Annotated in this window: 33 protein-coding genes (2 of these 33 running past the window's edge); 21 read left to right on the forward strand and 12 right to left on the reverse strand. The window is 69.8% G+C overall.

The window, feature by feature from the left end; genetic code table 11:
- The 5 genes from ACI8AC_RS06260 to ACI8AC_RS06280 all read left to right on the forward strand — a co-directional run.
- Positions 1 to 720, forward strand: the 3' portion of a protein-coding gene (locus ACI8AC_RS06260) for an ARPP-1 family domain-containing protein (RefSeq protein ID WP_456896251.1). It extends 138 nt beyond the left edge of the window; 720 of the gene's 858 nt are visible here — the last part of the coding sequence; its start codon lies beyond the left edge, outside the window; it ends in the stop codon at positions 718 to 720.
- Between the two features lies 1 nt (position 721).
- Positions 722 to 2,134 (forward strand): ADP-ribosylglycohydrolase family protein, encoded by a 1,413-nt coding sequence (locus tag ACI8AC_RS06265; protein ID WP_456896253.1) that lies wholly within the window; start codon positions 722 to 724, stop codon positions 2,132 to 2,134.
- An 8-nt stretch (positions 2,135 to 2,142) separates the two neighbouring features.
- Positions 2,143 to 2,604 (forward strand): hypothetical protein, encoded by a 462-nt coding sequence (locus ACI8AC_RS06270; protein ID WP_456896255.1) that lies wholly within the window; start codon positions 2,143 to 2,145, stop codon positions 2,602 to 2,604.
- Between the two features lie 248 nt (positions 2,605 to 2,852).
- Entirely contained in the window at positions 2,853 to 3,509 is a 657-nt protein-coding gene (locus ACI8AC_RS06275; RefSeq protein ID WP_456896257.1) for an HD domain-containing protein, read from the forward strand.
- Positions 3,510 to 3,917: 408 nt separating this feature from the next.
- Positions 3,918 to 4,397: a hypothetical protein gene (locus tag ACI8AC_RS06280; RefSeq protein ID WP_456896259.1), complete on the forward strand. Its 480-nt coding sequence runs from the start codon at positions 3,918 to 3,920 to the stop codon at positions 4,395 to 4,397.
- 19 nt (positions 4,398 to 4,416) lie between these two features.
- Here ACI8AC_RS06280 and ACI8AC_RS06285 read toward each other — a convergent pair whose 3' ends face one another.
- Positions 4,417 to 6,042: an SIR2 family NAD-dependent protein deacylase gene (locus ACI8AC_RS06285; protein WP_456896261.1), complete on the reverse strand. Its 1,626-nt coding sequence runs from the start codon at positions 6,040 to 6,042 to the stop codon at positions 4,417 to 4,419.
- A 279-nt stretch (positions 6,043 to 6,321) separates the two neighbouring features.
- Between ACI8AC_RS06285 and ACI8AC_RS06290 the strand changes: the two genes are divergently transcribed.
- The 4 genes from ACI8AC_RS06290 to ACI8AC_RS06305 all read left to right on the forward strand — a co-directional run bounded on the left by ACI8AC_RS06290 (position 6,322) and on the right by ACI8AC_RS06305 (position 16,490).
- Positions 6,322 to 8,550 carry a PGN_0703 family putative restriction endonuclease gene (locus tag ACI8AC_RS06290; protein ID WP_456896263.1) on the forward strand — a complete coding sequence of 743 codons (2,229 nt, stop codon included), beginning with the start codon at positions 6,322 to 6,324 and terminating at the stop codon, positions 8,548 to 8,550.
- 107 nt (positions 8,551 to 8,657) lie between these two features.
- Complete coding sequence (locus ACI8AC_RS06295) at positions 8,658 to 14,561, forward strand: DUF4011 domain-containing protein (protein WP_456896265.1); 5,904 nt, start codon at positions 8,658 to 8,660, stop codon at positions 14,559 to 14,561.
- Between the two features lie 487 nt (positions 14,562 to 15,048).
- Positions 15,049 to 15,951 (forward strand): HNH endonuclease, encoded by a 903-nt coding sequence (locus tag ACI8AC_RS06300; RefSeq protein WP_456896267.1) that lies wholly within the window; start codon positions 15,049 to 15,051, stop codon positions 15,949 to 15,951.
- A gap of 131 nt (positions 15,952 to 16,082) precedes the next feature.
- The gene (locus ACI8AC_RS06305; RefSeq protein WP_456896269.1) at positions 16,083 to 16,490 is read left to right on the forward strand and encodes a very short patch repair endonuclease; all 408 of its coding nucleotides are present in this window, start codon (positions 16,083 to 16,085) and stop codon (positions 16,488 to 16,490) included.
- Between the two features lie 101 nt (positions 16,491 to 16,591).
- On the opposite strand, the gene ACI8AC_RS06310 is transcribed toward ACI8AC_RS06305, so the two are convergent.
- Positions 16,592 to 16,963 carry a hypothetical protein gene (locus ACI8AC_RS06310; protein ID WP_456896272.1) on the reverse strand — a complete coding sequence of 124 codons (372 nt, stop codon included), beginning with the start codon at positions 16,961 to 16,963 and terminating at the stop codon, positions 16,592 to 16,594.
- Positions 16,964 to 17,549: 586 nt separating this feature from the next.
- On the opposite strand from ACI8AC_RS06310, the gene ACI8AC_RS06315 reads away from it, so the two are divergent.
- Positions 17,550 to 17,858: an MGMT family protein gene (locus tag ACI8AC_RS06315; protein WP_456896274.1), complete on the forward strand. Its 309-nt coding sequence runs from the start codon at positions 17,550 to 17,552 to the stop codon at positions 17,856 to 17,858.
- A gap of 62 nt (positions 17,859 to 17,920) precedes the next feature.
- Here the strand turns inward: ACI8AC_RS06315 and ACI8AC_RS06320 are convergent, their stop codons facing one another.
- Genes ACI8AC_RS06320 through ACI8AC_RS06335 form a run of 4 tightly spaced genes read right to left on the reverse strand, consistent with a single transcriptional unit; the run spans position 17,921 to position 25,815 of the window.
- A complete protein-coding gene (locus ACI8AC_RS06320) occupies positions 17,921 to 21,085 on the reverse strand; it encodes a helicase-related protein (protein WP_456896276.1) in 3,165 nt (1,054 codons plus the stop codon).
- Positions 21,082 to 22,845, reverse strand: a complete 1,764-nt coding sequence (locus tag ACI8AC_RS06325; protein WP_456896278.1) for a phospholipase D family protein — start codon at positions 22,843 to 22,845, stop codon at positions 21,082 to 21,084. The genes ACI8AC_RS06320 and ACI8AC_RS06325 overlap by 4 nt, the downstream gene beginning before the upstream one ends.
- Complete coding sequence (locus ACI8AC_RS06330) at positions 22,832 to 24,025, reverse strand: DUF6361 family protein (RefSeq protein WP_456896280.1); 1,194 nt, start codon at positions 24,023 to 24,025, stop codon at positions 22,832 to 22,834. The genes ACI8AC_RS06325 and ACI8AC_RS06330 overlap by 14 nt, the downstream gene beginning before the upstream one ends.
- Complete coding sequence (locus ACI8AC_RS06335) at positions 24,025 to 25,815, reverse strand: hypothetical protein (protein ID WP_456896282.1); 1,791 nt, start codon at positions 25,813 to 25,815, stop codon at positions 24,025 to 24,027. Before ACI8AC_RS06335 ends, ACI8AC_RS06330 begins: the two co-directional genes overlap by 1 nt.
- A 188-nt stretch (positions 25,816 to 26,003) precedes the next feature.
- On the opposite strand from ACI8AC_RS06335, the gene ACI8AC_RS06340 reads away from it, so the two are divergent.
- From ACI8AC_RS06340 to ACI8AC_RS06360, 5 genes are read left to right on the forward strand one after another with little or no spacing between them, the layout of a single operon-like run.
- Complete coding sequence (locus ACI8AC_RS06340) at positions 26,004 to 27,209, forward strand: hypothetical protein (protein ID WP_456896284.1); 1,206 nt, start codon at positions 26,004 to 26,006, stop codon at positions 27,207 to 27,209.
- Complete coding sequence (locus ACI8AC_RS06345; protein WP_456896439.1) at positions 27,182 to 29,077, forward strand: PD-(D/E)XK nuclease family protein; 1,896 nt, start codon at positions 27,182 to 27,184, stop codon at positions 29,075 to 29,077. Before ACI8AC_RS06340 ends, ACI8AC_RS06345 begins: the two co-directional genes overlap by 28 nt.
- Positions 29,074 to 32,310 carry a UvrD-helicase domain-containing protein gene (locus tag ACI8AC_RS06350; protein WP_456896286.1) on the forward strand — a complete coding sequence of 1,079 codons (3,237 nt, stop codon included), beginning with the start codon at positions 29,074 to 29,076 and terminating at the stop codon, positions 32,308 to 32,310. Before ACI8AC_RS06345 ends, ACI8AC_RS06350 begins: the two co-directional genes overlap by 4 nt.
- Before the next feature lie 16 nt (positions 32,311 to 32,326).
- Positions 32,327 to 33,022 (forward strand): DUF6308 family protein, encoded by a 696-nt coding sequence (locus ACI8AC_RS06355; RefSeq protein ID WP_456896288.1) that lies wholly within the window; start codon positions 32,327 to 32,329, stop codon positions 33,020 to 33,022.
- Between the two features lie 51 nt (positions 33,023 to 33,073).
- On the forward strand, positions 33,074 to 34,087 hold the full coding sequence (locus ACI8AC_RS06360) for an HNH endonuclease (protein WP_456896290.1): 1,014 nt from the start codon (positions 33,074 to 33,076) through the stop codon (positions 34,085 to 34,087).
- On the opposite strand, the gene ACI8AC_RS06365 is transcribed toward ACI8AC_RS06360, so the two are convergent.
- Positions 34,080 to 35,381, reverse strand: a complete 1,302-nt coding sequence (locus ACI8AC_RS06365) for a DNA cytosine methyltransferase (protein WP_456896292.1) — start codon at positions 35,379 to 35,381, stop codon at positions 34,080 to 34,082. The two genes, ACI8AC_RS06360 and ACI8AC_RS06365, sit on opposite strands and share 8 nt — an antisense overlap.
- A 71-nt stretch (positions 35,382 to 35,452) precedes the next feature.
- On the opposite strand from ACI8AC_RS06365, the gene ACI8AC_RS06370 reads away from it, so the two are divergent.
- The 6 genes from ACI8AC_RS06370 to ACI8AC_RS06395 all read left to right on the forward strand — a co-directional run bounded on the left by ACI8AC_RS06370 (position 35,453) and on the right by ACI8AC_RS06395 (position 45,899).
- A complete protein-coding gene (locus ACI8AC_RS06370; RefSeq protein ID WP_456896294.1) occupies positions 35,453 to 35,959 on the forward strand; it encodes a very short patch repair endonuclease in 507 nt (168 codons plus the stop codon).
- 145 nt (positions 35,960 to 36,104) lie between these two features.
- On the forward strand, positions 36,105 to 38,198 hold the full coding sequence (locus tag ACI8AC_RS06375) for a hypothetical protein (RefSeq protein WP_456896296.1): 2,094 nt from the start codon (positions 36,105 to 36,107) through the stop codon (positions 38,196 to 38,198).
- A gap of 130 nt (positions 38,199 to 38,328) precedes the next feature.
- The gene (locus ACI8AC_RS06380; protein WP_456896298.1) at positions 38,329 to 39,102 is read left to right on the forward strand and encodes a hypothetical protein; all 774 of its coding nucleotides are present in this window, start codon (positions 38,329 to 38,331) and stop codon (positions 39,100 to 39,102) included.
- Between the two features lie 8 nt (positions 39,103 to 39,110).
- Positions 39,111 to 44,612 (forward strand): DEAD/DEAH box helicase, encoded by a 5,502-nt coding sequence (locus ACI8AC_RS06385; protein WP_456896300.1) that lies wholly within the window; start codon positions 39,111 to 39,113, stop codon positions 44,610 to 44,612.
- Positions 44,602 to 45,612, forward strand: a complete 1,011-nt coding sequence (locus tag ACI8AC_RS06390; protein WP_456896301.1) for a PD-(D/E)XK nuclease family protein — start codon at positions 44,602 to 44,604, stop codon at positions 45,610 to 45,612. The genes ACI8AC_RS06385 and ACI8AC_RS06390 overlap by 11 nt, the downstream gene beginning before the upstream one ends.
- 56 nt (positions 45,613 to 45,668) lie before the next feature.
- Positions 45,669 to 45,899: a NaeI family type II restriction endonuclease gene (locus ACI8AC_RS06395; protein ID WP_456896440.1), complete on the forward strand. Its 231-nt coding sequence runs from the start codon at positions 45,669 to 45,671 to the stop codon at positions 45,897 to 45,899.
- A gap of 43 nt (positions 45,900 to 45,942) precedes the next feature.
- Here the strand turns inward: ACI8AC_RS06395 and ACI8AC_RS06400 are convergent, their stop codons facing one another.
- The 5 genes from ACI8AC_RS06400 to ACI8AC_RS06420 form a co-directional block, all read right to left on the reverse strand.
- Complete coding sequence (locus ACI8AC_RS06400; protein WP_456896303.1) at positions 45,943 to 46,536, reverse strand: hypothetical protein; 594 nt, start codon at positions 46,534 to 46,536, stop codon at positions 45,943 to 45,945.
- A gap of 16 nt (positions 46,537 to 46,552) precedes the next feature.
- The gene (locus tag ACI8AC_RS06405) at positions 46,553 to 48,289 is read right to left on the reverse strand and encodes a DEAD/DEAH box helicase family protein (protein ID WP_456896304.1); all 1,737 of its coding nucleotides are present in this window, start codon (positions 48,287 to 48,289) and stop codon (positions 46,553 to 46,555) included.
- The gene (locus tag ACI8AC_RS06410) at positions 48,286 to 50,811 is read right to left on the reverse strand and encodes an ATP-binding protein (protein WP_456896306.1); all 2,526 of its coding nucleotides are present in this window, start codon (positions 50,809 to 50,811) and stop codon (positions 48,286 to 48,288) included. Before ACI8AC_RS06410 ends, ACI8AC_RS06405 begins: the two co-directional genes overlap by 4 nt.
- Before the next feature lie 115 nt (positions 50,812 to 50,926).
- Entirely contained in the window at positions 50,927 to 53,173 is a 2,247-nt protein-coding gene (locus ACI8AC_RS06415) for a 3'-5' exonuclease (protein ID WP_456896308.1), read from the reverse strand.
- Positions 53,174 to 53,176: 3 nt separating this feature from the next.
- Positions 53,177 to 57,671, reverse strand: the 3' portion of a protein-coding gene (locus ACI8AC_RS06420; RefSeq protein ID WP_456896310.1) for a DEAD/DEAH box helicase. 1,895 nt of this gene lie beyond the right edge of the window; only the last 4,495 of its 6,390 coding nucleotides appear in the window; the start codon falls outside the window, past its right edge — the gene reads right to left on this strand; its stop codon occupies positions 53,177 to 53,179.

A 57,671-nucleotide genomic window follows, 5' to 3' on the forward strand; every position in this document is an offset into this window, starting at 1 on the left:
GAGCGGGCCGGCTCCCCGGCCGTCGACCAGCTGGTCGTCACCAACCGGGCGCACCGGCCGGTGCTGCTGCTGGCCGGCGAGCTGCTCGAGGGCGGCATGCAGCACCGCGCGTTGACGGCGACCACCCTGCTGCCTCCCGACCGGCCGACCGTGCTCCCCGTCGTCTGCGTCGAGCAGGGTCGCTGGCACGGCAGCACCGTGCACCGGCGGCAGGCGCGGCGCGTTCCCCTCGGCGTGCTTCCCCGGCTGCACTCGCAGGCCGAGGTCTGGCGGCGGGTGCACCGCTACGAGGCCGTCGCCGGCCCGTCGGCGACCGACTCGCTGGCCGAGCGCCTCGACCGGTCCGCCCTGCGCACTCAGGAACTGGTCGGCGGGCTCCGCCCGCTCGAGGGCCAGCGCGGCCTGCTGATCGGCGTCGCCGGGCGCCCCGCGTGGCTGGAGCTGTTCGACTCCGCGCGCACGCTGCGCGCGCACTGGTCCGGCCTCATGCAGGCCGCCGCCCTCGACGCGGTCGGCCGCCCGGAACTGCGCACGCCGGCCACCCTGGCCCGTGGTCTGGCCGAGCGCGTCGAGCGCACGCGGCTCGACCCCGACGGGCCGGCCGGGCTCGGCCGGCGGCTCTGCGGCGGGGGCCGCGTCCGGACGGACGCCGTCTCGTGGCGTGAACGCACCGTCCACCTCACCGCCGTCGACCTGACCCACCCCCTGCAGGAGGCCTGAGATGACCCTGTCCCGTTCCTCCCGCGTCGCCGGCGCGCTGGTCGGCTCGGCGGTCGGCGACGCCCTGGGCGCACCCTTCGAGTTCGGCGAGCCCGGGCGGTTCTCCGCCCGGTTCCCGGAGCCGGCCCGCGGCGCGAGCACCGAGATGTGCGGCGGCGGCTCGCTGGGCTGGGCGCCCGGCGAGTTCACCGACGACACGCAGATGGCGCTGCTCGTGGCGACCTCCCTGGTGGAGCGCGGCGATCTCGACGAGGCCGACCTGTTCGACCGGTTCCGGGCGTGGGCCACCGCGGGGCCTCCGGACGTCGGGATGCAGACCGCCGCCGTCCTCCGCTCCGGCCTGCCGTGGGACCGGGCCGCCGCCCAGCACTTCGAGCGCACCGGCCGGGCCGCCGGCAACGGCTCGCTGATGCGCACGACGCCGGCGGCCGTCCGGTTCGCCCGCGAGGGCCGGGAGGCGACCATGGACTCCGCCCGCCGGATCTCCGCGCTCACCCATGGCGACCCGGCCGCGGGTCAGGGCTGCGCGATCTTCCACGAGCTGCTGCGAGTCGCGCTCGATGGCGGGGACCCGCTGGCCGCCGTCCCGGTCGCCCTGGAGGCGGTCGCCGACGAGCACCGGGAGAGGTGGGCCGACCACCTCTCCCCCGGCTGGACGCCGCGGCCGGGCATGGCCAACGGCGCGGTGTGGCCGACCCTCGCCCAGGCCGTCTGGGCGCTGCGCACGGGCCGGGACTTCGCCGAGGTCATGCGGCTGGTCATCGACCTCGGCAACGACACCGACACGGTGGCCGCCGTCGCCGGCGCGCTGGCCGGGGCGGTGCACGGGATGGGCGGCATCCCGATGCGCTGGGCGTCGATGGTGCACGGCACCGTGCCCGGCCACGGCGAGAAGGTGTGGCGGCCGGCCGACCTGCAGGAGCTGGCGGCGGCGCTGGACGGCGGCGACGGCTCGCCGTACGCCCCGGGTGCGACGGCGAACGTCGGCCCGACGGAGGTGGTCCCGGCGGACGACGACGGTCCGGGCATCTGGGCCGCCGACCTGGACGGCGCCCGGTACAGCGAGGAGGACTTCGCGGTCGTCTCGCTGTGCCGGCTGGGCGAGCCGTTCCCCCACCCGCTGCGCCGGATGGCCTACCTGTTCGACAACGACAGGAACCACGACGTGGACGCCGTGCTGGCCGACGTCCTCGACGACATGGCCGCGCTGCACCGGGAGGGGCACCGGCTTCTCGTGCACTGCCACGGCGGCGCCTCCCGGACCGGCTTCGTCCTCCGCGGCTGGCTGATCCGCCAGGGCATGTCGCTCGAGGAGGCGACGGCGCACGTCGCGGAGCGCTGGCCGCACCTCGGCCTGTGGAACACGAGCTTCACCGCGGCACTCGAGCGGCTCGCCGACTCCGTCCGCCGATGAGAGGACACATGACCACGCTGCAGCAGCACCTCGACGACCTGGACGCCGCCCTGCCGATCCGGACGCTCGCCGCCGCTCTGGCCGGGAGCACCGCCGTCGAGTCCGGCCGCCAAGAGCAGTACGTGAGCCTCCGCCCCTCCATGGAGGGTGCTGTGGCCGTCTACCTGCACAAGACGTGGATCTCGATCGCGGTCGAGCCCGACGAGGCGGCAGCGCTCGCGGCCCGGCTGCCCGGCGCGACCATCCACCCGAAGACGCCGGCGACGACGTACCTGCACGTCTCGGCCGACACCCTGGCCGGTGCCCCTGACGCGACCCTCGCCATCGCCCAGGGAGCCGTGACATGGCGGGCGCAGGGTCCCAGGTCCGGTGCCGGGAGCAAGGGCTCGGCGTCGCAGAAGGCGGCGCAGTACTGCCCCGATCACGGCTACGAGCTCTCGCCGAGCGGCGTGTGCTTCTCGTGCGCATGAGCGCCGTCCGGGTGGGGGCAGGTCCCTGACCGGGTCGTCCGGCGATCGGGTCCAACCCCATCCCCGGGCTCGGTGTTGAGGACTCGGCGGCCGGCATCCGCGCGCCGGGCATCGCTGAGGTCCCGATCGTGCGCTACTGGCTGCCGGACCCGGGCCCGGCGGCCCGCTTCCCGGGCGGGCCCGCAGACCACGACGGAGCCGGCGATGGCCGATGCGGTCGTCGCCACAGGAGCGAGAGGACGGCACGGATGACGACGCTCGAGGACCGCCGCTGGATGGGCAGCGGCCCGCTGTCGATCCGGTACGACGAGGCGTTGGCCTACGCGTCGACGCACCACCGGGAGCAGCTGCGGAAGGGCTCGCGGGTGCCCTACCTGACGCACCTGATGAGCGTCAGCGCGCTGGTGCTCGAGCACGGCGGGAGCGAGGACCAGGCCATTGCCGGGCTGCTTCACGACGCCGTCGAGGACGCGCCGAAGGGCACCGGCGGCGCCGTCCTGGCCGACATCCGATCGCGCTTCGGCGACGGCGTCGCGGAGATCGTCCGGGCGTGCTCGGACGGGCTGGACGCCGACGGCAACCGCAGCGGCACCTGGGCCGAGCGCAAGCGGCCGTACGTCGCCGGGCTGAGCGGCAAGCCCCTCGACGCCCTGCTGGTGACCGCAGCGGACAAGACGCACAACGGGCTCTGCATCGCCGCCGACGTCCGCCGGTACGGACAGGACTTCTGGTCGACGTTCAACGCCTCGCGCGACGAGCTGCTCTGGTACTACACGAGCGTCGACCGGGCGGTCACTGAGCGGCTGCCGGGCAGTTCGATCGCCGACGCACTGCACCGCGTCGTCGACGAGCTGCTCGCCGCCGCCGGAATCGAGCGGTCCGCCGTCCCGGAGGAGATGCCTTAGCGGCAATGCGTCTCCGGGCCTGCCGTCACCCGTTCGGGTGGACGGCGACGGCCGGCCGACTGCCTGACCCGTCCTTCCTGTCACAGGTCTGTGATCATCTTCGATCTCCCAGCGCTCTGAGGAGGTCAGGTGGCCAGGTCGATCGGGGATTGGTTCGCGGACCACGCACGCGAGTTGCCCGATGACTCGCCGGACGACGAGGTCGTCGAACGGCAGGCTCCCTGGGACCTCCAGTCGTCAGGGCTCTCGACCACCCGGTCGGCTCGCCGTGATGCCGGCCTGGGCGCCAGGACCGCCCGGACGTCGAGGTCCCGGTCCGGTGGTGGCCGGAGCGCCGCCCCCGGAACGCCTGGGCGAAGTGGCGGGTCGGCATCGGCTCGGAGCGCCTCGAGTTCCGTCCCCAGGTCGGTGCGCAAGAAGATCCTGACCGCCGCCCGCGTCGATCCCCGGGCCGACGTCAGGAGCCTCGCGGCCTCGCTCACGAGGGCCGGCACTCCGGTCACCCCATCGCAGGTCGCGGCCGTCCTGGGGCGGCCACTTGTTACAGCCGGCACCCGTGGGCGCGCGACGGACACGAGCCGGGTCACCCGAAAGCTGGCGTCGGAGATCCGCCGTGCCGCACACGCCAACCCGCAGATGGGTCACAAGAGACTCGCCGCTCTCCTGCGGTCGCGTGGGGTCGACGTCGACAAGGCCCAGGTCGCCGAGGTGCTGACTCGCCGCTGGCGGTTGCCCTCACGGAACGGACGTACCGCCAAGGGCACGAAGCCGGCCATGGTGATCAAGGTCCGCGCAGGCGCTCAGACGAGCCGGACGCCCCACGAGACCCCGCTGTGCCCGTCCTGCGGCATGCGGCTCAGCGTCCTTGCCACGTGCCGTTGTTCCTGACCCCCATCCGCACGGGCGGTCAACGTCTGCGCGCACCCCAGCTCTCCAACTGGGCGAGCACTCGCTCCCATCCAGCACCACGCTCGGATGTCGGGAGGAACTCCCGGATCCGCTCAGCGGCACCGGCCAACTGCTCGGCGACGGCGCGTTCCTCGTCCGCCCCGGCGGCGAAGAGGTCCGCGTAGCGCCGGTCCAGCAGGTGGTGCACCGAGTCCTGAGCAGCCAGAGCGGCGACGCGGTCGAGGAGGATCTCGAGCGACCGACCGGCGTTCGCGATGCGTACCGCTGCCTCGTCCCGCGACTCCCCCGCCGGTCCGGGCGGTCCCAGCGACACGGTGGTGAACTCCGGCGCCCACAGCTTCGCGGTGAGCTCCTGGCGCTCCAGGGTGACCAGCGTCCCCATCGTCCGGCTCCGGTCGTGGTCCTCGTTGAGGGTGGCGACTTCGTGCACGAGGCGGATGACGTTGTCGTCCGTCATGGAGGCGCCGACGACGAGCAGGTGCTTGGTCAGCAGGGTGGCCTGCAGGACGCTGGCGAGCGGCCGCTGGGTGGCGTCGTAGCGAACGAAGGACCGCCGGTCGAGCACGATGCTCTCCGGCCGCCGGGCATCGCCGTGGAGCTTCAGCAGCCAGCCACGCCCTCGTCGCAGGTCGTCCTCGGGCTCCCGATCGGGCAGGACGACCGGCACGTCACTACCGGTGACGGCCTGGACGGCCTTCTCGTAGAGGTCGTCGAAGTTGGTCGTGACGACCTGCTCCGCCCCCAGCGCCGCGAGCAGGACATGAGCCAGGGCGTAGCGCTGCGGTGTGCCCAGGACCGCTGCGACGTGATGACCCAACGTCCCCCCCGGTACCCGGCTTCCACCGCTGGTGGCCACCGCGTGCGCGCTCCGACGGAGCACCTCGGCTGCGTCCAGCGGGCTGAGCCGGGACAGCGCCTCAGCGCCACCGGGGACGTCCAGCCGCGCGGCCAGTGCGTCGAGGAGTCCCCACCAGGTCGGCAGACCCGCCGCGACGCCCGTGCCGGCTCCCATGAACACGGCCAGCTGCCCTGCCCTGGCTCGGCCGGCCAGCGCGGCAGCCGTCCCCTCGAGGCACTCGTCGTCCAGACGCCCCATGCCGCGTGCCAGCCGGCGGGCCTGGAGCGCGGCGTAGTCCGCCCGACTGCTGGCCACCAGGACGACGTCGAGGGAGTCCGGAGCCCGCTCCAGTTCGGCGAGGAGCGCAGCGATGACCGCGCCACGCTGACGACCGAGCCCGCCCCCACCGACACCGACCACCGGTAGCGCGACCCGCCGCGGCGATCCCGTGGCGGTGGGCGCCGTGTCGGCGACCGCCCGCAGGACCTGGCGGACACCCTCCTGCAACCACTCGACGCCCTGACCGGGGAGCGCACCCACGTGGAGCAACCAGCGCGCCGGCCCGCCGCCCTCCCGCCCCCGTGGGTCGAGCTGCACGTACCGGCGGGCGCCCGACAGACGCACGACCCGTTCCCGCTCCTCGGGTGCCGATGAGCCGTCCCAGCCCAGGACGGGCCACCACTGCTCTCTGACGCCTGCCGGACCCTTCTGGTCCGTGGAGACGATCACGTCGTCGCAGTGCAGTGCATCAAGCGTGCCGGGGACGACGAAGACATGGGCTGCCACGCCCGCATCCTGTCCCGCCGTCGCAGACCGCCGGCAGCCCGCTCACCCGTACGGCGCGCCCCGTTGCCGCATGGCCCGGGCAGGCGCCACGTGCCCATCGCCACGTCCCGGGCAGCAGGCGTCAGGACCCCGGGTACCTCGTGAGCACCCGCGCCCCATCCGTCCCCCTGTGCAGCCGCGGTCCCGGACACCCCATCGGAGGGACGACGACGCGCGCCTGGCCCACCTACAGTCCGGCGGTTCGTCGGGCCCAGACCGCACCCCGAGAGGAACCGACCCGTGACCCGTGGCCACACCGAGCGCACCTCCTTCAAGCGGGAGGTCGCGCCCACCATCGCGGCGGCGATCGGCATCCCGGAACCCTCTCCCGACGGCCGGTCCGACCGGTTCGCCTACTTCGGCGACCGGGACCGCTTCCTCGTCGTCGCCGGACCGCAGGAGGGTGACGCCGTCCAGCTCGCGCTGGCGTACGGCCTGACCTGGGCGGGCGACCGCCGGCTCGTCCTGGCCCTTCCGCACGACCACTGCACGGCCACCGCGCAGCGCCTCCCCTGGTTCAGCGCCGGACGTCGTCCCGAGCTGTGGCTGCACGACGGCGTCACCGCCCGGCCCGCCCCGGTGGGCGACCGGGCGGCGGCCGTCGCCGCCCTCGGCGCGCGCCCGGAGGACGGCGACATCCGCGCGGACTTCACGGGCGCAGCGACTGCCCTCCACCTGGGCTCCCGGGCCGGTGTGGTGGACCTCCTCGTCGACTGGGCGACCCGGGACCCCCGGCTGGACTCCGCACATCGGCAGAACGAGCGCTCCTGGCACTGCACGGGGCAGCGGGTGCTGTCCGTCCGCGGCCGCCGGGGTGGCATGCGGGTCCTGGCCGGCGTCCACGGCAGCACCGAAGACCACGCCCCCCTCGCGCTCGACCTCGACTCCGGAACCCGGCTGACCGACGAGCAGCTCGCCGAGGTGCAGGCCGCGGTCGAGACGGGGATCGCCCGGCGTCTCCAGCCGGGCGAGGGGTCCCTGCACCGTCCCGACGAGCACTGGCTGCAGGCCGTCCTGCGACGCCGTCCCCACCTGGTCGGCATCGAGCAGCCGGCGCTCCGCGAGGTGCCGGCCTGGCGCCCCAGGGACACGCCTGGGCAGTGGAGCCGCGGCTACGTCGACCTGCTGGGGCTCGACGGGCACGGTGACCTGCGCGTCGTCGAGATCAAGCTGGCCACCAACGACGACGCCCTCCTGGTGCTGCAGGGCCTCGACTACCTCACCTGGGCCCACGCCTACCGCGACGTGCTCGCGGACCGGCTCGGCGGCTCGCCGGCGGCCCGCCTGGTCCTCGACCTGGTCGTCGGTGCCGACGCGACCGGCCAGGTCGCCCTGTCCCGGTACAGCGCCGCCCTGCTGGCCGCCCTCGCCGACGAAGTCGCCTGGTCGGTGCAGGCCGTGACCGACTGGTTCGGCCCGGACGCCGACCCGTCGGTGGTGTCCCCTGCCATGCGGACCGTGCCCGCCGAGTGGACGGAGCCTGTCAGGACGGGTGAGGACGCGTTCCGCACCGCCTGTCGTGCCAGTGCCGTCCGCTGGAAGGAGCGGACCGCCGCGCTGCCGGACGACGCGCGCCGCCCGGCGCCGTACTGGGGCGGCCCGTCGTCCGTTCCGCTGCCCTTCTGCCTGCCCGTCGAGCACGCCGCAGCCAACCTGCTCCCCGACGTCCGCGAGGAGGCGCTCGCTCTGTTCGCCGACCTGGGCATCCCGTGGCACCGGGGTCACGGTGCCGGGCCGGGCAACCACCTGCTGTCCTCGCAGGTGCAGTGCGTCAACGCGCTCACCCGCATGGTCCGGGACCCCGCTCGGCTGCAGAAGGCGTTCGGCTCGGTCCTCGGCGTCGCCGAGGTGATGGCCATCGAGCCGGGACGTCACCTGACCTTCGCGTTCATCGGCTCGGCGGACGTCCTCGGCGAGGCCAGGGGCGGGCACCGCATGCGGGGAGCGCAGAACACCAGCGTCGACGCGGCCTTCCTGTACCGGACGTCGGAGGGGCGCACCGAGCTCGCGCTGGTGGAGTGGAAGTACACCGAGGAGTACCGGCGCGGCCGCCCGGCCGACCCGGCGAGGGACGCCGTACGGCGCCGGCGCTACCACCACCTGTGGGCGGCGGACGACGGCCCGCTGCGCACCGACGTCGTCCCGTTCGAGGACGTGCTGGCCGAGCCCTTCTACCAGCTGATGCGCCAGCAGCTCCTCGCGCACGAGCTGGAGAAGCGTGGGGAGCTGGGCGCCACGGCCGTGCGGGTCGTGCACGTCCTGCCGCCGGCCAACAGCGGGTACCAGGCCAGCCTCACCCGGGACAGCCACCGCCGGGCGGGCACGACCGTGGACGAGGTCTGGACGCGGCTGCTCCGCCGGCCCGACCGCTTCCACCACCTGGACCCGGCCGTCTTCTGCGATCCCGCGGTCACCTCGGGCGAGTACGTCGCGCGGTACGGAGAGGACGCCGCCGCATGCGGGGTCTGACGGTTCGCGCACCGACGTGCGGAACCTCGACGTCCGCTTGCGTCCCACCCGTCCCAAGCCCCTGTGCCGCTCCGACGAGCGTCACGACCAGCAGGTAGGAAATCGCCATGAGTGACACCGCGGACGCCCTCCCGCAGCAGGCCGGCCACGGGCCGAACGGAGCGAGCGCCTCGCCGGTGACCGTCGACACCACCGCCACGCGGGTCCTCAGCTACGCCCTGGCCCACAACCAGGTGCCCGTGGTGTCCCGGATCGCGATCCGCAACACAGGAGCTCCCGCGACGGGGGTCACCCTCCGCCTCTCGGTGCGCGATGCCGAAGGATCGATCGGCAGCCCCGTGGAGCTCCACGCGGACCTGGCCGAGTCCGCCACCACCGTGCTGACCGACGCGCCGCTCCGTCTGGACCCCTCGGCGATGCTGCAGATCGAGGAGCAGCGGCCGGGGACCATCGAGGTCGAGGTGGTGCACGGGGAGCACTCGCTCGCGCGGCAGACGCTCCCCGTCCAGCTGCTGGCCGCCCAGCAGTGGCTGGCCACCCCGCCGTCGCTGGCCCTGGAGATGCTCGCGGCGCACGTGATGCCCAACCACCCGTCGATCACGGCGTTGGTCGGTGAGGCCGCGGAGCTGCTCCAGGAGCGCACCAGCAGCCCGGCGGTGCAAGGCTACCAGTCGGGCCCGGAGCGGGTCGACCAGATCGTGGCGGCCCTGACCGAGGCCATGTACCGGCGGGGCATCCGCTACAGCGAGCCGCCGGCGAGCTGGGCCGACACCGGGCAGAAGGTGCGCACGCCCGGCGACGTCCTCGACGGGCGCATGGGCACGTGCCTGGACACGGTCGTCGTCCTCGCCGCGGCGCTCGAGCAGGCCGGCATCCGGCCGATGCTCTGGATCGTCGAGGGGCACGCGTTCCTGGGCTACTGGCGGGAGGAACGACCGGTCGACAGCGCGGCCACCACCGACGTGGCACCGCTGGTGAACCTCGTCGACCTCGGCCTCATCCGCCTGATCGAGACCACGCTGTTGACCGAGCGCGGCGACGGCTCGGCACTTCCGGATCTCCACCGCCCGGCGTACGCCTCGTGGCTGACCGGGGACCTGGACCGTGTCGAGGGGGTCGTCGACATCCACCGGGCGCGGCAGGACCACGTCCTGCCGCTCCCCGCCCGGACCAGGGATGCCGACGGCACGGTCCAGGTCGTGGAGTACCGGCCGGCCGTGCACAGTGCACCGGCCCGGCCCGTGCCGGCGGAACCGGTCGGAACCGGGCCGACCGGCCGGGAGGAGGTCCCGGGGCGCGTCCAGCAGTGGAAGAACGCACTGCTCGACCTGAGCCTGCGGAACCGCCTCATCAACTACACGGACCGAGCGGGGCTGGCCCTCACCGTCCCGGACGACTCACTGGCCGCGCTCGAGGACATGGTCAACCTGGGCACCGCCATCACGCTGCTGCCCTCCGACCAGATCGCCGAGGTGCAGCGGGCGCGGGGGCTCCGATCGGCCCGCGAGCTCCCCCAGGACCAGCTCGCCGAGATGCTGCACCAGCGCCGTGCGGTGTTCGCCGACGTGGCCGAGGCCGGGTACCTGACGCGGTTCCGCAACCTCGCCTACAAGGCCAAGACCGTGGTCGAGGAGACCGGTGCCAACAACCTCTACCTGGCTCTGGGCAGCCTGGCGTGGGAGCTGGACGGCCGGCCGCTGCGCTCGCCGCTGGTGCTGGTTCCCGTGAACCTGAATCCGACGGCGCGCAACGGTGCGTACCGCCTGACGTTGGACGAGACGGGTACGAGCACGCCGAACTACTGCCTGCTGGAGAAGCTGCGGCAGGTCCACGGCATGTCCGTGCCGGGGTTGGCAGAGCCGGCGGAGGACGGCGCGGGCATCGACCTGGACAGCGCGTTCGAGGCCATGCGTGTGGCGATCGCCGAGCGCGGGCTCCCCTATCGGGTCGAGCCGACGGTGCATCTCGCCATCCTGCAGTTCGCCAAGTTCCGGCTTTGGAAGGACCTCGACGAGCACTGGGCGAACTTCACGAGCAACTCGCTGGTCGCCCACCTGGTGCAAGCACCCACCGAGCCCTACGCCGACCCGGTCACCACCGGCGCGGAGAGCGCCGACCTCGACGACCTGGGCGCGCGCTGCCCTGTGCCCGGTGACGCGTCGCAGCTGCGGGCCGTCGCCGAGGCCGCAGCCGGGCGGACGTTCGTCCTCGAGGGGCCGCCCGGCACCGGCAAGTCGCAGACCATCACGAACCTCCTCACCCGCGCGGTCGCCGATGGCAAGCGCGTCCTCTTCGTCGCGGAGAAGCGCGCCGCGCTCGACGTCGTCGCCCGGCGGCTAGAGGCGGTCGGCATGGGCCCGTTCGCCCTGGACCTGCACGACAAGGGCAGCAAGCCGGCTGTCGTCCGGGCCCAGATCCGGCAGGCCCTCGACCACGCGGTCGGCGTCGACACCCAGGGGCTGTCCACGGATCGGGAAGACCTGAGGTCAGCGCGGCGCAGCCTCGGCCGCTACGCGCAGCGGCTGCACGAGGAGAACGGCGGCGGCCTGTCGCTGTACACGGCGCGGACGGCGCTCCTGACGGCGGGAACCGAGATCCCGGCCCTGCCGGTGCCCACCTCTTTCGTCGCCTCCACCACGGTCGAGATTACCTCGGCGGTGCGAGAGCTGCTCGCCGGCCTGCCGGACGTCGCGGACCAGACCCGCCCCCGGCCAGGGCACCCGTGGGCGTTCGTCGACACGAGCGCAGTGGACGTCGCCGCGGTGCAGCAGGCCGCCCGGGACGTGGACGACGCCCTCGCCGGGCTGCCGTCGGACGGCCGACTGGCCGCCGCGCTGGGGGCGGCGCGGACCTCGCGCGATCTCGAGGCCCTCGCCCAGCTGCTGGGTGGGCCCGCGGTCGGTCTCGACGTCCTGGACGAGACGCGCTCCTCCCGGTGGAACGAGGCAACGGGCGCCGTCGCCGGAGAGGTCGCCGCCTTCGTCGCCGCAGCGCACCCCGGGCTCGACGTCGCCACCCCCGCCGCCCTGGACCTCCCCTTGGCCGACATCCACGCTGCGGCCGCAGCGGCCGCGGCGTCGAACTGGTTCGGTCGCAAGAAGCGGCTCATCGCCGTCCGCGACCAGCTGGCCCCCGCGCTCCGGCCCGGAGCCGTCGTGGAACCGAAGGCGGTTCCTGCGCTGGCTGCCGCGCTCCTGCAGGTGCAGAGCGCCGTCCGAGGGCTGGCGGAGCGTGCCGGCGTGGTCCCCGGGCTGGCGGTGCCGCCGGCCTGGAACCCGCTCACCGACGCCGGACGGCGTGTTCTCGACCGTCAGGTGGAGTGGCTGCGCCGTGCCGGTGCGGCGGTGGAGACCGACGACGGCTTCCCCGGTGCGCTGAGGGCGCTGCTCGCCTCCGGTCCGGTCACCGATCCCGCGGCCGCCACCGCGATCGGCCGCGCCCGGGACGCGTTCGCCGGGCTGCTCACCGCCTGCCACGCGGACGAGGAGCGTCTGGGAGCCTGGGCCGACGACGAGGGCCTGCTCAGCCGCTGGGCGCTCACCCGGCGGGAGCGCGCCCTGGAGCAGCCCGGTCTCCCCTCTCTGCAGCGCTGGGTCGACTTCCTCGCGGCCGTGGAGCCGTTGCGCTCGGCCGGGCTGACCGAGGCCCGGACAACCCTCGTGACCGGGGCGCTCCCCGCGGACGACGCGGTGCGGGCCTTCGACAGGGGGTTGGCGGAAACATCGGTGGAGGAGCGCCGTCTGGCCACCGGCCTCGACACCTTCGACCCGGCGACGCACGAGCGTGCCATCCGACGGTTCACCGCCGCCTCGCGCGCGGTGCGCGAGCACCTCCGGTCGGCGGTCCCCGCCGAGGTGCTCGGCAGTCGCCCGTTCGACGCGGCCAAGGGCCTGGGCCGGGTCGGTGCGCTGCAGCGGGAGCTCGCCAAGCAAAGACGCGGCCTGGGCGTGCGTGCGCTGCTGACCACCTACGGCGACCTGATCACCGCCGTGATGCCGTGCGTCCTCGTCAGCCCCGACTCGGTCTCCCGCTTCTTCCCGGCCTCCGCGGGCCTGTTCGACGTGGTCGTCTTCGACGAGGCGTCGCAGATCCGGGTCGCGGACGCGATCGGCGCGCTGGGCCGCGCCAAGGCTGCAGTCGTCGTGGGTGACAGCAAGCAGATGCCGCCGACGAGCTTTGCCGAGGCGGGGGCGGGGAGCGGTGACGACGACCTCACCGAGGAGGGGCCGGAACCGGTCGCCGAGGACGAGGAGAGCATCCTCAGCGAGTGCGTCCAGGCACGTGTGCCCCGGCAGTGGCTCTCGTGGCACTACCGGAGCCAGGACGAGTCGCTCATCGCGTTCAGCAACCGCCAGTACTACGAGAACCGGCTGTCCTCCTTCCCCGCACCGGTGCACGGGCGGTCATCCGCGGGGCCGGACGGTCGCGGGGTCGCACTGGTGCGCGTGGACGGCCAGTTCCACCGGTCCGGTCGCAGCAAGCTGCTGCGCACCAACCCGGTCGAGGCCGAGGCGGTGGTCGCGGAGATCCGCCGTCGATTCGCCGCGTCGCCCGACGAGGTCCCGTCGCTCGGGGTCGTCACCTTCAACCAGCAGCAACGGGCCTACATCGAGGGGGTGCTGCGCGACACGGGCGACGAACGGCTCATCGAGGCGCTCGAGCGCACGGACGGCGAAGGCCTGTTCGTGAAGAACCTGGAGAACGTCCAGGGTGATGAGCGCGACGCCATCCTGTTCTCGACGGGGTTCAGCGTGAACGAGCGAGGCGTCCTGCCGCTGAACTTCGGGCCGCTGAACCGTGCCGGCGGTGAACGCCGGCTCAACGTCGCGGTCACCCGTGCGCGACGCCAGGTGGTCGTGTTCTCGAGCTTCGACCCCGCGCAGCTCCGGGCCGAGGAGACGTCGTCCGTCGGGATCAAGCACCTGCGCGCCTACCTGGACCTGGCGGCGCAGGGCACCGACGCGCTCCCCCAGAACGGTCGCGCGCCGTCGGTGCCCGACCGCCACCGGGACGAGATCGCGGCCGCGCTGCGGGACCGCGGCCTGGTGGTGCGGAGCGACGTCGGGCTGTCCGACTTCAAGGTCGACCTGGCGCTCGCCCGTCCGGACGAGCCCGCGAGGCCGGTGGTCGCCGTGCTGCTGGACGGGCCGGCGTGGGCCGGCCGCGGCACGGTCGGGGACCGGGACGGGCTCCCGGTGGACGTCCTCAAGGGGATGCTGAACTGGCCGGCGGTCGAGCGGGTGTGGCTGCCGTCCTGGTTGGCCGACCGCAGCGCGGTGGTGGACCGGTTGGTGGCTGCGGTCGACACCCGTCCGGAGGAGCCGGCCCCCGCGGCGCCGAAGCGCCCGCCGGAGACGCCATCCCCGGCGAACTCCGTGCAGCCGACAGCGGCGATGAGTGCTTCGGTCCAGCCCGTCCCATCCGCTTCGACGGCGGCTCGCGAGCAGACCACGATGCTCGACGGCGAGACGGCGTTCGTCCCGTGGGAGCCGGGTCGGGTCGGTGACCGCAGCGTCCTGGACCAGTTGGCCGCCCCTCGGGCGGCAGAGGTCGTGCGGACGACGTTGCTGGCCGGAGTGCGCGCTGAGGGGCCGATCCACGTGGACCGGCTCACGCGGCTGACCGCGGCCGCGTTCGGTCTCGGGCGGGTGGCCCAGGCGCGCAAGGACGCCATCGCCAGGCTCATCCCGCCCTCGCTGCTGGTCGGTGACTTCGTGTGGCCAGAGGCCGGCAGGGCATCGACATGCACGGACTTCCGTCGGCAGGCGTCGAGCGGCGACCGGCCCCTGGAGCACATCGCTCCCGAGGAGATCGGCAACGCGATGGTGGCGTTGTGCCGTGCCGCTGCCGGCATGTCCGAGGACGAACTGTTCGCCCAGACCTTGGAGGTCTTCGGTTACCGCCGGCGGACTCCTGCGCAGGTGGGTGTGCTGGAATCAGCGCTTGCCCGCGGAATGGCGACCGGCCGGCTGGCACGTCGGGACGATGGCCTCATCAGCGCCGGAGAATGACACGGACCGACGGAGGCCCACTCCACGGACTGCTCTCGTGACCGCACCGCAAACAGGATCTGCAGTGAACGGCGAGCGACGCCTCGGCGCGCTGTACAGGCCGATCGTCCGATCTGCACCGAGCTCGAGCTGCTCGCGGCCGAGGTCCAAGGTGGTCGTGTCGAAGTAGTGCCAGCTGACCGAGGCATCCAGCGCCGGCGTCCGTGCCGCGCGGCAGCCCGCCCGTGAGATCCTCGCCCGTGTCCGAGAGGTGGGGGGAGTCTTCCTGCCGAGGTTGTCCGGGTGGAGGGACGTGTCCACGATCGGCACGGCCGCTGAGACGCGTAGAGCTTCGTGGAGGTGGTGGCCTGGTGGAAACGCCCCTCTTCCACCGGCCGACCGAGTGCCGCCGGTCTCCTCCGTGGGATGCGGGTCCCCGACAGCTAGGGTCCGATGCACGGCACGTCTGGGTCTCCAGCGCCGCCGCGGGCGACGAGGGGCCCGCGCGGTGCTTTCTGACGAACAGGTCCGGACGGCGATGTTCGCCCACCTCGAACGGCTGTCCGCCGTGCACCCCGAGGGCATCACGTCCGCGCAGATCAACCATTTCGCCGTCGACGGCCAACCGCTGAAGCTCGTCGTCCAACCGGGAATCTGGAAACCGGCCGCGCTGGAAGCCGCGCTGACGATCCGCACGACGTACACCGCGCCCAACCAGCTCCCGCCGTACGAGGACGCGATAGCGCCTGGCGGACTGGTCAAGTACGCGTACCGGGGCATCGACCCCGGGCACTCGGACAACCGTGCTCTCCGCACCGCGATGCAGCAGCAGCGCCCGCTCGCCTACTTCATCGGCGTCGCGAAAAGCATCTACCAGGCGCAGTTCCCGGTCTACGTCGTCGCTGAGCACCCCGAGGAGCACGCCTTCCTCATCGCCGTCGACGAGGCCCAGCGCCTCTTCGAGCCGAACGCGGTCGACTCCCTGCCCCTGGACCGGCGGTCGTACCTGGAGCGGCTGGTGCGCGCTCGGTTGCACCAGCCGGTGTTCCGGGCGAGGGTCCTGCAGGCGTACGAGAAGCAGTGCGCGATCTGCCGCCTGCAGCACACCGACCTGCTGGACGCCGCGCACATCATCCGGGACCCGGATGAGGGTGGCCTACCGGTCGTCCCCAACGGGCTCAGCCTCTGCAAGATCCACCACGCCGCCTACGACCGGGACATCCTCGGTATCCGGCCGGACTACGTGGTGCAGGTGCGCAAGGACGTGCTCGTCGAGATTGACGGCCCGATGCTGAAGTACGGGATCCAGGCCATGCACGGTGCGCGGTTGACGTTGCCGCACCACCGTTCGGCCCGCCCGGACCCCGAGCGCCTGGAGCAGCGGTTCGCGGAGTTCCAAGCGGCGAGCTGACGAGCCGGGATCGGTCTGGTCGTCGCGGCCGAGCGTCATCCCCTGCTGGTACGTGTGGGCTCATGACTGCTCGTTCCGCACTGGACCCGGGTCCTCATCCTGGAGCGGTCACTACGGGAATCTCCCGCCGGATGAGCCGGCTCCGACGCCGTGACAACGGCCCTGAGATGGCCGTCCGGCGCCTGCTCTGGGCACGAGGACTCCGCTACCGCGTGTGCTTCCGGATCCCGGGGCAGCGGCGCAGGACGATTGACATCGCCTTCGTCGGCGCACGACTGGCGGTCTACATCGACGGCTGCTTCTGGCACGGCTGCCCCGAGCACCAGCACATGCCCAAGGCCAACGCCGGGTGGTGGGTGCAGAAGATGGCGATGAACCAGGCCCGTGATGCAGCAGCGACCGCGCAGCTGCAGGACCTCGGGTGGACGGTCATGCGCTTCTGGGAGCACGAAGCGCCGGAGGACGTCGTCTCGGCCATCGCGGCGCACCTGGAGAGCCGGCCCGCTCCAGGACGGCGGAGCACCTCGCGCATCGGCTGACGACCCCGCGGTGGCACCTCCCAGGTCCAGGGGCTGACTCGTCGCAGCATGGATGGGTGACGATGCTGTTCGAGGTCGAAGGCGGCGCTGCGCGTCCCGCTTCAACGCACTCCCTGTCCGCGCTCGGTCTGCAGGAGCGGGCGCACCTGCAGGAGTGGGTGCTCGACCAACCGCAGGTCCTCGGCGACGACGTCCTCGTCATCACATCGGAGTACGACCGCTGGGCGGGCCAGGACGGCACACGGGCCCGTGACCGGCTCGACGTCCTCGGTCTCGACTCCTCCGGACGGCTGGTGGTCGCCGAGCTCAAGCGGGACGACTCCGGCGGCGACGTCCACCTGCAGGCCATCACCTACGCAGCCCTGGTCTCCCGGTTCACCCTCAAGACGCTGGCCGAGGCGCACGCGCAGTACCGCTCCCGACGGGGCGAGCCGCTCACCGTCGCCGAGGCCAGTGACCGCATCGTCGAGCACATCGGCGGCGAACCGGATCCCGACGTGCTCCGGCGACCGCGCCTGGTCCTCATCGCCGGCTCGTTCCCGCGGCAAGTGACGCACACAGCGGTCTGGCTTTCGGAGATGGGGGTCGACATCTCGCTGGTGTCGGTGACGACGTGGCGCATCGACGACCGTGTCGTCGCCGGATTCACGAGGGTGTACCCCACCGCCGAGGTAGAGGAGTTCACGCTCGCGCCCACCCGGGCCGAGGCCCGGGTGGCCACGGAGAAGGCAGCCGAGAGGAGTGGGGCAGCGAGCGCCGCACGGCGCCTGGTGGAGGCGGGTTTGCTCGAGGACGGCGAGCCGTTGAGCCTCAGCCCCGCGTCGGGCACGAACGTCGACCGGCGAAGCGCGATCGACGCGTGGGTCGCCGCGGAGCCGGCCCGAGGCCGGGCCAAGTGGCGAAACGATCCAGACTTCCCTCTCGTGTGGGAAGCCGACGGACAGCCTTGGCGGCCGACAACGCTTGCCAGGCACATCCTCGAGCAGGCTGCCGGTGTCACGGCGCCAACACGTGGTACTGACTGGTGGGTCAAACACCCGCGGGGTCGACCTCGCAGAAATGGCCGACGGCACGATCGGCCGTCGCGACTGGTCCGACCTCCACCGGGCGCTCGAGGCCATCCCGGCCGGCCGGTGGACGACGTATGGCGACCTCGCGCAGCTGGTCGGGACCGTCGCCCAACCCCTGGGCAACCACGTGATGCGGTGCCCCGACTGCACCAGCGCTCACCGGGTGCTGGCCAGCACCGGCCGACCCTCCCCCGGTTTCAGCTGGTCGGATTCGAACCGCACAGAGTCGGTCGAGGAGGTGCTGGCAGCCGAAGGTGTTCGGTTCACCAACGGTGCCGCTGACCCGGGCAGCGCCTGAGCACCGACGATCTACGCCGCCTGGCCACACTCGACCGTTGAGGCGGCGCACGCTCGCGGTCGTCAGGCCGACGGCGGCCGCAGGTCGATGACGTCGGCCGCGTCGATCTCCTCGTCGGTCCTCCGGTCGAGCAGCTTCAGCAGGTCTTCCTGCCGCGGCTGGCCGAACGCCAACCGGTACATGGCCAGATCCCGCTTGAGCCGTTCGTAGCGGGGGCCGTCGAGGCTCAACGCATACGGGTAGACGTGCCGCTCGATCGTCGCCTCGCCGTCGTAGACCCAGTACGGCACGAAGTCGCCCTGGTCCTCGGTGGCCGCGTCCGCAGCATCGTAGGCCGCCTTCCACGGGTCGAGCGCGCCAGACCGCAACGCGTCGGCGCGGTGGGCAGCAGCCACGTTGCGGCGGACGGCGTGACCGCCGAAGCGGTGCACCCGCCCTTCACGCTGCTCGAAGTCGACCGGGTTGGCCGGCGTGTTCCAGTGCACGAGCGCCGAGCACCACCAGTGGAAGTCGATGCCCTCCTGCCCGGCCGAGGTGGTGGTGAGGACGAACGGCCAGAACGGGCTGTTGAACGCGGTGCGCACGTCCTGCTGACGGACCTGGATGCCCTCGACCGCATCCGTGGAGACGCCGCGCGGAGATCCGTAGCGCAGCGCGAACCGGCTGCGGAGCCGAGGGCCGTCTTCGTCCAGGGGGTAGTAGGGCGCATAGGCTGCTGGCCGCAGACCCACGGCGCGCACCACGTCATCCACGAGGCTCATGAGCGCCGCTCCGTTGAGCGGCACGTCGGAGATGGAGCTCCGCAGGTGGTGGAGGTACTCGTCCAGAACCGCCTGCAGGTTGCCGGCGGCGCAGTAGTCGAGGACCACGCGCCAGTAGGTGTCGTCGTCACCGCTGCGGTCGAGCAGCAGCGTGCTCTCGAGCCGGTTGAACAGACCACGCAGATGCGCCGCCAGGTGCGCGGCAGCTTCCCAGTGCTCGGCGGGCGAGACCGAGTCGCCCGGTCGCAGCACCCGCGACAGCGCGCGCCACGCGATGTTGCCCGGGGAGTGGACGGCGATCCGGACGATGTCCTGCAGGGCGTCGTCACCGCGGCCCACCCGCGGACCGGTCGCCCGCGCAGCGGTGGCCAGCGCGAGCTCGACGTGCGCCGCGAGGCCGGTGTGCCCGTCGGCCGCCGACCGCTCACCGTCGTCCTGACCATCGGGTGATCCGGCGGCGAGTGCCGTCAGCAGCTCGTCGTCGGCGATCGAAGGCACAGCGCCGGGCCAGCTGAAGACGCTGGTCCACGCGGCGGTCTCCCGCTCTACTGCTTCCACGCCCCCATCGCGGGCCTGCGCCAGGAGACGGCGGCGAGCAGCGTCTTCGACGTCCGCGCGCCGCAGGACGTCGTCGGGTCGAGATCGGGCGATCGCGAGCGGATCGCCCAGCTGCGCGAGGGCAGGGTGTGGCCAGAACAGGGCGAGCGCGCTCATCGCGGCAGGGCGAGCCCTGTCCAGTCTGTAGTCCAGTCGGCTGGCGACCGCCGCGCGAGCACGGGCCGAGTTCTCCTGCAGCCGCCCAGCCACCAGCTGGCGCTCGGCCTCGTAGCTGAGGAGGCCGGCGATGGCCGTCGGTGTCGCCGACCACGAGGAGAAGACCAACCGCTTGGTGATCCCGGCGTGCGCGGCGAACGGCTCGTCCAGTTGGAAATACGGCATCGACGGTGGTAGCCAGAGCAGCCGCCACCACCCTTTCCCCACGGTCTCGTCCGCCAGCTGGCGCAGCCGCGGGTTCCCCATGTCGATCTCACCGAACCGGCTCAACGCCGCCGGGTCGATGTGCTGGGTGCGCGCGACCAGACCGCGCAGCTGGTCCGACGCCCCGTCGCCGAGCGCCTTCTTCAACTTCTCGCCGAGCTGGTAGCCCTCGGTGAAGTTGACGAAGTACGGAGCCGACTTCCAGTACTCCAGCGTGGCGTTCGCGTCCACGGCCGAGGCGAGTTCACGGAGCCGCACGTAGCCGCGGACGTCGTCCTTCGTCAGGGCCGTGACGTCCAGGCGCCATTCCCGCACCATCTCGCCGGTGCCGAGCCGAGGCCGCTCCGACCGGGTCATGACGGTGACCAGCAGTTCCCGGACGCGCGCCGCCGCCGCGGATGCCGACCGACCACGGGTCAGCGCGTTGCGGTAGGCGGAGAGCGCCTCCTCCACCGCGCCGAGCCAGATCGGATCACGGTTCAGGAAGCGGAGCGTCTCCAGGAAGTCCTTGTGGTGGCTCTCCCCCGACGTAAGGGTCTCCTGGTCCAGCGTGAACGGCTTGTAGGGCGTGGCCGACAGGAGCAGGACCTTCGACTGGCCGTAGTCGAAGAGCTCGCGGGCGAGCTCGGCGCTCTCCCCGCCCTGCTCGACCGACAGCAGGTTCCGAAAGCGCTGGAACTCGTCCAGGATCACGAGATCCGGTTGCAGCGACTCGATGGAGGCCCGCGCGAGCCGGCTGCGCAGCTGGCCGATCAGGGCGGTCGCACGGTGCTTGAGCTCTGACGTGAGGCCGTGCCGCCGGCCCACGTCGTCGAAGAGCTGCTGCACCTGCACGATGAGGTCGTCTTGCTTGAGCGCGGTCCCGAAGGCCTGCGCGATGACGGGGTCCGGGCCGCCCTTGAGCGACGAGCGCAGAGCCGAGACCACGTCCTCGAACCGCGAGAACGACCTCGTCGTCGCGCGGAGCGCCTGGAGAGCGCTGCGCCGCACCCAGCCGCTCAAGCCGAGCTCGGCTTCCAGCAGGAGGTAGATGAGGGCGCGTTCTTCCGCCTGCCCCGTCCGCCAGCCGCTCTCGAAGCTCGTCCCGGGGGTGAAGGCGACGAGGTTGACGGGCTTGTCCAGCGCGTCCGCTGCCGTCTCTTTGAGAGTGGTGGAGTGCCGGGCGAGCATGGTCAGCCGGGTGGACATCTGCGTCGCCCGGCTCCCGGTGACCTCGAGCCGCGCCAGGTTCTGCCGCGCGATGTCGGCGTTGGAGCAGATGTAGACGATGTCGATGCGGTCGACGGAGGCGTCGTCCTGGAGATGTTCCAGTGTTTTCGCGATGACCCCGCGCGCAATCACGCTCTTGCCCAGTCCGGTCTCGTCGGCGATGAGGAAGCGCCGCGTTGGTTGTTCGTCGGTGAAGAAGCGTCGCGCGACGTGCTCCACGGAGTCGCGCTGGAAATCCTTCAGCCCGGCGAGCACAGGGGCGGCGTCGAAGCGCGTCACGCGACGTCCTCCTCCTGACGGACGGCGTCGACCACATCCCAGATCTCGGTGAAGCCCACGGGGAGCACCGCGGATCCGCTCGTCCCCGTGCGCAGCTTGTCGACCAGCCGGGCCAGGTCGTCCAGCCGATCGGGGTGCTCGACGAGAGCGCGCATCAGCAGCTCGAACAGCCCCGGGGCGGCGAAGGACGAGGACGACGTCTCCTGCCCCGCACCGTCCTGGCCACTGCCGAGCGCCCAGACGGGCTGGCCCATCCCGAGGAGCAACGCGAGGAAGCGGAGGAACTTCTCGGGGGTATCGACCTGCCGGGCGACGATCTCATCGAGGCGGTCGGTGGGCGCGCCCACCAGCTCGGCCAGGACGACGGCGCTCGCCTTGATGTCACCGATCGCCGCCGTGATCACTACGAAGGCGCAGAGGTCATCGACCTCGAGCGGACTGAACGTTGCACGAATCGGCTGCCCGATCGGTGCCTCGGCAGCCAGTTCGGGCACCGTTACCAGCCCCACCGCCAGCCGCGTGCCGACGGGCGCGGAGGAGATGACCGGTCCTTCCAGCTCCACCAGATACCGCTCGCCGTCCGGGCGGACCGTTGCGGTGAACGGCTGCGACGCCAGATCGATCAGCAGGTGGTCGAGTCGCTGCTCGGTGTCGTCGTCCGGAACCGCTGGCTGCCGGGTGTAGTCGGCGAGGATGCTGCGCAGCGGACCGTCGTCAGCCGTCACCGCGGCGACTCCGAGCTTGCGGGCCGACCCGACAAGCGAGACAAGGACCTCCACGTTGCCGCCGAAGGCCGCGTCGGTCGCGTTGGGCGACCCGACGCGGATCCAGGCCCTGCGGTTGTAGGTGAGGACGTAGCACTTCGCGTGCAGGCCGGTGAGACCGGTGGCGGTGGGGGCGGCGCCGTCGCCGGCGTCTTCGACCTCGCTCGTGAGCGGGTCGAGCACGAAGGGTTTGCACGACTGCACGACCGCCTCTGGCAAGGCGTCGAGGCTCTCCTGCCGGCTGACCACGGTGGCGGGCCGGCCGGCGGTGACCGTGGTCAGGCCCTGGGGATTGCAGAACGGTGAGATCACGACGTGGTTGTCGCCCACGAAGAAGTCGTCCGGCAGTCGCTTCCCCAGGCCGAGGACGTCGAAGGACAGTTCGTCGACGTTCTCGGGGAGCGCCCACTCCGTGCGGTGCAGGTCGTCAGCGAGTTGCGCCACTCGAGCGGCGCGCTCGGCCGGTAGGTCGGTCAGGCTCAGTTCCGGGAGCGCCCGCAACAGGTCGACCAGCGGCTTGTTCTGCCTGCTCGGCCGGCTGGCGAGCCAGCCGTCGAGCTGGAGGCAGAGGTCCCAGCTCCGGTCCGCCGTGAGGTTGCGACTCGGGACCAGAAGACGCATGCGGACGTCGTCGGCCTCCTCGCTCCGGTACCGCAACACCCAGAGCTTCGGGTGGAACAGGCGGCCGGCCCGAGGACGGCGAACCGCGTGCAGCACCGGCTCCAGGAACGAGAAGATCGGTGACCGCGACGGTGGCATGGACACCATGCCGGCCTGGTGGAAGACGTCGAGCCGATCGGCCGTCGAGCGGACCGCCTCCATGAGCGCGATCGGGTCGCCCGACTCGGCCAGGCGGCGGGGCAGGAACGACAACGGGACCGAGAGCGCCGTGTCGAGGTGCAGGGTGAACGTCGTGGCGACCGCCTGGTCGAGTTCGTAGCCGTCTGGCGCTCGAAGGGCGTCCAGCAGCAGCGCGCGGCCGTCAGGCTCCAGCACCGGTCACCTCCAGGCCGGCGTGGATGTCGTGGACGAGCGTGGCGACGTTCTCCCAGCGGTAGGCGAGCCGCCGGCTTCCTGACGCGCCGGCCCAGTTCCGGAGCAGCTTTTCGTTGCGCAGCCGCGACTGCGGCCCCTTCACCGCCCTCTCTCGTTCACTGACGAGCCGCCGGTGTGACGAGTTGTCCGCGATGCCGTCGACCGCCCCCTCGACGAAGAGGTCGAGCCAGTCGGCGATGAAGCGTCGCGCCCGGACGTTCGCGCTGATCCGCGCGTTCTGCTCCAGGACGCGCTCCCACATCGCACCGGTATCCCAGGTGGCGCGGCGCGGGTGCGTCCGCACCTCCTCGACCCAGTCGTCCAACGCCTCGCGGTACAGCGTTACGGGGTCGGCCACCCGGGTGAGCTGCTCGCGCTCGTACCACTCCGCGATGAGCAGGTTGTAGAGCAGCGCCGAGCCGTGCATGGCCAGGGAGAACAGCTCGGCGTCGTGCACCAGCGAGCGCAGATCTGCGTCGGCGGTCGACAGCGCCGGGTGCGCCCACGGCCAGTCGACGCCGTCGATCGGGAGGTCGGAGAGCAGCAAGTGTGCGAGGTAGCTGTCCGGACAGCGCGAGGTGATTCGCTCGGAAAGCCACATGGCCTCGTCGCGGGTCAGCTTCACGCCGCCCTCGATGGTGCTGGGGAATCCAGCTGGGGCTGGCGGCAGGGAGGACACCCACGCGCCCAGTGCCTGCCGGGTGACGTGCTCGCCGAGCTCCTCGTCCGCGACGAATTCGACGAATTCCTGGGCGATGCCGTAGCGCTCCAGCGCGTGCGCGTAGATCACCGAGGGCAGGTTCTTGACCGCGGCACCCGCTCGAGCGCCGATGATGCCCAGCTCGTCTGGGGCGGACGTCTTCAGCGCCACCAGCGCCTGCCGTTCGACGGCGTCCATGGTCAGCGGGTACTTCCAGTGCGCGGTGCTGTCGGCGTGCTGCGCGCACCACGGCACGATGAGGAAGTAGCGAGCCCGGGTGAGCAGCACGGATGTGCCCGGGAAGAGCAGGTCGGAGAAGGCGTCGCGCACCTGACCGATCCCGAGCTCGTCCCGGCTCTCCGTCTCCTCGAACAGGCGCAGGATCTCGCGAGTACGCCGCTGCTCGTCGGCGGAGAAGTCCAGCCAGGTGAGGGCCGACATCAGGCGGCGGGCTCCTCGCCCGCCGCCGCCACCAGCTCACCCGGCTGGATGCCGTGCACCGCCATGTACGTGAGGAGCTTCCGCACGACGGTGAGCTTCCGGCGCAGATCAACCAGGCGCGGGGACTTGGGATCGCTCAACGGCGAGAGGCGGTTCAGCTCCGCGGCGACCTCCGCCTCGATGGTGACGACGTGGGTCCACACGAGCGGGTCCACCGACAGGTCCAGCATCTGCCGGGACCGGGCCGCGGAGACACGGATGAGGAGATCGGTGACGATCTGGTCGAGTGGCGCGTCGGCCGCGCTCACCGTGGCCGCACCCGTCGTGACCGCTGCCCCCGCCGAAGCGAGCCCCCCGAACAGGGCCATGCCGCCGACCATGCCCCCGGGACCGAAGGCTGCGAGAGCTCCCGTGAATGCCGCTGCTCCGAAGGCCCCAGCGGGCGCGGCCAGGGCGATGCCCAGCGGGCCTGCAGCGATCAGAGCGACTCCCGCCGCACCCACCGCGATGCGCGTCCACGGGATGCCAGAACTGTCCGCGAGCTCCCGTCGGACCTCGGTGATCGCCTTGCCGATGAGCACACCGCTCTCGGGCTGGATGCCGATCTCGATCGCCATGTCCCGCAGCGCCGCAATCGGGGCTTTGCCGGCGTCGATGTCATAGGGCTGGACGAGGTTGGACAGCGCGCAGACGACGAGCGGATCGATCACTTCGTCCAGCTCCCAGGACCGCTGCAGGCGTGGTGGCTTGCCGTCGGCGAGGTCTCGCACGGTCGCGGACAAGGGGCGGCCCTCGTTCACGAGCATGGTGCGCAGCCGGGTGCTCATCTCCTCCTGGACCAGTTGCAGCGCGAGCGTGTACCGCTCGGCGGTGCCCTTGTCCTCGATCGCCCGACGCACGTGGTGCGCGAAGGCCAGCGCGAACACGGCCAGGTGCTCGGGGACAGAGCCCGAGACCTCGATCGCTCGCTCGACGGGGGCGAGGTCCGTGCTAAGAGATCCTTGGAGCGCCTCGCCGATCAACGTGGCCACCGACGCGTGCTCGAGGTAGGCCTTCGCCTCGTGCCGCGAGCCGGTGGCCACGACGAAGTCCTGGGCTGCCGGGAACGTCCCGGCGAGCCCCCGGCCGGCGGTGACGATGTCCCCTCGTCCGTAGAGGTTGGCCCAGTCGCCCACGACCCCGTAGGGAAACCGCTTGAGAAGGCGCTCGCTCTTGGCGTGGATGAAGGAGGACCCGGCTGGGCTGCCGATCGTCATGAACCGCTTGACGTGGAGTCCCTGGGGCAGGTGGTCCAAGAGGTCGATGGCGATGACCGAGCCCAGGCTGTGACCGACCAGCACGATCTCCCCGTCGGCTGGCAGCTGCTCGAGGACGTGCCGGAGGATCGCCCCGCGGAGGCCCTCCTGGTTCATGTAGCGATCCACCTGCTGGAGCTGCCCGACCCAGGCCACCGCGCGGTCCTGGATCGGTGGCAGCACGGCGTCCGGCAGCTTGTCGAGGCCGAACGGCCCGGCGTCCGGGTCGTGGCCGATCAGGCGGCTGACCCGCGCCTGGCGGCGCTCGTACTCGCGACGCCTCCTGTCCTCGTCCGCAGTCACGTACGTGCGGCCGGGCAAGGATGCGCTGATGCCGTCGGTGCTCAGGAAGCTGCTGTAGCGAGGCGCGACCGTGCCCGCCTTCGCGATGCCCTGGTAGCCGATCTTCTCGAGACCCGTGTTGACGTGCGTGAGCCATTCGCCACGGGGATCACCATCACCCACACCGTGGAGGAAGACGAGAAGCGGAGCCATGGGCACCCCCGTGAGCCGATGGGACGAGCAGCCGACGAGCGCGGAGCCTGACACGGCCCACCGACGTCCCTACGCCTGCGACACCCCCGTCACCAAGGCGAGTGACTGCTGAGACGAAAGCGTCCCGAAATCCACCCCAACCAAGATCACGCTGCTACGGTCCCGCGGTCGCGACCACGGGGGTGTGCATGGCGGCGTACGGACGGGCTGCTCTGGAGGAGCTCCGCGAGGCGGTTCGTGAGGCCAAGAGCGGCGACCCGCTGGCGCCGGTCACCGTGCTCATGCCGAACAACATCGCCGGCATCGTGGCCCGCCGGTTCCTCGCACACGGACTCGGCGACGGGCACCGCGGTGTCGCCGCGCTGTTCCCCACGACGATCGTCCGGCTGGCCGAGCAGCTCGCCGCACCCGCGCTACACCCCCGCCGCCCGGCCACCACCCCGGTCGTGGCTGCCGCGTGGCGGGCCGCGCTCAAGGACCCCGGCATCTTCGAGCCGGTCGCCGAGCACGCCGCCACCGTGGAGGCCCTCGTCCGCGCGGGCCGCGAGCTGCGCGACGTCGACGACCAGGCGCTCGACGCGCTCACCGGGGCCACCACCCTCGGCCCCGACCTCGTCCGCCTCTACGGCGACGTGCGGGCCGCGCTCTCCCCCGGCTGGTACGACGAGACCGACCTCCTCCGCACGGCCGCCGAGCTCTGCCGGCGGCATCCCGAGCGCACCACCGAGGTCGGCGCGGTCGTCCTCTACCTGCCCCAGCAGCTCACCCGGGCCGAGGCCGACCTCGTCCACGCCCTCGCCGCCGGCGGGCAGCTTCGGGTCGTCGCCGGCCTCACCGGCCACGCCAAGGCCGACGCCGCCGTGCACCGGTCGCTGGACCGCGTCGGCGTCGAACCACCGACACCAGGGGCCAGCCCGACCGCCACCCAGGTGCTCACCGCCTCCGACGCCGACGACGAGGTCCGCTGCGTCGTCCGGGAAGTGGTCAGGAGCCTCGCCGAGCACAGGCCCACCGGGTCGCCGTCCTCTACGCCGCGCAGAACCCCTACGCCCGGCTGCTGCACGAGCACCTCGCCACCGCCGGCGTCGCGGTCAACGGCCCGGGCACACGCCCGGTGCACGAGCGCGCCGTCGCCCGCGCCGTCCTGGAGCTGCTCGACCTCGACGCGCACGAGATCCCCCGCGGAGACCTCTTCCGGGTGCTCGCCTCGGCGCCGATGCGCGACCGGGACGGCGAGCGCATCCCCGTCTCCCGCTGGGAGCGCATCTCCCGCGCGGCCGGAGTCGTGCAGGGCGACGACTGGGACCGCCGGCTGCAGCGCTACATCGACGACCACCGCGACCAGCTCGCCAGCGCCGCAGAGGACATGCACCCCGGCGTCCGCGACCGGCTGACCGCCGACATCGACAACGCCGAGCGGCTGCGCCGCTTCGCCACCGGCCTGCGCGCCGAGCTGCACCGCGGCCGGCAGCTCACCAGCTGGCGCGAGCTCAGCGCCTGGGCGCTGGACCTGGTGCACGCCCTTCTCGGCGAGGCCGAGGAGCTCACCGCGCTGCCCGCCGAGGAGCAGTACGCCGCGGCCGCGCTCGAGCAGGCGCTCAGCACGCTCGACCCGCTCGACGGCTTCGGCGCGCCGGCGAGCCTCGCCGCCCTGCACGAGACCCTCGCCAGCCAGCTGGAGAGCGCGCTGCCCCGCGTCGGCCGCTTCGGTGACGGCGTCCTCGTCGCACCGGTGTCGGCCGCCATCGGCCTGGACGCCGACGTCGTCTTCGTCCTCGGCCTGGCCGAGGCCGTCTACGCCGGCCGGCTGCGCGAGGACCCGCTCCTCCCCGAGCGGGCCCGGGAGGTCACCGGCGGACAGCTGCTCAGCTACCGCGAGCGCATCGATGCCGCCCACCGGCACCTGCTGGCCGCCTTCGCCGCAGCCCCGCAGGTGATCGCCTCCTTCCCGCGCGGGGACCTTCGCACCAAGAGCCGGCACCTGCCCAGCCGCTGGCTGCTGCCCACCCTGCGTGCCCTCTCCGGGCGCCCTGAGCTCTCGGCCACCGAGTGGGACGCCCCGCCGACCGGCTGGCTCACCACGTCGCCGTCCTTCGCCGGCGAGCTCATCCGGACACCGCACCCGGCCAGCGAGCAGGAGTGGCGCACCCAGGCCGCGCACGCCGGCGTCGAGCTCGCCGACCCCGTCGTCACCGCGGCGCACGAGCTGCGCCGCGGCCGCGACGGCGCGGCGTTCACCCGCTTTGACGGCGACCTCTCCGCCGTCGCCGAGGGCCTGCCGGACTTCGCCACCGGTGAGCGCCCGGTCTCCCCCACCTCGCTGGAGCGCTACGCCGGCTGCCCGCACGCCTACTTCGTCGAGCAGGTGCTGCGGGTCCAGCCGGTCGAGCAGCCCGAGGACCTCATCACGATCAGCCCGGCCGACATCGGCACGCTGATGCACGAGTCCTTCGACGCCCTGGTCAAGGAGCACGAGGGCTGCCTGCCCGGCTTCGGCGAGCCGTGGCGCGCCGAGCAGCGCCGCCGGCTGGCCGAGATCGCGACGCGGAAGGCCGAGCAGTTCGCCGCCGAGGGCCGCACCGGGCACCCGCGGCTGTGGCAGCAGACGCTCGTGCGCATCCAGGCCGACCTGCAGGCGATGCTCACCGCCGACGACGAGTGGCGCCGCGAGCACCGCGCCGCCGTCGTCGCCAGCGAGCTGCCGTTCGGCATGAAGGACGCCGACCCGGTCGCCATCGCCCTGCCCGGTGGCGGCACGCTGCTCATGCGCGGCTCCGCCGACAAGGTCGACCAGGCCGAGGACGGGCGGCTGTTCGTCACCGACATCAAGAGCGGCAGCAACCGCGCGTTCAAGGACCTCACCGCCGACGACCCGGTGCTCGGCGGCACCAAGCTGCAGCTGCCGGTGTACGCGCACGCCGCCCGGCAGGCCCACGGCACCCCGGAGACCGAGGTCGAGGCCGCCTACTGGTTCGTCCGCCGCGACAAGGGGCGCGTCGAGGTCCCGCTGACCGCCGAGATCGAGCAGGTCTACGCGCGCACGCTGCACACCATCGTCACCAGCATCCGCGCGGGCCTGTTCCCCGCCCGGCCGCCGGAGACCGACGACTACGCCTACGTGCAGTGCGCCTACTGCAACCCCGACGGCATCGGCTACGGCCAGGCGCGCGGCCGGTGGGAGCGCAAGCGGCGCGACGCCCGGCTCGCCGACCTCGTCGGGCTCATCGACCCGCTGCCCGACACCGACGGAGCCGACGCGTGAGCACACCCCTGGCCGACGCCGCCGCCCGGGACACCATCCGCGAGGACACCTCGACAACCCTCTTCGTCGAGGCCGGCGCCGGCTCGGGCAAGACCAAGAGCCTGGTCGACCGGATTGCCCGGCTCGTGCTCGATGACGGCGTCCCGATGCGGTCGATCGCCGCGGTCACCTTCACCGAGAAGGCCGGCGCCGAGCTGCGGGACCGGCTGCGCGCCGAACTGGAGGGGCGCGGCGGGGAGCGGGCCGAGCAGGCGCTGGACGACCTCGACGGCGCCGCGATCGGCACCCTGCACTCCTTCGCCCAGCGGATCCTGGTCGATCACCCCATCGAGGCCGGCCTGCCGCCGCTGCTCGAGGTCGCCGACGAGCTCAGCTCCGCCGTCGCCTTCGAGGAGCGCTGGGCCGAGCAGCGCCGCCGGCTCCTGGACGACGACTCGATCGCCGAGCCGCTGCTGCTGGCGATGTCGGCCGGGGTGACGCTGGAGCACCTGCGGTCGCTGGCCAAGCTGTTCAACGCCGACTGGGACCTGGTCGCCGACCGGGTGCTGGACGGCGACGACCCCGCGCCGGCCGAGCTGCGCCACCTGGAGCGGCTCGTCGAGCGCGCGGCCGAGCTCGCGGCGCGGGCCGAGGACTGCACAGACGCCGACGACAAGTTCCTCCCCGACCTGGCGGCGGTCGGCGCGTGGGGTGCCCGGCTGGGCGAGGCAGCGCAGGCCGCGAACGCCGCGCAGCAGCTGGAGGTGCTGCGGGAGGCAGCCGGGCTGAAGCTGCGCCACGGCCGAAGCGCCAGCTGGGGCGGCAAGGACGTGCTCGACGGGCTCAAGGCCGACTGCCGGCAGCTGCTCGACGGCGCCGCCACGCTGGTGGCCGAGGTGCTGGAGTCGACGCTTCCACTGCTCAGCCGCTGGATCGCCGCCCGGGTGCTCGAGGCCGCCGAGGAGCGCCGCGCGGCCGGCCGGCTGGAGTTCCACGACCTGCTGGTGCTCTCCCGCGATCTGCTGCGCTTCGACCCCGACGTCCGGGCGGCCCTGCAGCAGCGGTATGCGAAGCTGCTGCTGGACGAGTTCCAGGACACCGACCCCATCCAGATCGAGCTGGCGGTGCGGATCGCCGGGGGTGCCGAGGCCGTGCAGGAGCGGTGGGAGGACGTCGCCGTCCCGCCCGGCTCGCTGTTCGTCGTCGGTGATCCCAAGCAGTCGATCTACCGGTTCCGGCGCGCCGACATCGGCATGTACCTGCGCTCGCAGCAGGTGATCGGCGGGGAGGTCAGCCTGACGACGAACTTCCGGACGACCGCCCCGATCGTCACCTGGGTCAACGACGTCTTCAGCCGGCTGATCGTCGCGGAGCCGGATGCGCAACCGGGGTACACCCCGCTGGTCCCGCGGCGTGAGCCGGCCGTCGGTTCCCCCGCCGTCGTGGCGTTGGGTGCTGAGGCGCACCCGGACAAGCTCACGGCGGCGGAACTGCGCGAGCTCGAGGCGGCGGACGTCGCCGGCATCGTTCGCCGAGCGATCGCGGAGGGCTGGCGGGTCCTCGACGAGGACGGCGAGACCTGGCGGCCGGCACGGCTGGACGACGTCGCCATCCTGGTGCCGGCGCGCACCTCACTGCCCTTTCTGGAGGAGGCGCTCGACGCGGCGGGGATCCCGTACCGCGCCGAGGCCAGCTCGCTGGTGTACGAGGCGCAGGAGGTGCGCGACCTGCTGGCCGCCGCGCGAGCAATCGCGGACCCGAGCGACGGCCTGGCACTGGTCACGGCTCTCCGGTCACCGCTGTACGGCTGCGGGGACGACGACCTGTGGACCTGGAAGCGCGACGGCGGGGTGCTCAACCTGCTGGCGCCGGTGGACGAGACCCGCGCGGCGCACCCGGTCGCGCGAGCGCTGGACCATCTGCGCCGGCTGCACCACCGGTCGCGCTGGATGGCACCGAGCGAGGTGCTCGCCGCGCTGGTGTCGGAACGCCGGATGCTCGAGGTGGCCGCACCCGGGCCCCGGGCTCGGGACCAGTGGCGGCGGCTGCGCTTCGTCGTCGACCAGGCGCGTGCGTGGTCGGAGTCCGAGCACGGCGGGCTGCGCGCCTACCTGGCGTGGGCGGCGCAGCAGGGCGAGGAGACGTCCCGGGTGGTCGAGGCGTCGCTGCCGGAGACCGACGCCAGCGCGGTGCGGGTGATGACGATCCACGCGGCCAAGGGCCTGGAGTTCCCCATCGTCGTCATGAGCGGCATGACGGCCGGCCCGCGGAACCAGTCCGGGGTGCGGGTGTTGTGGCCCGCGGGCGGCGGCTACGAGGTGTCGCTCCGCAAGGGCGTGACCACCGGCGACTTCGAGGTGGCGGCGCCGATCGATGAGCAGATGGACGACCGCGAGCGCCGCCGGCTTCTGTACGTGGCCGCCACCCGGGCGCGGGACCACCTGGTGGTGTCGCTGCACCGGTCCGCGGCCTCCTCGACGCGGACGGCGGCACGGCTCATGGCCGACGACGGTCTGGCGACGGAGGGCGCCGAAGCGTGGTCCGTCGCGGCCCTTCCGGAGGCCATGCCTGCCCTCGTGGAGCCGACCACGCCGATCGAGCCCCAGGAGTACGACCAGTGGCTCGCCGCTCTCACGTCGGTGCGGCAGTCGAGCGCCCGCGCCTCGGCGATGTCTGCGTCGGGTCTGGAGGGCACGGAACCCGCTGTCGCCTTCGGCGCGGAGGAGGCCGGCCGGGCCAAGGGGCCGCTCAACGTCGAACTGCCTGTCTGGTCCAAGGGCAGGTACGGCACGGCGATCGGCCGCGCGGTGCACGGAGTGCTGCAGTCGGTCGACCTGACCACCGGCGCAGGTCTGGACGACGCCGTGGCCGCGCAGTGCGTCTCCGAAGGCGTGGAGAGCCATGCGGACGTGGTGACCGCGCTGGTGCGATCCGCGCTCTCGTCGGAGTTGGTGCAGCGGGCTGCTGCCCGCGAGCACTGGCGGGAGATGTACGTCGGAACGGTGCAGGCCGACGGGACCGTGCTCGAGGGCTACGTCGACCTCGTCTACCGCGAGGACGACGGAACCCTGGTGATCATCGACTACAAGACCGACGCCATCCCCGCCGAGGCCGTCGCCTCCCGCGCGCAGTACTACGCGCCGCAGATCAAAACGTACGGCCAGATCCTCACGGCAGCCGGAGCGTCCGCCGCAGTCGACCGGCGGCTCGCGTTCCTAACACCGTCAGGTGCCCTCGCCGCGACCGTGCAATAAGCGCGGCCCCCGACTTATGCGCATCGCCAAGAGGAGAACTCCGATCGACCCGAGCATTGCGGCACTCCGCGCCTGCGCGGAGAAGCACCTCGACCACTACACCGACCGCAACGGCCCCCGGGCGTTTTGGACCTATGACCGGCTCGGGGATCCGGATGCTCTTACACCGCTGGACTGCCTCGCGCCAGCGCTGCTCAGCGTACGGATCGACTACCACCAGGTCGTGCCGTTGTTCCAGGAGGACTGTGCTGGCGCCGATGTGCTTAAGCGTCTCCAGGCCGTCCTGGATGTGAGCGCCCGAGAACCCGTCGACTTCCTCGACCTCGACCTCGACGATGCCGACGGCCCCTGGCAACACGTCGATGCAGCGCTAATCGCCTGCGGAGAGGCCCGCGGACGTGGGGTTCCCCGGCTGAAAGCCGTTGCCGCCACCAAGATTCTCCACCGAAAACGGCCGGCCTTCGTCCCGATCTTCGATCGGGAAATCTACCGCTTCTACTTCGGGCGCCGACCGCCGATCGGCGCCTACAAGGAGGCACCCCGACGGCTGTGGCCCGTTCTACAGGCCGACCTGCGCGCCAGCCGGTCCTGGCTGGAGAAGCTCGCGGCCACCAAACGCACCCCGGATGACCGGCCACTGAGCCCGCTCCGTGCCGCAGACATCGTGATCTGGGAACACGCCGTCACGCATTGCAAGGCTTCGGGCGACTGACGCCCCCATCCCCAGTCCGATCGTTGACACATTCCTAGGAACGGAAGACACATGCCCGAGCCGTCGGACTACCTTGCGCTCACCGCCAACCAGGCGCGGGAGCAATGGCAGTCGATCCTCACCCGCCGCCTTCCCGAGCCTGGCAAGCGCCAAGTGGACTTTCTGCCCGTCGAGACACTTCTGTGCCTCGCAGCAAGCTTGAAGGTCAACCATCGCAAGTACGGCAGCACCAGCGCCCATCGTGCAGAGCCACCGGTTCCCCAGCTGGCGCAGCTCTTCTCCAGACCCAACTCGTCAGTGCTCGCCAAGATGGCGAATTTGGACGGGAGCCGACCAAACGGTGCACGACACGAGTCCGTCATCGCCGCCGAACTCCTGACCAATCTTGATCGCCTGAACCAGATCTATCGGTTGATCTTGGAATCAGCGCGGCGCGTGAGCATCGGGACAGAAAGGCTGCCGGACTTTCTGGATCTGGAAGATGGGATCCAGGAGATCGGGCTTCTCGGTCAGTCTGAAATCGATATGGGTGCGGTCGAGTCAGAGGCACAGGCGAAGGCTGCTCAATGGGCAGCGGCCAACAGCGCCGTGGACCAGGCCGTCACGGAACGACTTCTGACGGCGGCCGCCAGAGTCGGACAGCACCGCTTCGCGTTGGGCGTCCTGGAGAATCACGGCTACCGGTGCGTGTTCTGTGGGCTCGCGGTGCCGGGACCCCGAGGTCGAGCGGCGCGAATGCTGACGGCCAGCCACATTAAGCCCTGGCGGTCGAGCACCAGCAGCGAGCGACTTGACATCACCAACGGGCTAGCAGCCTGCCCTACGCATGACGTCGCATTCGATACCGGTCTGTTGACGGTCGATGTGAACCTCCGAGTATTGGTGCTCCCCGAGGTTGAGGCCATGGCCCACGAGGATGATGCTGCGAGGGCAGCCTTCGGCCGGCCACCTCTATTTGCCCAGCTCTCCCTGCCATCTCACGCCCAGCCACCGGGCTCCCACTACCTCCGCTGGCACGGCGAAAACATATGGCAAGCGCGGGTCGAGCGACCGTTGGTCAGCTGATACGGCCCCGAAGCCGCTTTTCGCCGAAGGCTTCGTGCCTGATGTGGTCTGCCTGTCCCTGAAACGCGCGCCACTGGCCGAGCAGATAAGACGTCCGGCCACCGCGCCGACGTTCCGCCACGTCAAAGTCGTGCTTCAGGTGAGCGATGCGCTTCTCCACCTCGCCACCGGAAAGCCGCCCACCGAGCAATTGGCTGATGCGGTAAGGCGTGAGGAAGGTGCCCGCATCACGCATGACATGGTAAACCTCATCATGCATCTTGAGATCGGCACGGATGCCGCCAGCAACCTTCTCCTTGCGAAGCGCGCGGGCGATGCTTTCACCCACGGCCCGGGCTACAGGGGGCGGAAAGGCATTTCCAACCTGTCGATAGCGACTCGTCTTTAGACCGGAAAAGTGCCACTCATACTCAGGCTCATTGAGCCAACCCTGTAGGCGCGCCACCATATCGACAGTCAGCCGCGGGCCCCGCCGATTCCGATAGTCCGCTTCATCCCAGTCCTCGCCGGGCGCGGAATTGGCCAGTCCGTGGGCATCAACCCATAGCTCTTCCCAGGCTAGCTTCGCCCTCGTCGGCCCCAAATCTGCTCCGCCGTGCTTCTTGCTCCCACCGACGATCGTGGGAGCAATTGCATCGGCCTTTTCCATCCACTTGTCCATGTACCTGAATCCGTTGGCGCCCATCAGGTCGGCAATGGCTCTGGCGACGGTCGGTGTGGTGAGCTGCGGCTCTGGCCACTCAAAGTAGTCAGCGTACTCGGGTCGCAGCGCCACAAGGACCATTCGTGGCCGTAACTGCGGGACGCCGTAGTCCTTGGCATGAAGCAGCTTCCAGTCTGCCCTATACCCCAGATCCTCCAGCTTGTCGACCACAGCCTGCCGGTAACCGCCGAATCGGGCGTCATTCAAGCCACGAACGTTCTCGAGGAGCAGCGCCTCAGGACGCACGCGGCCAGCCAAGTTGACTCCCCAGGCAAACAAGTCACGCTCGTCACCTGCACCTAGCTGCTTGCCTGCAACGCTGAAGGGCGGACACGGCACACCGCCGGCGAGTAGCGCTACCCGGCCCGCGTAGTCCTCCGGCTTCCAGACCTCGGGGTCAGCGACATCGCCAATCGCAACGACTTCCGCGGGGTCAACATGCGGCCAGCGCCGGGAGAGGTTGTTGCGCAGGGTCGTCGCTGCAGTCTCGTCCAGCTCGACGGCAAGCTCGTGCCGGAAGCCCGCCAAGTGCAGCCCGAGGGACTGTCCTCCGGCACCAGCGCAAATCTCCACGACGTTCAGATCCGTCACAACTCTCCCTCGGTGGTGCTCGCCTGAGTGTCCGGCAGGCCGGCCCCATCGTCCGTCAGTGTTCCTGACCCATGGCAGCCGACGCGCAGACTGTGCTCGTGCCCACTGCTGAAGACGGCCGCCACAGCGACGGTCGGCCGAAGCCCCTGAATCCCGGCCGTTCGCGCAACATGCAGGCCAACCGGCGAGTCGACTCCAAGCCCGAAGTCCGCCTTCGCTCGGCCCTCCACGCCCGCGGCTACCGGTTCCGGAAGGATCACCGGCTCGACCTGGACGACGTGCGAGTCCGGCCGGACATCGTCTTCACCAAACGCAGGGTCGCCGTGTTTGTCGATGGCTGCTTCTGGCACGTGTGCCCGGTCCACGGCCGCGAACCGACGCACAACGAGTGGTACTGGACGCCGAAGCTGCGGCGCAACATCGAGCGGGACCGGCGGGCGGACACGGCCCTGAGGGGCGCTGGTTGGACGGTCGTTCGCGTGTGGGAGCACGAGACGCCCGAGGAGGCCCTGACGGCGGTCCTCCGCGCTGTCGGTCATGGGAGCACGGTATTGCCCACCACTGACACTTCCGAGTGACCAGCCACCACTCCCGCGCACGAGGCCTCCACCGCCCCATCAGTCCCCTGTCCCCCAGCCGGGGCTTCCGTCACGCCAGAGACTCGAATATGCAGGTGCTGCCGCTTAGTGTGCGGACGATCACGGACGGGACGGGGGTGGTCGCATGCCCAGCGGCGGGCAGCAGTGGAGCTGGGAGCAGTGGCAATCCGCCCTATCCGCGGTCTTCTTCGCTGACCGCGACGCGTCGACGCCGTGGGTCTTCTTCCTCGACGTGGACGAAGCCGCGCGGCTCTGGCCGGAGTTGGACCAGCCTGTCGCCGACCTCAGTGCCTGCGTCGGCCAAAGACTTGAGTGGCGTTTCGGCAACCGTCTGTTCGACTCACTTGATCTGAGCTGGCGGCGCTGGAAGACGAGGCTGGCTGATCAGCCGCCACCGAATCTTCCGGTGCTGGCGGTGTCCGTCCTGGCCGCCTCAGCCATGCATACCGATGAACTAGCGACCTCGGCGGCGTACTACCTGCGCCTTGCCGAGCTGCTCAAGCCCGCCGCGAGCGGGGCCGACATGCTCCGCATCGAGGATGACCTGCGCGACGGCTTTGAGGTGGTCGCCGGCTGGTGGGACGACCTTGACAGATGGGTGTCTGCTCGTGCGTCCGCGCTGGGCACAAGCACGATCGAAACGCACGAGACCTTCTGGAAGGTCGGCTACCCGATATCCCAGGCACTTCTGCGACGGTCCGACCGGATGCTGCTGACGCACTTCTTCGCGGCGCTCGATGTGAAGAAGCACGGGGTTCCGCCCGTGAACGCCCTGCCTGGCCTTCTATCGCTGTGGGCGAGTCGCCCTCGTGGCTTCTCCGAGACGTTCACCCGTGCCCTGAACACTCCTGGCTTGCATCACGTGCTCGGGGAGCTCGTACATCGTCAAGCCAGCGAATGGGATGGGCTTGTCCTTACGTCACGGGGCCGACGTCAGCTTGATCTGCGCATCGCATTGGACCTCGACGCGTTCACCGCCACGTGGGCCGTCCCGGTGGTCGAAGGGGTGACGCACGCGACGCTCCAGCAAAGCGGCCATCGCACCGTGCACTTGAGCCAGCCAGCCTACGGAGACCTGTACGCGGCTGAGGGCATGCCTCCCTTGGCCGCGACGCTTCATCACCAGCAGGGACTGAGTCTTCGCGGTGACGGCTTGGAGGCCGTCTTTCGGGACCAACCCATTCTCGCGTTCCGCGGCCACCCCGCTGCGGAGTGGCTCAGCGTCGACTCCGTTGTGCCTCACGAGCAGCATGTGCTAGCTGTCCGCCCCGAACACGGGGCCGCCATGGACGTTGTCCTGCAGACAGCCGCACGCAGCGGGTGGCGGCGCTTCAAGCAAACACCAGACAAGGCTCTCGTCCCTGGACGCGTCGTTTACTTGAACGTCGTCCTCGAGAATGACGCCGCGTTCCGGAATGCCGTACAAGGACTCACCCCGAGCCTGGTTTCCGCACTTCGCCCCGAACCTGTCGCACGCCCACGCCTCGTCAATGGCCTCAAGGTGGCGGAACGCCTAGGCAATCACCATTACCTACTGGGCGGCCCACCGGACCTCCTGCTCCCATCGTCTGATGGCGAGAGACGAGTCGCCGCGGCGCTGGACGGTCATCATCAAGACCCAGCGTTTCTTGCGACGGGTTTCGCTGTCCCGCTGAGGCCGCTTGGCCTGGAAGCCGGACCCCATCGTCTGGAAGTCGACGGCATGGTGCTGGACTTCTTCCTTCACGGTGGCGATGAGCTGCCCCAGGCTGAGAGCCGGCAGCTCGTCTGGAAGCTCGGAGAGGAAGATACGCCGCCTCTACTCGCAGAAGGCCCGATCGGGCCTAGCGCGATCGCTGGCGCGGCGGTCCACGGAGACACGCCCCACCCGTTCCTCCTGCGTCGTCATGCACGTTCCTTCTTCATCTCCGACCAACGAGGACACGTCACCTCCGTAGCTCTACCTCCACCGACGGACTGGCGCTCCCAGCTGGATCTGCCCGAGTCGCCCTACTGGGAGTTCACGCCGCCGGCCAGTGCTGTGTGGCTTCTGAGTGTGAATCAGCGATCAGGCGCGCTCGAATGTCCCGCCCTCATCCGCTGGCTGGATCCGCACCTGACCCGCCTGTCGCCTGACGGTCACGAGATGTGGGAACAGATTTCGTTGCACTGGCGGTCTAGTTCGCCCCTTCTGGACAGCTACATCCGCGCGTGGGAAAGGGTGCGCCGTGCTGGGTGACCTTCTGGCGAGGTGGCTGTCCATCCAGCAGGCCGGGACTATCGGGCGGCTGAGACGCACACACGACTGGCTCGTCCGGACAGAGAACGGAACGCTAAGACCAGCCGATTCGGGACAGTGGCTCCGTGACATGTCGGCCCTCGGCAGTCTCGAATTGGATTGGGATCGGGACCGCTGGTCGGCCACCCCCTTGGTTCTCACCCGCATCCCGCATGGCGACGGTCTCGCGCTGCTCGTCGGCTGCCGCGGCGAATCATGTGAGCGGAAACTTGACGGTCTTGACCTCGAGGTACACCGGCTGCCGCAGGTATCGCGGCCCTCCGGGATGCCACGGCCGACCGTCGTCCTCCTTCAGTACGACACCGTTGGTGATCTCTCCGAGGCCGCGAAGGCTCTAGAGGCGACCTATGTTCCTTGCGCCGCCGAGCAACTGGCCGAACACCTCAGCCGACCGCAGCTCGGAGAACCCGCGGCCGGGCCGAATCTGCGGAACGCCAGTCTTGAGCTGTTCGACCCGTTCACGTTGCAGTGGGGGCCGCCGCTGTTTAGGCCGCTACCGCACGGCGCCTACCGGTATGACTATGCGGGCCGCAAACATTACCTCTATCTCCGGCATGATGGATGGCGGCAGTGCGATATGCCTTCTGCCGTCTTCACCGCACTCGCGACAGTGAAGGTGAGACCGCTGCGCTGGAGGGCCGACAGCAGCGGCCGAGACACGGGCTGCCTTCACGTTGACTGGGGTGCTCCCCTTCCGGTGCTGCAACAGCGCTGCCTCGTGCTCTGCAGCGGTTTCACCCCCCGGTTCTCAAGCCTGGCGAAGACCGGCAGCTACGACAACATCCCTCGCTCGATCGCTGAAGCCGTTGCGGCCTCGCTCGGGCAGACCCTCGAAGTCAGCTAGGAGTAATCATGGGAAACGACCCCACCGGCCTGGACGTCGTCGGGAGCTTCGAGCGGCTGAAGGACGCATTCTTCCGCTACTACGACACGCCCTTCGGGCTCGCCGACGAGGAGCTCCAGCGCGAGCGGCGGGCCCTCCTTGATCGGGACAACGGAATCTACCGGCGGCCGCTGATCGAACTCCGGCCGGAGTACGCGGCAGCGGATCACGACCTGGCCGGTTCTGCGGCCACCGCTGGAGCATCCGCGGACCTGGCTCCGTTCGCGTCGACCGGCTTGATCCCACCCCACATGAGGCTCTACCGCCACCAGGAGCGGGCACTCGCCACCGGCAGGCAAGCCGGCCGGAACATGGTCATCACCGCAGGTACAGGCTCGGGCAAGACGGAGTCGTTCCTCCTGCCCATCCTGGATTCGCTGCTCACCGAGTCCGCTGCCTGGACGGGCGGACGAGACCCGGACAACAGCTGGTGGCGCAATCCGAACGGGCCCTTCGTGCCGCAGCGCCGGGGCGAGCACGGTCGCCCGCAAGCAGTGCGGGCGATGATCCTCTACCCGATGAACGCGCTGGTCGACGACCAGCTGATCCGTTTGCGCAAGGCCCTCGACAGCGACGACGCCCGCGCTTGGCTGGACGCGCACCGCCACGGTCACCGCTTCTACTTCGGCCGCTACACCGGGGCGACACCCGTCACGGGTTCACCTGACGACGGCCGGGCCCGAGGCGCTCTGCGGCGGCTCCTGCACGAGTTCGATGAGCGCTCCACTAAGGCCGCCGCACTAGGCGGCGAAACGCAGTACTTCGTCCCCCGCTTGCACGGGGCCGAGATGCGCAGCCGATGGGACATGCTTGACGCACCGCCGGACGTGCTGATCACCAACTACAGCATGCTCAACGTCATGCTCCTGCGTCCGCGGGAGAGTGTGTTCTTCGATCAGACGCGGACGTGGCTCGACGCCGACCCTTCCCACCGCTTTACCCTTGTGATCGACGAGCTCCACACCTACCGCAGTACGGCCGGCACCGAGGTCGCGCTCCTCATCCGGAACCTGCGCAACCGGCTCGGCCTCATTGATCGCCCTGAGCAGCTCCGTGTCCTCGCGGCCTCTGCCAGCCTCGACCCCGTCCGAGACCGGGAGTACATCCAGGATTTCTTCGGCCTCGACGAGGCCAGCTTCGACTTCATCCCCGGTGACACGATCCGCCCCGAACCGCTGCAGGCAGACATTTCTGCCGCGGCGGAACGGCTCGCCCGTTCAGACGACCCGGAAACGGCACTGCAGGTCGCCGAGGAGATGGGTGCGCAGGATGCTCTGAAGAGCGCCTTCCATCTCGATGATGGCGGGAAGCCGGTGGAGGTTCCGGAGGCCAAGAACGAATCTCAGCTCCGCCGGTTGCTTTTCCCACTGGCCTCGGACGCCATTGCCGAAGCCGCCCTGCAGTCTCTCCTGTCCGCGGTGCCGCACAGTGAGGGTCGCCAGAAGTGGCCCCGACTTCGGGCGCACCTCTTCTTTCGGAACGTTCCGGGCATGTGGGCGTGCGTCGATCCCGAGTGCCGGGACGCAGGGAGTCCTGACGCGCCGCCGCGCACGGAGAAGAAAACCGTCGGCAGGCTCTTCGCTGAGCCGACCACGCGGTGCACATGTGGCGCCCGGGTGCTCGAGCTTCTGTACTGCCAGAACTGCGGCGACGTCCTCCTCGGCGGCTTCGTTCCCGCAGGCGAGACTCAGACACCTCACTTCAAGTCGCTCTTGCTCGCTGACGTACCCGACCTGGCGAAGATGCCCGACCAGGTGTCGCTCGAGCGGACAGCGGAAAACTTCGTCGTCTACTGGCCACGCACCACGAAGCCCGAGCTCGAGGACCTCTCCTGGGACGCGGACAGCAAGAACGTCGAGTATTCGTTCCGGCCCAGCATCCTCAAGCCCGCGAGTGGGGAGGTGCGTAACGCAACCAATGGCAAGCCACACACCGGCTGGACCTTTCACGTCATCTCCAAGCGCGACAAGAAGAGTGGCCGGCCAGTCCGCGAGCTGACGGGACTCTCGCCCTTCCCGACTCGGTGCCCGAACTGCGCAGACGACTGGGAAATCCAGTACGCGGACGGCAAGAGGCTCAAGCACACTGATCCGCTTCGCCAGCGGAGCCCCATCCGTGGCATGCGGACCGGTTTCGAGAAGATCAACCAGGTTCTCGTCACCGAACTCGTCTCTCAGCTGGATGAGGACCAGCGCAAGGCCATCGTTTTCACCGACAGCCGACAGGACGCCGCCAAGTTGTCGGCCGGCATGGGGCTGCGCCACTACCAGGACTTGCTCCGCCTCATGGTCTATGAGTTCGTGTCGGCGGACGGCGACTCCAGGGACGACGTCGAAGCTGCCCGGCGGATGGTCGTGGGCGGGGAGAAGACGGACGACAACAAGGCGGCGGTCAAGCGCCTGAAACTGCGCTTCGACAAGCGCTACGCGCGTGTCGCGGATCTCTGGCGCGGGGAGGAGGACGAGGCGCACGAGGGTGAGCTGGCTGAGCTGGAGGCCAGCCTCGCGGCCGCTGCACCGCTCAGCGACCTCGGAACCCAAGTGGGTGATGCGCTACTCGCCCTCGGCGTCAACCCGGGCGGCCCGCATGCCTCCCTGAGCAGCACCGCCCGCGTTGCTCAGCAGGAGCCGACGCCCTGGTCCGCGCTGTACGACTGGGCGACGACTCCGCCTGCACCGCGCGCCAACCTGACCATGGCCGAACGAGACCTTCTCAACAACATCGATTACAGCCTCAGGACGGAGGTGATCGAGAGTCTCTTCTCTGGCGCAGGGCGCGACTTCGAGTCACTGGGCCTCGGATGGCTTGCCTTGGCCTCCGACCAGCAGGAAGCCGACCTCGACCCTGCCTCAGTTCCGGCCATCGCCCGCTCCAGCCTCCGGATTCTTGCCGATCTGCGGAGGTTCACCAACCTGAGGGATGGCCGGGACACGCCCCATCCCAAGCTGGTCCGCTACTGGGACGCCGTCGCCCGGGCGCACGGTCTGGACGCGCAAGCGGTGCCGGCCAAGGTCCTGGCGTACTGGGGCGGAGCAGTCACTCAGCAGATCATCGACCCGGCGCAGGTCACGCTGCGGAAGCCCAGCGCCGTGAGCTGGATCTGTGGCAACTGCCGTCGGCAGCACCTGCACCGCGGGTGTGGCATCTGCACCCGCTGCAGGAAGGTGCTGCCTGTAGAGGGCACTCCCCTCGAGCGTGGTGAGGACTATTACTCGTGGAAGGCGACTCAGAAGCTCGGCCGTTTCCGTCTCAACACCGCAGAGCTGACAGGACAAACTGACCGAGTCGACGCGCAGGCGCGTCAGGCACGGTTCCAGGGGATCTTCCTGGACGAGGGCACGCGGGAGAATCGGCGGGCCGACGGGGTCGACTTGCTGTCGGTGACCACGACGATGGAAGCCGGCGTGGACATCGGCGCCCTGGAGGTGGTCGTGCTGGGCAATATGCCGCCCACTCGATTCAACTACCAGCAGCGAGTCGGCCGGGCGGGACGGCGAACCTCCCCCATCGCGCTCGCCCTCACGGTGTGCCGTGGGCGGAGCCATGATGAGTACTACTTCGCCCGTCCCCACCTCATCACCAATGAGCCGACCCCCAAGCCATACCTGTCGCTGGACCGGCCGGAGATCTTCCGCCGCGCCCTCAAGAGCGAGGTGCTGCGCCTGGCCTTCGCCGAGCTCGGCGAGGGCATGGTCAACGCCGGGCTCGCATCCGGCCTCACCAACAACCCACACGGCCAGTTCGGCCTATGCGCCGATTGGCCGTCAATGAAGCCCCTCGTCCAGCGATGGATCGATGAGCGCCGCGGTCAGATCGAGGCCGCCGCCGCGGCTCTGTCCGCCTACACCCCGTCGGACATCAATGAGATCGACTGGGGCGCGTGGATCGGTGACGGGCTCATCGAGGCCGTTGATCGTGCCTGTGCCTCGGACAGCGGTCATCAAGAGCTGAGCCAGCGGCTCGCCGAAGCGGGCGAGCTGCCCATGTTCGGCTTTCCAACCAACGTCCGCTATCTGCACCTACGGCGCCCCTATCACTCGCGCCCGTGGCCGCCGGAGGGGGTCATCGACCGCGACCTGGCGATGGCGGTCTCGCAGTTCGCACCGCTGAGTGAGGTCGTCCGCGACGGGCGCGTGTACCCGGTGGTCGGCGTGGCGGCCTTCCGTCCGATCGGCGCAAAGCCACAGCCGGAGCAGGACCCCCTGGGTTCCGCACACCGGCTGGCAGTGTGCCGGTCATGCGCCCACTTGTCCGAATCGGCGGGCGGTAACGGCACCCCACCCACTGCCTGTCCACGCTGCAGCGCGCCTCCCGGCGTCTTTCAGGAGCTCGACCTCCGCGAGCCGCTCGGCTTCCGGGCCGGCTTCGAAAAGGACTTCAACGGCAACTTCTCGTGGTCGGCGCGCGCCATGGCCGCGCGGGCCATGACTGACCTCACGAAGTTGCGGAAGACAGAGGAAGGTGGGATCACGGCCTTCAGCGGACCTGGCAAGCGCTTCGTCATCAACGACAACGCCGGCAAGCTGCACCGCTTCCGCCCCGCGTCAGCGTGGCTCGACTGGGGCGGCTTCGTATCCGTTCCTGCAATGGAAAAGGGCCTGCTGCCGGACAAGGCTGCCAGTGGTGACGCGGTATCCGTCGCCCTTGGAGCGGTCCAGCCCACGGACTTCCTCTTCGTCGGTTCGAGCGCTCCTGTGCTCGACGACGCGGGTTTCCGCTTGGACCTGGAGACCGGTGTGTCGCAGCCCTGCGGCGCGACCGAGAGTGCTGATGCCCGGCGAGCCGCTTGGTACTCCCTGGCCTTCCTGCTGCGAACCGCCGCGTCGGCGTATCTCGACGTCCAGACGCTGGAACTGAGCGCTGGGCTGTACAACGGCCTCGTCGACGGCAAGCCGACGATGATGGCGTTCATCGCAGACACGCTCGAGAACGGTGCTGGCTTCAGCACTCACCTGGGGGATCCCGGGGTCTTCACCAAGCTCGTCGAGGATCGGATCGCATCCTATCTTCGCGAGCTGGAGGACCCGGATCATGCCGGCGAGTGTGCAGCGTCCTGCTACCGGTGCCTGCGGGATTACTCGAACATGGCCTATCACGCGCTGCTCGACTGGCGGCTCGCCCGGGACCTGCTCGCAGTGCTGCGCAATGGGACCCTGCCCATCGAGCGCGACCTCGGGCGGCGGGCGATGAGCAGCTGGGCTGAGGCTTACGGTGCCGAGCTGATCGACGGCCTTCCGTGCCCGGCTGCCGTCCTTGACAACAACCTTTACGAGCAGGCTGTGGTCCTGGCGAAGCACCCCTTGGAGGCCTCCGAGAAGGTGCTGATCGCCCCGCGACTCCAGGAGGCGCTGGCAGCCGCCGAGGATCGCTACCCCGAGGCCTCGGCCATCGTCTTCGCGGATACGTTCACCCTCGACCGCAGCCCCGGCACGGTCCTCAAGCTCTTCGGTGAGGCCACTGGTGGCAGATGACGCAGTCCCCTGGCTCTCCCCCGCGGCGTCAAATCGTTTGCTGGACTGTCCCTACTCGGTGACGTACCTGCCGGCGGACGGGCGCCCCGTCCCGCAGCAGAGCGTCGGAAGTGATGTCGGGACGATGGCTCATGTGGCGCTGCAGCGCTGGATCGGGACAGGGTTCTGGCGCTCCCCCGCCGGCGACAGCGAGCTCGCGCGACTGTTCGTATCCGTGGCCGAGGAGCGCGGCGTTGACTACGCCAATGTCCCCGACGGCCGGATGACGGCGGCGCGCCTGCGTCACCGCGCTCCGGGGTTGCGGGAGTTCATGTGCCAGTTCGGCGGTCAGCCGAGTGCCGAATGCGAGGTGACTCTGTACGACGACGACCGCCGTCTGTGGGGCACGGTGGACGTCCTGCTGTCATCCCCACGAGGTCCCGTCGTGGTGGACCTCAAGTCGGGAGGTGACGGGGCAATAACTCCTCTGCCCACCTCGATCGCGGTCCAGCTCTGGCTGTATGCCGCCCTCGTCGAACGATGCCGAGGTGGCCAACTTCAATGGCTCGGCATCTACAGCCTCAGGCGAGGCATGCGGGAGGTCGAGCTGCCACGCGAGGGGCTGGCGACACTACTGCATGAACTGGACAGCAACCGTGCGGCGTGGAGCCTCGGCAACCGGCCTGCGATGCCAACACGCGAGCACTGTCGGTACTGCCGCCGCCGGGTCGACTGTCAGCCTCACTGGGATGCGCTCTCGATGTGGTCCGCACCGGACGGCGTCGAAGGCCGACTGCTGGCAGTCCAGAAGGCAACCAACGGCCGGACAGCGGTGCGGCTAGCCACGGCGGCCGACGAAGCCTGGGTGACGGACCTGCGAACGCCGATCACCGGCAGCGCGGTCGGCCAGGGTCTCCGCCTGGTCCGCGTGCAACCCAGACGAGGTCCCGACGGGGAGCCCGACCTGACCCGCTGGCGAGCCGGCGAAGAATCCGAAATCCACGTCATGGAGAAGAAGTGACGCAAGATTCGCTCTGGCCGCTGCCCCAGCTCAAGGCGCATGGATCGGCCGATCCCATGAAGCGCGCCCGTGGCAATGGAGGCGCCCGCGAGCAGCTGCGGCCCGAGGGCATCCTGGTGCTCGGCCATCAAGACACGACCCCTTCGTGGCGAGAGCGCTTCGTCTCCCCGTGCCGCGGACGGGCGAGTTCATCGCGGCCCGGGTGGTCGAAGTCCCGGGGCCACCGCCCAGCAGTGCAACCAGCCCCCGAAGTGCCGCGCCGGCGCGAGGCCCCCGTCAGTCCCTGAGTCCGCTCTGGCGCATGAAACTTCCTGGGGCGGAGCCGGCTCATCAGCGGCCCACGATGTCCTGCAGCTCTCTCCGTTCTGCATCCGGGATCTTCTTGTTTGCCCGGATGTTGTTGCCCACGAGGGTTGGCACGACGCCCAAGTCGACGTCGGCGCTCGCCAGTGAGTAGGTGTCGTCACCACTGGACTTTGTAGCGACCACGTCCAACCCAAGCTCCCGGAGCTCCCTCACCCGCCGCTCCGCGTGTACGGCGTCTGCAGTGACGATTCGCAGGTAGTCCGCCGACACCGGACCACCACGACGGTCGAGGAGGATGCAAAACAGTTGCTTGTGCGTAGCCGAGCCGTAAGGCACCTTCAGCGCCCACTCGGGCAGCAGCCCTGCATACCGCTCTTGGATTCCCTGCTCGACGGACTGCCGAACTGCCACCCATGCCGCGCCGTGATCAGGTATCGACTCCAGAATCAACGACTGGTAGGCCCTGGCGGATAGCCGCTTCGTCCGCAAGTAGGCGTCCAAGAGATCCTGGATGCGGCTGTCCCCATCAAGGAGTCTCGACATGTCCTCATAGGCAGTGTGCAGCTCGCCACGAAGGCTCCGCCACGTGGCATCGTGCTTGCTCGAGTTCACGGTCACTTACGCAACCCTCTCATTAGGAAAAGGTAACTGCTGGGGGGTACCTCAGGACGTGGACGTCTTCTCCTGCCGCCTCGACGGCCGCCACGTCACCAAGCCATTCTCGAAGGAACTGGGCACCCCGCGTGTCCTCCATATTTGCCCTCTGGAAGGACACCCGGTTGCCCAGCCGGACACGGCCAGTGCTGTTCTTCTGCTGCAGCGACTCCTGCAGTTCGAACCCCGCAGCGAAGCGCCGGATATCGGACACAAAGTCGAGGACGATGACCTTCTTCTTGTTGGGCGCCAGGCGCAGGCCCCGGCCCAGCTGCTGCACGAAGATGCGCCGACTGTGCGTCACACGCTGAAACACAACGATGTTGACGTCTGGCACGTCGACGCCTTCGTTAAGGACGTCGACGGCACAGAGGACACCCGCCCGGCCCTCAGCGAAGTCCCACAAGACACGCGCACGCTCAACGGGCGTCATGGCGGCACCGTCAGACGAACGTGATGCAATCACACGGGCGCTGGTGAAGGCGAGGGCGTTGAGTTTGCTCGCCATGCGTTCGGCGTGATCGATCGTGCCGCAGAAAACGATGCACTTGGGATTGTCTTGTTCACCCCAGGTTTCCACGAGCCGCTCGACGACCGCGTCATCCCACTCCTCGATGAACAGGCGTCTGTTGATGGCCTTCGGGGTGAACAACGAACCATCTAGGCCCTGCAACCGGTCCCAGTCGATGTTATCCGTGAACATGCGGTAGTCGATGTTGGCGAGGTAGCCCTCACGGAGACCCCTCACCATGTCAATGTCAACCACCGGCCGGTCGAACCAACGGTCCAGCGAAGCGCCATCCGGCCTCCAGGGAGTGGCACTCATTCCAAGGAGGAAGGCACCACCCTCCCCTGCAGAGAGTTCGCCGAGGACCCGGTCGTACATCTCAGAGCCGATGTGATGACACTCGTCAACGATGATGGCGGCGAAGTCATGCAACGTCCCGCCGCCAGCCAGATGGGAAGACACGCTGTCGACACAGGCGAACACGAGGTCGGCATACTCGAGCGTCTCTCGATCGGGCCTCTCGTGCCCATTCCATACCACAGTGGCCTGAGATGACTTTAGCGTCGGCCAGAAGGCCTTCTCGAGCTGGTAGACGAGTTCATTGCGGTGAGCCAGCACGAGAGCCTTGGCGCCCGGCCGAAGGCCTGATAGGCGGCGGAAGAACTCAGCAGCGACGAAGGTCTTCCCGAGACCCGTTGCGAGGACGATCAGGGCGCTCCTGCGACCCTCAACGAACTCACTCATGGCACGGTCGACAGCATGCGCCTGGTACTGCCGGAGCCCGTAGACCTCCGGCTCACGGACCACGATGGGATCCTCTTCGGCGAGCTCAGCCTGACGCCGCAGCCTCTGGCGGTCCCACAGCTGCAAGGGCACGCCCATCGAAGCGAGCTGGCGCTGACGCTCCAGCACTGAAGACTCGAACCCGTTGCTTGAAACAATCACGGGCACGTCGGCGGAGTACTTGGCACATGCCTCGAGCGTTTCGTCGATGACACCGACACCGACCCGGCTCCTCCACCGTTTGACCTGGAAGAGCCACCGTCGGCCACCCTTGCTGGCAGTGACGTCCGCACCGCCGTCTCCCGACATGCCCGCAAGCCGCACGTGTTGGAAACCCCGTGCCAGCAGGACGCGCATGACCATGCGCTCGAGCGCTTGCCATCCCGTCCCGCTGACCAGGAGATCTGTGACCAGGCGCTGGCTCATCGCAGCTTCGCCGACAAAAAGTCGAGCGCAGCTTTCGCGCGGACGACAAGCAACCGCTCAGGAGACTGGTACCTCATGTAAGAGGCGCAGTCCTGCAGGCATCGGAGGTACTTCTCCTTCAGCTCCTGCCGGACGCTTGCAGCCAGGGCGGACCCCATCTCCTCCCCCGGCCACGCGTCGTCCCAGACTCGCCCGTCGAACCAGAGATGAGGGAACTTGTCGTAGAACTTCACCAGCACGGAAAGGTCGGCATACCGGAGATAGTCACCACTCTGGACGGCATCGGTAAAACTGGCCATCCCCACGCCGGAAGACAACATGTTGTCCGCGAGTCGCTTTTGCTCGTCCACCGACAGCTCGGTGTAGAAGTCGGAAACCTCATCCATGCTGGCGAGGCGATCCGCGATCAGCGCGAAGAGTGACGCGATCTCTGCTCTCACTCCGTCGGGCGCTTCTGCAACCCTTTCGGGCCAAGCCTTCTGGAGCACCTGCGTCATCAGATTGACCGTAGCGTGGCCGCGCGCCCCCGTTAGAGAGGAATGCGAGTCGTAAATGAAGTGCGCCACCTCGGCGGCCACCGCGTCTTCGATGCGCATTCCCAGGTCTACAAAGGCGGCATGGGACGGATCAACATAGGTTGTGATGCTGCGGATGGCCTTACGAGCAATCAGTGGCACGGGATCTGCCCCGAAGGCCGGGATGATGCTGCGCGACATCATCCGGACCGAGACATCGATGGCAGTACTGGGACCGCCACGCACCAGGTCGAGGGTGAGCCCAGAAAGACTGAGGTCTGGCTCCTCGGACGAGTCCTCGTCCAACGCCTCCGGATCTGCCGGATGGGGTGCACCTCTCGGGTGTGCGCACTGCTCACACGAGGCCTCGTCGCCCTCATTCACCTTGGCGCAGAACGAGCATGACCACGGCGCGATGATCGTCGGCACCTGGGAGAAACCGCAGCTAGAGCAGTCCAGTGCCGAGACGGGAAGCACTGAGTCACAGTCTTCATTCACACAGGTCTTTGGCTTGAAGATGTGCTCACATCCGTCGCACGTCTCCGCCGCAGGGGCGTTCTGGTAACCACAGTCCGGACACTCCGGCAGCTCCTCGATGGGTTTGTCGGTCGCCGTCTCGACTAGCTTCCACCACTCAGCGTCGTCGTAATACCCCGGTTCGCGAGCTTGGAATTTGGCGAGGTATTCCCGTTCCACATCGCGAGAGATTCGCTCGGGCTTCTGCCGGGCCTCGTTGTAGCGGCCCATATACATGTCCGCCAGACCGAAATTTCGCACCTTGCGATACCCCTGGAAGAGGCGGGAAACCGGCGTCGTGTTCTGCTCCCCGGCCGGCCACCGACTTGGGAGCAGCGAACCACCCCGCAAAAACTGCACAGCACTGTGCCATTCATCGCTCGTACGCTGGAAATCTTGCTTGGAGAAGTCAACCGGAACATGGTCGAGATGGACCTCGCCGACGATTCGACCGTACTGCTGGTCGATCGGATACTCTTTCTCGGAGCGCTTCGTATCCTCGTCGGTGTAGTCGAAAAAGGCTGATTTCTCACCAATCCGGATCGCGCGCCCATTCCGGATCAAATCGATGCCGAAGTCGTTCTGATCGTCGTACCGCTGGATCCCGACCCAACCCCAGATGCGCTCGGAGACGGCGCGCACATCGTTTCCTCCGCAACGGGGGCACGCCATCGCCTCGTTCATGAGCGTGCCGTCACGGAGGCACCGAGACGACGTTGCTAGCTCTTGGTCGAAGTCGATGCGAGCCGGGATCCGGCCATATCCCGCCCGCTCGACGAATCGACTCACGTCCCACACGCAGTGCTCAAACGCCAACTCGAGGTCACCATTGACCGAAATACGAGCCGGCGGCCCGTCCTCCCCTCGGATCAAGGTGGCGTAACGGCGCGCCAGCTCGCGCCGGACCACCGCCTTCGGCAACGCGGCGAGCTTCCGGATGAACGCGTTGTTCGGATCGCCGGCCGGCCACCACTCGCGAACCTCGACGATGGTCCCGCGCTCGAACCCGTGCGGCTTCTCAATCCGCCGCGCGGGCACCTCGAAGGTGCCCTGCTCGATCAGCTTCGGTAGGTCGACCACGACCTCCAAGGCGTACTCGTCCTCTTGGCGCGCGGAAATGAGCTTCGTGACGCGCCCCAGCTTGCCCGTCGCGATATTGAAGCCCATGCCGAAGAGGCCAAGCGTGTCGAAGGCGTTCTTGGAGCTGTACCCCGCGCGCAACGCGTCCGCGATCTGCTGTTCCGTGAGGCCCAGGCCGGTGTCCCGTACACGCAGCAAGCCCTCCCCGCGACTCACCTCTGATTGCCCGGGAAGCTCGAGGAAGACCTGCCGGAACGGGACTTTCACCCCCGCAACCTCGGCCGCCCTGAATGAGTCGATGGCGTTGTCGATGAGCTCGCACAACGCATCCAGAGGGGTAATGGGCGTGCGAGTCAGGGCCAAAAGTACATTGGGAGTCGGCTGGATGTCAACAAGCTTATGCTCGGTCATGGAACGATCTCTCTTTCGTGGCTCTGGCGAGCACCCAAGAAGTTGATGGCAGCGCTGGGGCGGCGAACTATCACTGAATGTTCAAATGTCGCTGGGTTGCAAAGCGCGGGCGACGCTAAACGGTCGGCAAGAAGGCGCTTCGGCTACCGCTCGTCGTAATGACGAGTTCGTCGCGGGCCCGAGTCGCAGCTACGTACAGCAGCGAACGCTCACGGGTCAGAGCGTCCGCGCGGTCGGCCTCAGTGAGGTCCTTCAGTAGGTACTGGGCCGGCACAAGACCTTCGTTGACACCGAAGATCAGCACGCGCGCGAACTCCATGCCCTTCGCCCGGTGCATGGTCATGACCAGCGGTTGGCCCTGTCGCAGGGCTCCCTGATCGACGAGGCGCACCTCGACGCCGCGGTCGGCCAGCCCGCGGCTGACCTGGCCCGCCTGCTGCGCGTCTCGCACGAGGATGCCGATCGTCTCCGGGACGACGCCGCTCCCCAGCCAGTCGTTCACCGTCTTGGCGGCAGCCTCCAGCTCCTCCGTGAGGTTGGCGCACTCGACCACGCGCGGCCGCGGCCCGCTACGCGCCGAGCGGTAGTGCCCCGAGTCCTCGGACGTGTCCTCGAGGTCGATGAACTCCTCACCTTCGAGAACACCGACGGCGTATCGCAAGGTCTGCGCCGTGGTCCGGTAATTCAACTTCAAGCGCTGCGACCGGCCAACGATGCGGATGCCGTAACGCCCGAGCACGACCCGCTGACCGTAGATCCGCTGGTGTGAGTCCTCTGCGATGAAGAGATCGTCGGCATGGGGCTCCACCAGTGCCCGGAGGAACTGCCAGTGGCTGGGAGTGAGGTCCTGACCCTCGTCCACGAGGACGTGGTCGACCCGATAGGTCCCCTGTTCAGCGGTTCGCCGCTCCAGCGACGCCGCCGCAATGGCACCTGCCTCGGCGAAGTCGATGCTTCCCTCGATGCTGGCCCGGGACCGGTAGGCCTCTACGACCGACCACACGGCAAGGCGCTTCTTGCGGTCGAGAGCGACTCCTCGGCCTGGTCGCCGTGCCGTGAGGTAGTCGTCTCGGCTGGTCACCCGAGCGGGCAGGACCACCATCGCGTACTCGGACGTGAGGAACGCCTTGCTCCGCAGATCCACAGGGAGCTCCGGGACTGCAGCGGCCGCGTCCACCCACACCGCGTCCTTGGTGCGCCCGGAGATCTCCGCGGACCGCGGCCCGAGCACCGCCTCGACGTCCACTGCGAGGTGGGGTCCCGCCGACTTGAGAACTGCGCTGACGGTCGCGTCGATCCCTGACACGAAGATGCCCGGGTCGCCCAGCCGTTCGGCCAGCTTCAGCGTCGGGTCGAGCCGGCGTAGGTCAGCCCGCATGGCCTCCGCGAGCGTCTTCGTGAAGGTGGTCAGGAGAATCCGGGCCGACGGGTTCTGCCGCGCCAGGTGCCGGGCCCGGTGCAGGAGGACGACGGTCTTGCCGGTGCCTGCCCCGCCGGACAGCCGGAAGGGTCCGTTGTACGAAGCGGTCGCGTACCGGCGCTGCTCCGGGTGCAGGAAGACCCGCCAAGCGGCGAAGTCAGTGTCCTCAATCGCCCGGCGCAGCTCGTCGTCGTCCTCGATGAAGGCGAACTGCATCTTCGCCGCGGGGTGCTGGAGGGCTGTCAGCAGACGCTGGTCCTCCCCCACGTCCGGCTGCAGCGCCTCCGGCTCATCGCTGATGCTGAGGGTGTCCTTGACCTCCTGCACGCTGGTGCCACTGGCCAGGTCGATGAGGGCGAGCCCCTGCCACTCCACGGCACCCTCGACGAGGCCGAGGATCTCGTCCTCCGAGGTCGCGGCCAGCGCGGCCAGGGCCAGCGATCGATCGATCCCCAGGTCCTCGACGAGCGCCGGCTCGTCCACCCCGAGCGCGGGGAGCAGCGCGACAGCCGGAGCCTCCTGGGCGACGACGAGGTCAGGCTGCACCTCCGCCAGGGCCGGACGTGCCTCCGCGAGACCGGCAACGGCTTCCGGCGTCGGCTGGTCGTCGCCGGCCACGATGAGCTCGGCGATGCCGTTGACGGGGTTGACCGTCAGGCGCGCCTTCCTGGCGAAGGAGATCGCGTCGTCGTGCGGCAGCACACCTAGGTAGACGTAGTGCGCGCTGTCGCCCTGGCCCTGCACCTTGAACAGCACGGCCCGGTAGAAGTCGTTGACCCGGCCGGTGCGGACCCGGGTGTCCGCAGAGTTGTTGATCGGCTCGATGTGCAGGCCCGGCAGTGTGTCGTCCGTGGAGAGCTTCTCCAGGAAGGCGTACGCCTGCTTCTTCACCGACGAGTCGAGCGTGCCCGTCTGGCTGGGACCCATGACGATCTGAGGCATGGACTAGGACCTTCCTGCGGTGAGCACGTCTCGGACGGCGTCGGCGGTCGGCTCGACCACCCGCCAATGCGCGACGCTGAGGTCTGCGCGGTCTTCGTCGCTGTAGCCGATGTCGACGACCACGTGGAGTTGAGGCCAGGCGAGCCCCAGGGGGATGCCGTCGGGCGTCTCCTCGCCCTGGACGGGCACGTCCACGCCGGCCTCGGCAAGGGCGAGCACAAGGTGCTTCTCGGCGGCAGTGCCGTTGTCGTACAGCTCCTGCCACTCCGCCGGCAGCGATGCCGCGGGTGACAGCGCCGCACCGCTCGCAGGAGAGCTCTCCGACAGGTCCGCCAGCGTCCTGGTGCTGATGACGGTGGGAGCGGTACGCCGGTTGAGCAGGTTGCTCAACCGGAGCCAGTCGCGCCACGCGGCCTTGTGTTCGGGTCCGACGCGATGGGGCCGGTCGTCCAGGACGAGGGCCAGCTCGATGGCACTGGACGTCGGGTCGACCGCCCGTGCCGCGAGCGCGACGGTGTCGCTCTTCCACACCCAGCCGAACACACCCTCAGCCGGCGCGGGGCTCTGTCCGTCGAGGACGTGGACCGCAGTGGCGACGGAACCGTCGAGGTCAGCGACGCCCTGGTGCTGCGACGCCGAGAGCAGGAACAACGGAAGCCAGTTCGCGAGTCGTTCCAGCGCGTCTGGTTGCGGGTCCTGGATCCAGCTGACGAGAAGGTCCACCGGACCACCCGTGATGAGTTCGACCGACGCGGCCGTCAGCTGGCCCGCGGCCTCCGCGATGATCGCCCCGGTCTGGTCGGGCGAGAACCACGACGGCGCGGACACGACTCCTGCCTCGGCGTCCTCGAGGTCCTGCCAGGTGATACCGAGGACGATGCGACCGCTGTCGCGGAGCACCGAGCGTTTCCCGGCGTCGTCAGCGAGCCGGTTGATCGCGGGGCTGGCGTGGAACTGCCACCCGTCGGCAAAGATCGCCACCTCGGGGATCCCGCCCTGGTTGCACCGCAGGACGAAGTCCGGGACAGACCCCTGGGTGAACTGTTGGGGCTCGAGAGTCCACACCCGTCCGCTACCACCGATGGTGATCGTGGAGCGGTTGCCCTTGCTGGTGGGCTGGTCCTTGATCGTGGCGCCCGCCGCCTTGAGCCGAGCGCCCAGAACGGCGCGGAAGCGCTGCTCGAGGTCTGACTCCGGATCGAAGTCGCGAGGCTCGGTCAGCGTGCAGGTCCAGTCCATCTCATCCGCCGGCTCGTCGCCGTGGCCGCTGGTGAGGATGTCCCGCAGGTGCCGTTCGGCGGCGGCGCGGGAAACCGACCTCACCTGGTGGGGGGCGGCGAACGGCAGCAGGCAGCGGTGGCAGGCGAGACGCTGCTCCGTCTGGCATTCACAGTCGCGCAGGATCGTCCACGCGGTATGCAAGATCGACCACACCGTCTCTGGGTCCGCGAGTTCGGCGAGGTACCCCGTGCCACCAGGGACGACGTCGTGCAGCAGCAACGCCTCGTGATTCTCCGTGCCGTCCGAGTACGTCGGGTCGACGATCGTGGCGACCTGAATGTGGTCGGGCGCTCCGCCGATGCGTTCGCGCAGGCCGAGAAGGATTGCCGCCGACAGGCTGGGGACGGCGAACCCGTCCCCGAGAGTCACCGAGCGGGGCAGTCGCATGACGAGCCCCTCCGTGCGCAGCGTCCGGCTGAGGGCGATGCTCCGGGTGTTCTCGGTGGCGGACTTCCGGTGCGGGCACCAGGGTCGGTGCTCGGTGCGTCGGTTGGCACCGGTGCTGGTGTCCAACTGCCCGCACGACGCGCAGATGCGGAACAGCGGTGCGGCGTACTCAGAGTTCGCCAGCAGGCGTGAGGATCCCTGCCCACCCGCCTTGCCGATGTTCACCCAGCGGATGGTCTGGTCGCGCAGGTGCTTGGCGCCGAACCCGTAGCCCTCGACGAACCATTGCCGGGTGACCCGCTCCGAGTCGATGTCGGCCGCCGTCACCACGGTGAAGACCTCGCTGGTGCGCTCGTCACGGTCGTCGGTGATCACCGCGTCGTCGCGACGCATCGCCGAGTAGACCCGCTCCAGCTCCACGACCTCGAGGCGCTGCTTGGTGTCCGCGATCTCCTTGCCGCCGCACCGAGGGCAGGCAGCCACGCTCCCGCTGACCGCCGGATCTGCCGCGTAGCCGCAGGCCGGGCAGAACACCCAGGTGCGCACGGCCTCGCCGTCATGCCCGAGATCGATGGCGTCGATGACCAGCCTGTGACCGCCGGCGTAGAACGTCGCTCCGGGCGCGAACTCGCGCAAAGCCTGGCTTCCGCCGCGGTGGTACGAGAAGGGCTCGGTCATGTACTCGCCGCTGTCCGGGTCGACCCAGCTGAGCGTGACGTCGAGCGTGACGGAGTCGTCGAGCAGCGTGTAGTTCGGGAGGATTCCGTACTCCTCGAGCACCCCGATCCAGTACTCACCGCGGAGATCGGCGAGCTGCTTCAGTGTCAATCGCAGGGACGCACGTGCGGTGCGGACGGCGCGCTTGTCGTCGTCCGTGGCCGCGGGGCCGTCGGCCACCTTCTGCAGTTCCGGAAGCGCGGCGGCGATCGCTGAGCGCCGGAATCCAAGCGTCTCGACGGCGTGTGCCCAACGGTGCGCTTCCCCGTGAAGGCGGACCGCCAGCGGGCTGGTTCCGGATACGCCGTCGACCGGGGACGCCCAGGTCCGCAGGGCCTCGCGCGCCGCCTCACCGAGGGTCGGGAACCCGTCGAGGAACGCGGCAACCAGTGTGTCCGCGTGGGTCTCGGCTTCGGTGATGAGGGCGTGCAGATAGGAACCAGGCTCGGTGCTGCCGATGGCCTCCTGCGCGCGACGCGGGTGGGGAGCCAGCGGGTCGCGGGCCAGGCGGTCGGCGACGGAGGCGACGTACTGGCGGCGGAGGATCTCCTCGGCGTCGAGGTAAGTCGCGGGGGGACGCACCTGACCGTTGATCACCGACAACGGATCGCCCAGCCGCGGGAGCTGGTCACCGCGACCGGTGACGAACGCCAGGTTCAGGGCGTTACCCGTCAGGCGGCCGGCGCGGCCGACACGCTGCAGGTACGACGCGACGCTGCGCGGCAACGAGGCGAGCATGACCGCCGAGAGGTCGCCGATGTCGATGCCCATCTCGAGGGTGGGCGTGGCGACCAGGACGTTGGGTGCCTGCGGGTTGTCCTGGTGGTTCTTGAACGCCTCCTCGTACCGCAGGCGGACGGCGTCGTCGAGCATGCTCGTGTGCTCACGGGCGACCACCCGACGGATGTCGGTGGACGCGTACATCCGCCGGTAGAAGTTGTCGTCGCGACTCACTCGCTCGAGCCGCCCACCGCATCGAGCCACCATGCACGGGGCCCCGGCCAGCTGGTCGACGACGGTGGTGCTGCCGGGCACCAGCGTCTGGCAGACCTGGCACATCAGGTGATGCCCGCCCGCCTGCAGGTCCGAGAGCTCCACGGGGCCTACGACGATCGAGGACAGCGGCAACTGGTAGATCTGCGCAGCAGTCTGGCTGGTGACGACGCCAAGAACATTGAGCTGAGCAAGCCGCTGCAGCAGAAGGCGGGCCAGCTTCGCTCCGTCCGCTGGGCTGAGACCGAGGTTCTTCGCGGCCCACATGGCGTACCAGCTCTGCGGTGTGGCGACCGCATCGAGGTCGGTCGCCTTTTCCAGCTTCTTGCCGCCGACCCGGGGATAGCCCGGTGCGGGACGCCCTGCAGGAAACGCCGGCATGCCGTCGGAGCGGGGCCGACCGCCCCAGACCGAGTACCTCCGTCCGTCCTCCTGCTGGTACCGGTGAAACCATTCGTGCTCGATGGCGCCGCGTTCCCGCATCCGCTCAAGCACGCCGCGGACCCACGCGGTCTTGGCTCGGGCGTCGGGTGATTCGAGCCCCTCGAGCGTGGGCAGCCCGCCGGCTTCCTCGATCGTCTGGTCGGCTGCTCGCAAGAGGGTGGCGTGACCGACTGACACCTCGGCCGCGACACTGCCGGTGCGCTCGAGCGTTCGCCCGGTGCGGGACTGCAGGCCGAACTCCAGGGCCGCGTCCAGCCGCAGCCGGCGCTTCACGCGGGTGCGAACCGACGCCGGGACGGCGCGAAGCCGGGGCTGTTGCCAGAAGGGGGCGAACTCGTCGCGGTCCACTAGCTCGGGGGGCACGACTCGGTACCGACGGTGCGCGTCGTCCCCGGCGTTCAGCATGACCTCCTCGACGAGCTGGTCGAGGCTCACGCGCTGGTCGCCGACCGCCTCGCGCAGCACCGCGCGCAGAGTGAGGCTGAAGGAGCGGCTCTGAACGAACCCGGCCCGATGAGCGGCGTCCTGCACGCTGTCGGTGAAGACGAGCGCCTTCTTCTCCGCCTCGTCGAGCCCGTCCGTGCCGAACAGAGTGGACAAGGTCACCGAAAGCAGCGTGGCGATGGCCGACCCGAGGAAGCGGATGCCGTTCTTCTGCTGGCAGGCAGGGCAGGCG

Source organism: Geodermatophilus sp. SYSU D00758 (assembly GCF_054049955.1).

Coding starts and splice junctions, on each gene's coding strand:
- ACI8AC_RS06265 (WP_456896253.1), top strand. CDS start 722: ATGACCCTGTCCCGTTCCTCCCGCGTCGCCGGCGCGCTGGTCGGCTCG.
- ACI8AC_RS06270 (WP_456896255.1), top strand. CDS start 2,143: ATGACCACGCTGCAGCAGCACCTCGACGACCTGGACGCCGCCCTGCCG.
- ACI8AC_RS06275 (WP_456896257.1), top strand. CDS start 2,853: ATGACGACGCTCGAGGACCGCCGCTGGATGGGCAGCGGCCCGCTGTCG.
- ACI8AC_RS06295 (WP_456896265.1), top strand. CDS start 8,658: ATGAGTGACACCGCGGACGCCCTCCCGCAGCAGGCCGGCCACGGGCCG.
- ACI8AC_RS06305 (WP_456896269.1), top strand. CDS start 16,083: ATGAGCCGGCTCCGACGCCGTGACAACGGCCCTGAGATGGCCGTCCGG.
- ACI8AC_RS06315 (WP_456896274.1), top strand. CDS start 17,550: ATGGCCGACGGCACGATCGGCCGTCGCGACTGGTCCGACCTCCACCGG.
- ACI8AC_RS06330 (WP_456896280.1), bottom strand. CDS start 24,025: ATGTCGGCCCTCACCTGGCTGGACTTCTCCGCCGACGAGCAGCGGCGT.
- ACI8AC_RS06335 (WP_456896282.1), bottom strand. CDS start 25,815: ATGGCTCCGCTTCTCGTCTTCCTCCACGGTGTGGGTGATGGTGATCCC.
- ACI8AC_RS06340 (WP_456896284.1), top strand. CDS start 26,004: ATGGCGGCGTACGGACGGGCTGCTCTGGAGGAGCTCCGCGAGGCGGTT.
- ACI8AC_RS06345 (WP_456896439.1), top strand. CDS start 27,182: ATGCACCCCGGCGTCCGCGACCGGCTGACCGCCGACATCGACAACGCC.
- ACI8AC_RS06355 (WP_456896288.1), top strand. CDS start 32,327: ATGCGCATCGCCAAGAGGAGAACTCCGATCGACCCGAGCATTGCGGCA.
- ACI8AC_RS06360 (WP_456896290.1), top strand. CDS start 33,074: ATGCCCGAGCCGTCGGACTACCTTGCGCTCACCGCCAACCAGGCGCGG.
- ACI8AC_RS06370 (WP_456896294.1), top strand. CDS start 35,453: ATGGCAGCCGACGCGCAGACTGTGCTCGTGCCCACTGCTGAAGACGGC.
- ACI8AC_RS06375 (WP_456896296.1), top strand. CDS start 36,105: ATGCCCAGCGGCGGGCAGCAGTGGAGCTGGGAGCAGTGGCAATCCGCC.
- ACI8AC_RS06380 (WP_456896298.1), top strand. CDS start 38,329: ATGTCGGCCCTCGGCAGTCTCGAATTGGATTGGGATCGGGACCGCTGG.
- ACI8AC_RS06385 (WP_456896300.1), top strand. CDS start 39,111: ATGGGAAACGACCCCACCGGCCTGGACGTCGTCGGGAGCTTCGAGCGG.
- ACI8AC_RS06395 (WP_456896440.1), top strand. CDS start 45,669: ATGAAGCGCGCCCGTGGCAATGGAGGCGCCCGCGAGCAGCTGCGGCCC.
- ACI8AC_RS06405 (WP_456896304.1), bottom strand. CDS start 48,289: ATGAGCCAGCGCCTGGTCACAGATCTCCTGGTCAGCGGGACGGGATGG.
- ACI8AC_RS06410 (WP_456896306.1), bottom strand. CDS start 50,811: ATGACCGAGCATAAGCTTGTTGACATCCAGCCGACTCCCAATGTACTT.
- ACI8AC_RS06415 (WP_456896308.1), bottom strand. CDS start 53,173: ATGCCTCAGATCGTCATGGGTCCCAGCCAGACGGGCACGCTCGACTCG.